Genomic DNA, 44,830 nt, shown 5'->3' on the forward strand with positions numbered 1-44,830 from the left:
GGGCTCCGCTCGACGCGCCCGCACTGCTGCCGCAGCTGCCGGCGGTGCCCGCCTTCGCGCCGACGAGCCTGCTCGGCCGCACCGCGATGGGGCTGGTCAACGAGGCGCGCCACCGGGCGGGGCCGCGGAAGCGTACGGGCATGCTGCGGAGTTTCGACGCCTTCTTCCGCTCCCCCGACGCCCTGCCCCGGACGCCTGCTCCGGCCGGCCGGAGCGGCTTCGTGCGTTACCAGTTCACGGTCGGCCCCGGCAAGGAGGAGACCCTGCACCGAGTGGTGCGCCGGCTCTCCACCCGGGCCTGCCCGTCCTCGGTCGCGGTGCTCGAACGGTTCGGCGCGGACGGGCCCGGCTGGCTGTCGTTCCCGGCGCCCGGCTGGTGCCTCGCCCTGGACGTACCGGCCGGGCTGCCGGGCATCGGCCGCTTCCTGGACGGGCTGGACGACGAGGTGGCCGCCGCCGGAGGACGGGTCAGCCTGGCACGGGACTCCCGGCTTCGGCCGGAGTCGCTGGCCGCGATGTACCCCCGGGCGGCGGAGTTCCGCGCGCTGCGGGCCCGTACCGACCCGACGGGCGCCTTCCGCTCCGACCTCGCGCGCCGGCTCGGGCTCTGAAGCCCGCCCGGCCCCGGCACCGCACGTCCACCCGACACCGCACGCCCGCCCGAGGCCGCGCGCCCATCCACGGCCGCGCGCCCACCCACGACCGCATCCCGTCCCGGCATCGAGCCCGTCAACCAGGAGTGTTCCCGTGAAGGACGCCTTCGGCGCCCCGCAGTCCCTGCTCGTTCTCGGTGGCACCTCGCAGATCGGGCTGGCCACCGCGCGCCGGCTGATCGCCCTGCGCACCCGGACGGTCCGGCTCGCCGGCCGGCCCTCGGCCGCGCTGGAGTCCGCGGCCGACGAGCTGCGGGAACTGGGCGCCGAGGTCTCCACGGTGGAGTTCGACGCGCTGGACCCGGAGTCGCACGCGTCGGGGCTCGGCAAGGTGTTCGCGGAAGGGGACGTGGACGCGGTGCTGCTGGCCTTCGGCATCGCGGGCGACCAGGCTCGCGACGAGGAGGACCCGGCCGCCGCCGCGCTGGTGGCCCGTACCAACTACGTGGGGGCGGTCTCCGCCGGTCTGGTGTGCGCGGGCGCGCTCCAGGCGCAGGGCCACGGTTCCCTGGTGGTGCTCTCCTCGGTCGCCGCGGAGCGCGCCCGGCGCGAGGACTTCATCTACGGCTCCAGCAAGGCGGGCGTGGACGTGTTCGCGCAGGGCCTCGGCGACGCGCTGTACGGCACCGGGGTGCAGGTGCTGGTGGTGCGCCCGGGGTTCGTGCGGACCGCTCGTACGGCCGGAGCGCGGGAGTCGGCGCTGGACACCACCCCGGAGGAGGTCGCGGAGGCGATCGTCGCGGGGCTGGCGCGGGGCTCGGAGACGGTGTGGGTGCCGGGCGGGCTGCGGGTGGTCATGTCGGCGCTGCGCCATGTGCCGCGCCCGCTCTTCCGCCGGCTCCCCGCCTCGCGCTGAGGGGGTCAATACCCCTGCCTGCGGGACCAGGCGAGCATCCGGGCCGCGCCGATGAGGAAGGTCGCCGACCAGGTCACCACGAAGGCGACCACCACCCAGAGGTTCCCGGTGACCATGCCGGTGCCCAGCAGCACGAACGAGACGACGGCCAGCAGGGCGAACGTCCGGCGGGACCGGATCAGCCGGCCGAGAGGGCCGGGGCCGTGCGGGGTGCCGGTGAGACCGTCCGGGGCCGGGCCGGCGGGGGGTGCCGGTGGCCCCGGAGGATCCGCGGCCAGGGGTTCACGGTCCGGTCCGGCCCCGGGTCGCGTACCGGGAGTCTCATGGCGGGGCCCCCCTTTGCCGGGACCCTCGCGCGGTGGTTTCTCCAGGAGGTCGCGCTCGCCCCCGGCGTTGCGCTCACCTTCGACGTCGCGCCCGAACTGGACGGCGGGATCGTCCGGGAAATCCCGCGCGAGCGAGGCTTCCAGTTGCGCCAGTATCTGGCGTTCACGGCTGGAGAGCGGGACCACGCGGACCACCTCCGCGACAGTGACGAATGACGGAGCGGCGGCATGGGGCCGTTGCTCCTACCTGTGGAAAAATTTTCCCACTCGAACGGCCCACTGTCCCTCCGGCGCCGGAGGCCCCAGGTCAGAGCAGCCCGTGCAGCGAGGGCTCGTCCGCCGAGAACCCGCTCTGCACGGGCAGCGGGGACATGCCGCCGCCCGCGCCGAACGGGAACTCGTTGATCTTGCGCCAGACGCTGTCGGAGCCCTGTTCGTAGAGCGCGAAGGAGGCGCAGGTCCAGGCGGCCTCGTACTCCGCGAGCTCCTCGTACGCCCGGTCCATGGCCGCCTCGTCGATGGAGTGCGCGACGGTGACGTGCGGGTGGTAAGGGAACTGGAGCTCACGTGTCAGCGGTCCCGAGGCGTCCCGGACCCGCTTCTGGAGCCAGGCGCAGGAGGAGGCGCCTTCGACGACCCGGACGTAGACGACGGGCGAGAGCGGGCGGAACGTCCCGGTCCCGCTCAGCCTCATCGGGAAGGGCCGGCAGCCGACGGCGATCCGGGCGAGGTGTGCCTCGGCGGCCGGCACCACTGCCGCCGACGCCTCGGTCGGCGGCAGCAGGGTGATGTGCGTGGGGATGCCGTACGCGGCCGGGTCCCCGAAGCCGGCACGGCGCTGCTGGAGCAGAGTGCCGAAGGGCTCCGGGACCGCGATCGAAACGCCGAGCGTTACGGTCCCCACGTCGTATCTCCTCTGTCGTCGATCGATGATGCCCGATGACCGCGCGCGCCCGGGCGCCGCGGCACCGGCGGTCGCACGGGGCCGTCGCCGCAAGTGTGCCGCGCGATCCCGTGCTCCCGCCAGGGTCCTTCGACTCAGTGCTTGGCGGGCAGGAAGCCCATCCGGTCGTACGCCTGCGCCAGCGTCTCCGCGGCGACCGTCCGGGCCTTCTCCGCGCCCTTGGCCAGCAGCGAGTCCAGCGTCTCCGGGTCGTCCAGGTACTCCTGGGTACGGTCACGGAACGGCGTGACGAACTCCACCATGACTTCGGCGAGATCCGTCTTCAGCGCGCCGTACATCTGGCCCTCGTACTTCTGCTCCAGCGCCTCGACGGTGGTGCCGGTGAGGGTGGAGTAGATGGTCAGGAGGTTGCTGACGCCCGGCTTGTTCTCGGCGTCGTACCGGATCACCGTGTCGGTGTCGGTGACCGCGCTCTTCACCTTCTTGGCCGTGGTCTTCGGGTCGTCCAGGAGGTTGATGAGGCCCTTCGGCGTGGACGCCGACTTGCTCATCTTGATCGACGGGTCCTGGAGGTCGAAGATCTTCGCCGTCTCCTTGAGGATGTACGGCGCCGGGATGGTGAAGGTGTCGCCGAAGCGGCCGTTGAAGCGCTCGGCGAGGTCGCGGGTCAGCTCGATGTGCTGGCGCTGGTCCTCGCCCACCGGGACCTGGTTGGCCTGGTAGAGCAGGATGTCCGCGACCTGGAGGACCGGGTACGTGAAGAGGCCGACGGTCGCCCTGTCGGCGCCCTGCTTGGCGGCCTTGTCCTTGAACTGGGTCATCCGGGACGCCTCGCCGAACCCGGTCAGGCAGTTCATCAGCCAGCCGAGCTGCGCGTGCTCGGGGACGTGGCTCTGCACGAAGAGCGTGCACCGCTCGGGGTCGAGCCCGGCGGCCAGCAGCTGGGCCGCGGCGAGGCGGGTGTTGGCCCGCAGCTCCTTCGGGTCCTGCGGCACGGTGATCGCGTGCAGGTCCACCACCATGTAGAAGGCGTCGTGGGACTCCTGCAACGCCACCCACTGGCGCACCGCGCCCAGGTAGTTGCCGAGGTGGAACGAGCCTGCGGTGGGCTGGATTCCGGAGAGCACGCGAGGTCGGTCAGAGGCCATGTGCCCATTGTCTCAGGTGCGCAACCGATCCCGGGCAGCCGGTACTCGGGAATCCTCGACGGGCCCCGGGGCGGCCCAGTTCAGCGGTGCGCCGGGGTACCGGGGCGGGCGGTGAGAGGAGAAACACGTTGCCGGGGAAGCGCCCGGCGTGCGTGGCGGGGCGGACACGCGGGCGGGGCGGCGCGGGCGCGCGGGCGGGGCGGCGGGTTTCCCGGGCGGTACGGCGACGGAACGATACAAAGTGGGCACGACCTGCCCGCCGCCCCCGATCCCGGGCGTCACCCGCCCGGTCCGCACCGCGTCCGCACGCGCCGCACGACGAACGGAGACCCCGTGTCGACCACGGAGAACACCCTCGCCTCCACCGAGGCCCACAGCGCGCACAACTACCACCCGCTGCCCGTCGTCGTCGCGACGGCGGACGGGGCCTGGATGACCGACGTGGAGGGGCGCCGCTATCTCGACCTGCTGGCCGGGTACTCGGCGCTCAACTTCGGCCACCGCAACCGCAGGCTGATCGACGCGGCGAAGGCACAGCTGGACCGGGTGACGCTCACCTCGCGGGCGTTCCACCACGACCGGTTCGCCGCGTTCTGCACGGAGCTCGCCGAGTTGTGCGGCATGGAGATGGTGCTGCCGATGAACACCGGCGCGGAGGCGGTGGAGACCGCCGTGAAGACGGTGCGCAAGTGGGGGTACACCGTCAAGGGCGTCCCGGACGGCATGGCCAAGATCATCGTGGCGGCGGACAACTTCCACGGCCGCACGACCACGATCGTCAGCTTCTCCACGGACCCGGAGGCACGCGCGGACTACGGGCCGTACACGCCCGGGTTCGAGATCGTGCCGTACGGCGACCTCACCGCGATGCGGGACGCGATGACGGACAACACGGTCGCGGTGCTGCTGGAGCCGATCCAGGGCGAGGCCGGGGTGCTGGTGCCGCCGGAGGGCTATCTCGCCGGGGTCCGGGAGCTGACCCGGGAGCGGAACGTGCTCTTCGTCGCGGACGAGATCCAGTCGGGCCTGGGCCGCACCGGGCGGACCTTCGCCTGCGAGCACGAGGGTGTGGTGCCGGACATGTACGTCCTGGGGAAGGCGCTCGGCGGCGGGGTGGTGCCGGTGTCCGCGGTGGTGTCCTCGGCGGCGGTGCTGGGGGTGTTCCGGCCGGGCGAGCACGGTTCGACGTTCGGCGGCAACCCGCTGGCGTGCGCGGTGGCGCTGGAAGTGATCGCGATGCTGCGCACCGGTGAGTACCAGGAGCGGGCGGCGGAGCTGGGCGCCCATCTCCACCGTGAGCTGGGCCGGCTGGTGGGCGGCGGCACGGTGGAGGCGGTGCGCGGCCGGGGGCTGTGGGCCGGGGTGGACGTCGCCCCGGCGCTGGGCACCGGGCGGGAGATCTCGGAGCGGCTGATGGAGCGGGGCGTCCTGGTGAAGGACACCCACGGCTCCACCATCCGGATCGCGCCCCCGCTGGTGATCGAGCGGGAGGACCTCGACTGGGGGCTCGACCGGCTCCGCGCGGTGCTGAGCGAGAAGTAGGGGGCGGGGGTGCCCGGCCGGGCGGGAACCACCCGGCCGGGCACCCCCTGGGGCCTACGCGGTGGAGCAGGCGTGTCCGCCGAGCTTGAAGACCGACGGGTCGGCCCCGGCCTTCGCGGTGGTGGTGTTGAACCCGAAGTCGGCGGTCGCGCCCGGGGCGAGGTCACGGTTCCAGTCCAGCGGCTTCGCCGTGACCGTACGGCCGCTCTGGGCGAGGTCCGCGCTCCAGGTCTGGCCGATCCGCTGCCCGCCGGGGAAGAGCCAGCTCAGCTGCCAGGCGGGGAGCGGGGCGGTGCCGGTGTTGCGGACCCGCACGGTGACGGTGGAGCCGCCGGTCCAGGCGTGCGAGGTGTAGGTCACCTGGCAGACCCGGTCGGCGCGGTCGGCCGCCGTACGGCCGTCGCCCGCGTCGTCCAGGTAGGAGGCGATGTAGGCGAGCGGCGCGTTCCAGTTGATGGTGACCTCGTTGGTGGCCCAGGAGCCGTTGTCGTCGAGGTAGCACATGGCCGGGGCGCAGCCGCCGAGCTTCTCGGCGGCCACCGGGTCACCGGCGGCGATTGCCGTCGCGTTGGGGCCGCCGGCCACCGTGCCGGGCGGCGGGTGGGGCAGGTCGGGGTTGCTCTGGTGGGCCCAGAACCGGTGGTGCTGGTTCTCGGAGTACCGCTCGCCGTACCCGGTGACGTACGACTGATTGAGCGGGTTGCGGCCGAAGAGGTAGTCGGCGCCGCGCAGGATCGCGTCCTGGTAGGCGGGTTCGCCGGTGAGGTCGTGGGCGACGGCGAGGACGACCATGTTGTTGAGCACCTGGCTGTTGGAGCCCCAGGCGTAGTCCTCGCCGGGCGGGGAGTAGGGCAGCCCGTACGCCTCGGCGCGGGACTGTGCCGCGTAGCGGTCGGCTCCCGCGGTCACGACCGAGCGGACACCGGCGAGTTCGGCGGTGGTCAGGTCGTTGGGGACGGTGGCGAGGGTGAGCACGCCGAGTCCGGCGGTGGAGCCCCAGGAGATGCCGCCGCCGGCGGAGAAGATCCGGTCGGCGTCGCCGTCGAGCGGGGAGGTGAGAAGGGCGGTGCGGTAGGCGGAGTCACCGGTGGTGGTGAAGAGTTCGGCGGCGGCCCAGTAGAACTCGTCGGTCACGTCGTTGTCGCTGTACGTCCCGCCGCCGGTGCCGTCCGCCGGGTCGGCGTACACGGCGGGGTGCGCGGAGGCGGCCTTCCAGGCGGTGGTGGCGGCCCGCAGGCAGCGGTCGGCGAACTCCTGGTCGTACGGGGCGAAGAGGCGGGCGCACTGGGCGCCGGTCGCGGCGAGGTTGAGGGTCGCGGCGGTCGACGGGGCGTGCAGCTCGCGGGGTTGGGGGTCCTGGTCCGGGCGGGTGGGGATGCCGGTCCAGGCGGCGTCGTGCACCTTGTGGTGGACCATGCCCGCGAGCGGTTCACCGGCCGGTACCTGCATGCGGAGCAGGAAGTCCAGCTCCCAGCGGGCCTCGTCGAGGATGTCGGGCACGTCGTTGCCGCGCTCCGGCACGCGCAGGGTGCTGTCGCCGAGTTGGGCACCCTCGGCGTCGGCGGCGGTCAGGGTCCGCTCGTACGTGTCCATCAACTGGGCCACCGCGATACCGCCGTTGACCACGTACTTGCCGTGGTCGCCCGCGTCGTACCAGCCGCCCTGGACGTCCAGGCGGTAGTCGCAGACGCCGGGGACGCAGGGCACGTCGGTGTCGCCCTGGTTGGGCGACGTACCGGCGTGTCCGGCGGGGCGCGCGTACTCCTCGCCGACGAGGTCCGCCTCGATCGGGATGCCGCTGCGGTTGTGGTAGAAGTACGCCAGCGCGTCGGAGCGCAGGGAGTCGTAGAGGTCGGCGCGCACCGAGAACGGCTCGCTGACCTGCCCGTCGACGTCCACGGTGTAGCCGTCGCCGACGGTGGTGAGACCACTGAAGTCGAAGGTGTGGACGCGCTGCCGGGAGGTCGGGTCCTCGCCCGCGGGGACGGTCGCGCCGGTGGCGGCGACGGAACCGTCGGCGGCCTTCACCGTCCAGGTCAGCGGCGCCTCCGCGTCCGTCACCACGGTGCCGCCCTTGGTGCCGTACGGGAGGTAGCCGACCTGGTCGATCCGTACCGGGGAGCCGGTGTCGGGGACGTACACCGGCGGTTCGGCGCCGCCGCGCAGGGAGACGTCGTCGAAGCAGAAGGTGGTGGCCCGCTCGCCGCCGCCGATCTGGAGGGCGACCTGCGCGCCCGGCCGGTCCGCGGTGGCGGTGAACACGTGGGTGACGGTGACCGGTTCGGTGCCGACCGGGTCGGCGGTGGCGAGTTCGGTGGTCCAGGGCTCGACGGCCTCCTGGACGCGGGTCTGCACGGTCAGCGGCACGGTGGAGCTCGCGGCGTAGCTGAGGAGGTACGTCTCCCCGGCTTCGAGGGGGACGTCGTTCTGCCCGACGATCACGTCCCAGGCGTTGGCCGTACCGGCCGGGACGTCGGCGCAGAGGCGCCCGTCGACGACCGTCCCGGAGGTGTTCGCCGTCCACCACCAGGGCGCGGTGCCGGCGGAGAAGCCGCCGTTGGTGATCTGCTCGGCTCCTTCGGCGGGTGCGGGTTCGTCGGCCGCGGCGGCACCGGGTGCGGCAAGCATCGCGGCGAGCAGGGCGACGGCCGTCGCACCGGACAGCCGCGCGAGGGACCGGGCGCCGCGGCGGTGCGGCGGGCGGGGGCGCGAGGTACGGAGGCGTGGGGGTGGGGCGTTCACCGGGACACCTTTCGTCGTGCGTCGGCGGGGTACGGACATGCGGCGCCACCCAGGTTGGGAGCGCTCCCACAGTCGGGGGCCATTCTGGAGCCGGGCCCATCTTTCCGCCAGGGTCATGACAGGACCGACTGTCGGCTGCGGCGCGCATCCGCCCCCTCCGGCGAGCGGGTCGCCCCGCAAGGACAGCCCGTGGACGTCGCGTTGTCACACCCCTGCGCGATCATGGCGGGAGGTGCGGACAGGCCGTACCCAGGCCCTTACCGCCGGCCGACGGGAAGGACGGAGCACTTCATGGACAAGGAACCGTCCGGGGGCCTGGAACCGCCCGGGGTCCTGGTCAAGGACCTGGTGCGCCCGGACCGACGCGGGCCCGCGTCGGAGGAGTTGGCCCGGGGAGGGGCCGTGGCAGCGGAGGCCCTCGTGCGCGCGCTGACGGACCCGTCGTCGCCCGTGACCTGGCGGGAGGCGGCGCCGGTGCTCCGGCGTATCGGGCACCCGGCGTTCGACCGTCTGGCGCGAGAGCTCCTCGACGCACCCACGGCGGAGGCCCGCGAAGAGGTCGGCCACGCGTTCATCCGGTTGGGCGCCGGGGTCGTCGACCGCTACGCCGCCGCACTGTCCCACCCCTCACCCCTCGTCCGCTGCCAGTCGGTACGCGGGATCGGGCTCTGCGCCGACAACGGCCGCACGGCCCTTCCCGCACTGCTTCCCCTGCTCGGCGACACCGATCGCGAGGTCGCCCGTCAGGCGCGGGACACCCTGATGGCGTGCGGCAAGGAGATCGCGGAGGTTCTCGTACCTCTCCTGCTGCGGATACGACGGGAGGGCCCAGGGCGGCAGCGCGCCGGGGCGCTGTCCGTGCTCGCCCGACTCGGCGGCGAGAGCGCGCTGTCCGAGCGCGACGTGGCGGCGATCGAGCGCCTCGTCCGTGTGAAGGCCCCGGACGAGCGGCCCACGGCGCCCTGGACCTGCTGGAACCACTGGATCGCGGTGCCGGGCGGGGACCAGGCGGGAATCATCGAGACGCTCGGCCTCGTCGGTCCGAGGCAGGTGACCTTCGCGCTCGGCAACGACATCGTGGACGCCGACGGCCACGAGGCCGGCCCGGACGACCCGTCCGGTTTCGCCAGGGTCTTCGTCACCCCCGAACTCGACGGCTGGACCTTCGTACTGGGCGCGTGGTGCGACCCCTGCGACGCGGAACGCGCCGAGGACGTCCTGAGGCTCTGCACGCGGCTCAGCGCACGCTTCGGGAGCGCTCAGGCGTACTACTACGGCGCCCAGGGCGACGGCTCGGCCTGGCTCGTCGCCGAACAGGGCTCGGTGGTCCGGCGCTACTGCGAGACCGGAGACGGTGAGAACCATCTGCTGACCCTCGGCGATCCCCTGCCGTTCGAGCGGGCCCACCGGGCGGAACTCGGCCTCCGGCCGGAGTGGGACCCGGCGCTGGAGTCCGACGACGACGCGGACGAGTGGAAGTGGGCCGCGTTCGACCTCGCGCCCGGCATCGCCGAGTCGTTCGGAGCCAGCCCCCTCGCCATCGGCCCGGAAACCGTCACGCGCGGCAGAGGCGTGGTCGCCCTGACTCCGTACGGGGTCGCCCACGGCGTGCCCACGGGCGCCCACCCCGTCTGAGGCCGGCGCCCCGGCACGGCATCGCGCTCCCGGGCCCTCGGGGCCCCGGAACCCCGGAGCCCCGGAGCCCCCGGGGTCAGAGGATCAGGTGCGGCAGGAAGCGGGCGTACTCGTCCGTGACCGGACCGGCCGACTCACGGATGCCGAGGCCCGCCGGCTCGTCGCCGACCACCCAGGCGCCGAGCACCACACGGTTGCCGTCGAAGTCGGGCAGCGGCGCCAGCTCCTGGTAGCAGCAGGGCTCCTCGCGCAGAACCGGCGGGCTGCCGGGGCCGTGCAGTTCGACGCCCGCCCCTTCGCGGCCGAGCAGCGGCTTGGAGACGTACCCGGCGCTGCCGTACCCGGCGAGTTCGCGCGGGCCGTCCAGGTAGGCCGGCAGCAGGTTGGGGTGGCCCGGGTAGAGCTCCCAGAGGATCGCCAGCAGCGCCTTGTTGGAGAGGAGCATCTTCCAGGCGGGCTCGATCCAGCAGGTGGAGCCGGTGCCACCGCCGTTGTCGAGCGTCTCCATGACGTGCGCGCCGAACGCGTCGGTGGTCAGCCACTCCCACGGGTAGAGCTTGAAACAGCTGCGGATGAAGCGGAGCTGCTCGTCGACGAACCGGCCGGTCAGCGAGTCCCAGCCGATGCGTTCGACGGAGAGCGCCTCGGTGTCGATGCCCGCCTGCTGGGCGGTCTCGCGCAGGTACGCGACCGTCATCAGGTCCTCGCCCAGCTCGTCACCGTCCGAGTGCGCGAAGTGCAGGGGCCCGGGCGGCAGGAGCGGGGCCTGCCGCCGCCAGCTCTCGACGAGCCGCTCGTGCAGCGAGTTCCACTGGTCGGCGCCCGGGAAGCGGTCCTCCATCCAGAACCACTGCGCACTGGCGGCCTCCACCAGCGAGGTGGGGGTGTCGGCGTTGTACTCCAGCATCTTCGCGGGGCCCGTACCGTCGTACCGCAGGTCGAACCGCCCGTACACGGAGGGGAGTTCGGCGCGCCGGTGCCAGGACTCGGCGACCAGGCGGGTGAGCCGGGGGTCGGTGATGCCGAGGTCGGCGAAGCGGTCGTACTCCACGATGTGCGCGGCGGCGGCCAGGCACATCGTGTGCAACTCCTCGACGGTCTCCTCCAGCGCCTCGATCTCGGGCAGCGGGAAGACGTAGTACGCGCTCTCGTCCCAGTAGGGGCGCAGCGAGCCGTCCGGGTAGCGGGCGAGCGGGTAGATCACTCCCTGTGCCTCGACGATGCGCTGCCAGTCGGGACGGGGCTCGACGGTGCGGCGTTCCACGGCGGGCTCAGCCGCCGCTGGAGTGGTCGGAGCCGAAGCCGCCGCGGTTGACGGAGGACTTGTCGAAGCTGCCGCCGGAGACCTTGCCGTTCTTGACGGTGCCACCGTAGTAGTAGGTGCCGTGGCCGCCGCTCTTGCACTCGTACTTCGGCAGCGTCTTCTGGGTCACCCGGTCCACACAGCGCTTGTCGGGATCGGATCCGCAGGCGGTGAGGGTCACCGCGAGCAGCCCCATGCCGCCGAGCACCACCGTGCCGGACCGCAGTATGCGCTTGGCCATCTTCCGTACTCCCCCGTCGTGCGGGTGCGCCTCGTGGTGCACCTCGTTCCGCGTAACCGCGTTCCCGCGTTACACGCAGCCAACGGTCAGATTAAATGCCTGGACCATCGGTCTGGAACCGGCGCAAGGTCATGTTCTGGTCACACCGCTCCGGCCGTGCCGGTGGCTCTGACGACGGGACGCCCGTACCGCCGCGTACCCGTATCGCTCCGGGTACGCGGCGGTTCGTCGTGCTCAGCCCAGCGTCACCGTCAGCACCGGCGGATACGCCTTGTTCTCGCGGGAGTTGACGACGACGGCGAGGCCGGGTGCGGCCTGGGCCAGGGCGAGGGAGACGGGACCGGGGGCCGCCGCCGCGACCTGGGCGGTGACGTCGAAGGTGAGCCAGGACGGTACGGCGGTCACCGGGGCGTCCGCGCGGGCGGTGCCGAGGGCGGGGCGGGTGTTCCAGGTGAGGGCGGGTTCGGTCCACGCCGTGTCGGCGACCCCGTACGCGGTCACGACGGCTTCGGTGCCGCCGGAGTCGGAGACGAACCCGTGGACGGAGAGGGTGGCGGAGGCGATCCGGCCGGTGAGCGCCGAGGTGTCGAAGGCGAGGTACGACTGCCGGTTGAAGCCGCTGCCGGTGGCGTTCTTCACCACGAGGGTGGTGGCGGTGGCGTAGGAGGTGTCGGCGTACGCGCCGTCCCGGACGTAGCCGTCCGCGACGGGGGCGAGGGCGGCGCCGGTGACCGTGAAGACGGCCTCGGCGGTGGCCCCGGCGGCGCCCGCCGTGTTCACGGTGAACGCGAGGGTGGGCGAGGCCGTGTCGACGGCGATCCGGGGGTCGGCGCTCACGACCGTGCCGGTGTGGACGAGCCGTACGGTGACCGAGGACGCGGTGTGCGTGGGGTCGGAGACCGCCACCGTCAGGGTGTTCCGGGTGCGGCGCAGGATCACCGAGCAGGGGGCACCGGCCGTGATGCCAGCCGCCGTGCCGGCCGCGAAGAAGTTGGCGGCGACGACTCCGGAGCAGTTCTCCCGGATCGCCTGGACGGCCGGGGTGTTGGCCAGGATCTCCACGGTGGGCTCGGCGGCGCGGGCCGCCGTGCGGGAGGCGGTGGCGCCCGGCAGCAGGACGTAGGCGTACGCGTCGTTCGCCGGGGCGGTGCCGTGGGAGAGGCCGAGGCTGAGGTAGCGCCGGGTGGTGGCGGTGGTGGTGCCGCCGGTGTTGATGTCGTGCCAGGAGCCTGTGCGGTCGGTGCGGGCGGCCCGGACGGTGGCGCCGCCGGGGAAGAGGTAGCCGCCGACCCCGGCGAGGTGCGCCCAGCCGGTGACGTCGAGGGTGGCGGACCAGCCGGCGGTGGACGGCTCGGCGGTGCCGTCGACGGTCAGCTTCGGGGCGGTGCGGGCGCCCGGGGCGCCGAGGTTGCGCTGTTCGACGGTGGTGACGACCTCGGCGCCGCTGCCGCCGGTGATCCCCGCGCCGAGGCAGACGACGGAGTCGTCCAGGCAGAACCAGGACTTCTTCGCGGTGAGGGTCGAGCCGTGGGCCCGGAAGTCGAGGCCGAGGCTGCCGTACGTACCGTCGAGGCTCGCGCCGCCCGCCCAGGTGGCGGCGGGGCGGGTGCCCGTACCGGCCGCGTCGGCGAGGGGCGCGGTGTCCGTGGTGGTGCCGGGCATCCGCTTCGGGTCGGCGGTGGGCCAGAAGTCGTCGGTGAAGTGCCCGGGGTCGTCGGCGAGGTAGAGGTAGGACATGCCGTCGCCGGTGTGCCAGCCGTGCAGATTCTCACCGTTCATCGACTCGTAGCGGGCGATGCGCGTGGAGGAGAGGGCCAGGGCCAGCGCCCAGCCCTTGCCCCGGTGCACGGCCCGGTCCATGTTCGGGAACTGGAGGTGCCCGACCGGTTCGGGGAGGGCCTTCAGGCGGCGGTCGTTCAGGACCGGGGCGGCGAGGGCGACCCCCGCGATGCCGGCGGTGGCGCTGTAGGGGGCGTAGGCCTCGCCCCGGGTGATCCAGCCCTTCGCCAGGCCCTTGAAGCGGGTGGCCTGTTCGGTGGTGGGGGCGGAGAGCGCGGCGCGCAGTACGGCCTGGGCGGTGAGGTTGCCGTCGTAGAAGTCGGTCTCGGCGGCGCGACTGACGGCCCGGCCCCGGACCGCGTCCATGCAGAGGCCGTTCCAGATCCACGGGGCGAACGCGGTGTCCACCGAGGTGTGGATGTGCGCGGCGGCGGGGTCGGTGACCTCGTGCGCGGAGCCGTGCAGCAGCTGGAACAGGTTGGTGAGCCCGCGCAGCAGCACCATGCCGTAGGTGCCGGTGTAGGGGATGTACGAGTGCTGGACGAAAGACCCGTCCGCGTAGAGCCCGTCGTCGGAGGTGACGTACGGGAACACGTCGGAGAGGCCCGCGACGGCGGCGGCGACGCGTTCGTCGCTGCGGCCGAGGATCCCGCGCAGGGCGACGACCTGGCAGAGGTCGACGCGGTTGGCGCCGGTGGAGGTGGTGCGGTCGGCCCCGTACCGGTTCTGGGTGGGGTCGGGTACGAAGTGGTCGATCGCCGCCGTCCAGTCGGCGATCCGGTCCTCGGTGAGCAGGGGGTGGACGAGGATCGCCGCGTTGTTGAGGGCGACGGGGCAGCCGATCTCCCACTCCCACCAGTTGCCGGACTCCACGGCGGTGGCGTTGTACGCCTGGGCGTGCAGGAAGTCGAGTCCGGCCACGATGCCGGCGCCGAGCTCGGCGGAGCCGTACAGGGCGCGCCCGCTGCCGTCGGTGGCGGTGGTGCCCTCGGTGGCGTACGCGGTGGCGAGCGAGGCGAGCGCCTTGTATCCGGCGGTGATGTTGGCGGGGACGGTGAGCGGTTTGCCGGGCCAGAGGGAGTTGCCCTCGGTGTCCGGCGCCATGGTGTTCCACAGGTCGGTCGCGGTGGTCGACAGGACGGCGAGCGCGGGGGCGTAGTCGGCGTCGGTGGCATCGATGTCACCGCCGGTCAGCAGGGTGGCCCAGGTCTCGCGCAGGACGTCGAAGGCGTCGCCGTCGGCTGCCGCCGGGGTGGCGCCGGGCAGCAGCTGGAGGCCGCCCGCGGCGCCGGCCACGGCCAGCGCCAGCGCGGACATGAAGCCGCGGCGGCCGAACGGTGCGGCGGTGATCTCGTGCACTGGATCCTCCTCGGGGGGGCGGAGCTTCGACACGTGCGGTGGTGCGGTGATGTGTTCCGTTCCGGTGGTGCTGGGGGTGCTGGGGGTGCTGCGGGTGCTGGTGCGGGCGGGTCAGACTGCGGGGGCGCCGACCGGGGCCGGGGTCTCGACGCGTTCGCCGGTGGCGCTGGAGCGGTAGACGGCCTCGACGACCTCGACGACGTGCCGCCCGTGGTCCGCCGTGACGGCCGGCGCGCTCTCGCCGCGTACCGCCGCGCGGAACGCGGCCAGCTGCGCGGCGAACGCCCGGGGCACGTCCTGGGACGACTCGGCGGCGAGCACGGAGGGGACGCTGCCGGGCACGTGCTCGGTGTGCAGGGTCGCGCCGGAGCCGCGCGCCACCCGGATCGCGCCGCGCTCGCCGATCAGCAGCAGCTCGTCGCGGGAGGGCAGCCCGGTGCTGGTGACGCCGATGTGACCGACGAGGCCGCCCTCCAGCTCCAGCCGGGCCATCATGTCGGTCTCGATGCCGGGGAGCGCGCCGGCCCGGTGCACGGCGTTGGCGCTGACCGCGCGGACCCGGCGGCCGGCCAGCCAGACGAGCCGGTCCACACAGTGCGTACCTATGTTGACGAAGACACCGCCGCCGGAGACCGCCGGGTCGAAGAACCAGTCGGGCCGGCTGCCCGGCCGGTAGTCGGTGGAACGCCAGTCGCTGACGGCGAGCAGTTCGCCGATGGCACCCGCGTCGAGCGCCGTGCGGGCGGCCACCATCGGGGGCAGGAAGTGCTGGATGTGCCCCACGAAGAGCGTCACCGCGGCGTCCGCGCACGCCTGTTCCATGACCGTGCACTCGGCCGAGTTGGTGGCCATGGGCTTCTCGACCAGGACGTGCAGACCGGCCGCCGCGCTGTCGGTCACGATCGCGGTGTGCAGGGCGTGCGGGGTGTTGACCACGACGGCGTCGACGGTGCCCGAGGCGATCAATGCGCGGTGGTCGGTGAAGACGGCGGCGCCCAGCGGCTCCGCGACCCCGCGCGCGGTCGCTTCCACGAGGTCGCAGACCGCCGTGACACGTACCCCGGAGGTGGTTTCTGCGGCCTGCGCGTGCAGGACGCCGACCGCTCCGGCGCCGATCAGACCGAGCCGTATGTCCGTCACGAGGTGATCTCCCGTTGCTTGGGTGAGGGGGTGGGTGAGGGGAAGGCGGGGGTGGGGGTGGCCGCCTCGGGTCAGGCGGGCCGGGTGGCCGCCTCGGGTCAGGCGGGCCGGGCGCCGCAGGACTGGCGGACGGTGATGCTGGGGCGCAACAGGATGCGATGGCGGGCCGATCCGGGTTCGCGGAGCCTTCGCAGCAGCGTCTCGGCGGCGGTACGGCCCAGCAGGTGTTTGGGGGGTGCCACGGCGGTGAGCGGGATGTCGGCGAGGTCGGCGATCTCGTCGTCGTACGCGACGAGCGCGAGGTCGTCGGGGACGGTGAGCCCGGCCCTGCGGGCGGCGCCCTCCAGGAGGGCCGCCTGCCGGTCGCCGAAGCAGACGGCGGCGGTGGCGCCGCCCGCCCGGAGCGCGGCGAGGGCACGGTCGGCGGTGGCGGGGCTCCACTCCTGCCGGGTCGCCTCGAACTCCGTTGTCGCGCAGCCGAGTTCGGCCGCCGCCTGCCGGTATCCCTCGATCAGCGGCGGGGCGGTCGGGGCGGGGGCACGCAGGACGAGCCCGATGGAGCGGTGGCCGAGCACGGCGAGGTGCCGTACGGCGTCGTAGGCGCCCGCCTCGTGGTGGGTGCAGACGTACTCGCTGGTGTCGCCGAGCGAGGTGCCGCGCCGCTCGATCAGGACGGCCGGGACCGGCAGGGCGGCGATCCGCGCCAGGTAACTCTCGCGTTGCTCGGTCCCGTTGAAGGTGGGGACGAGCAGCAGCCCGTCCGCTCCGCCGTCGAGGAGATCCGCCACGTCCCGCGCTTCGCGCTCTTGGTCGTACCCGGAGCAGGTGAGCAGCAGGCGGGCGCCGGCGGCGGACAGCCCCTCCTCGATGCCCTGGAGGACCTGCGGATAGTAGAACGTGGTGTCGGGGACGAGTACGCCGATCAGGGCGCGGGCGGTGCGGGGGGCGTCGGGCGCCAGGACGAAGGTGCCGGAGCCCTGCCTGCGTACGACGAGCCCCTCGGCGATCAGTTCGTCGACCGCGCGTCGCACGGTGGAGACCGACGATCCGCTGCTGAGGGCGAGTTGCTTCTCCGTGGGCAGGCGCCCGCCGACCGGCCAGGCACCGTCGCGCACCTGTTGCCGCAGCTCCTGGGCGAGGAGCCGGAACTTGAGGTCCTTGGGCCCCTGCGCGAAGGCCCTGCGGCCGGGCGTCTCGCGGTCCCTGTCGGCGGGCATGTCGTCGGGCATGCGGTCGGCCCTGTCGTCGGCCATGTCGTCTCCCTTGAAGGTCACTTGACGGAGCCGACGGTCATGCCTTCGATGATCCGGCGGCCCAGCCATACGTAGCAGGCGAGGACCGGGAGGACGACCACGGCCACGCCGGCGAACAGGCCACCCCAGTCGGCGCCGTTGTACTGCATCTGCTGGAGGAAGCCGAGGAGCGCCAGGGAGAGCGTCTGGTGGTCGGTGTTCTGGATGAAGACGAGGGCGAACACGGTCTCGCCCCAGTGCTGGATCACGTTGAGGATCAGCACGGTGACCAGGCCGCCGCGCGCCAGCGGGAGCATGACCTGCCAGAACGTACGGAAGGCGGACGCCCCGTCGAGGGCTGCGGCCTCCTCCAGTTCGACCGGCAGGGTCGAGAAGAAGCCCGTGAGGAAGAAGACGGCGAACGGCAGAGAGGTCGCGACGTAGACCACGATCAGGCCGAACAGGCTGTCCACCAGCAGCAGTTTGTTCATGACCACGAAGAGCGGCAGCATCACGACCTGCGCCGGGATGCCGAGACCGAGGGCGAAGAAGAGGACGAAGCCGCCGTTGAACCGGGTGGTGACCCGGCTGAGGACGTACGCGGCGGGCGCGGCGAGCACGAGGGTGATCACGGCGGTGCCGCCCACCACGACGAGGGTGTTGACCGCCGCCACCCCGAAGTTCCCCTCGCTCCAGGCCCGGGAGTAGTTGTCCCAGTGCAGGGCACCCGGCAGATGCCACGGCGAGTTGAAGATCTCGTCGCCGCTCTTCAGCGAGGAGAGCAGCAGCCACAGCCCGGTGAGGATGTTGAAGCCGGCGACGATCCAGACCAGCGGGACGCCGAGGACCTGGGTGGTGGTGAGCCGGCTCCTCGTGCGGGCGAGGCGGCCGGGGGGACGACCGGACGTGGTGACGGCCATGGCGGCGGGGCCTCCTGTGGTGGGTCTGGGACACGCGGGCTTCTCGGGGTGTTCCGGTGTACGGGGCGGTTCGGGCGCCGGGCCGCGCCGCGGTGGACGAGTGTCCCCGGGCGCGATCCGGTCGGGGTGGACCGCGCGGTCAGAACTGCACGGTGTCGCGCCGCATGACGCGGCGGATCAGGACGACGAGCACGCCGACCAGGGTCACCATCACGACGGCGCTCGCCGCGGCGGAGCCGTAGCGGGGTACGCCACCGGAGGCGAAGGCCTCCCCGTAGGTGTAGAGCGCGGTGTTCCACACCCCGGCGTCGGGCATCTGTCCGGCGGCACCGGCGAAGGCGTAGATGAACTCGAAGACCTTGACGGCGCTGATGGTCCACAGCACCGCGCAGACGCCGACGACCTCCCACATCAGGGGCAGGGTCACATGGCGGAACTTCTGCAGCGCGTTGGCTCCGGCCAGCTCGCAGTCCTCGTACAGCTCCGGCGGGATCTGGTCCACGGCGGCCATCAGGATGGTGGTGTAGAAGCCGGTGGACGTCCAGACCAGGCCGACCATGATGACCCGGAAGATATTGCTCTGGCCGAGCCAGTTCGGCGGGTGCTCCATGCCCAGCGCGCCCACGAGCGCGTCGGCGAGTCCGTCGTGCTGGAAGAGGAAGCCCCAGAGGATCGACAGGACCACGCTGGGCACGATGTTGGGGAAGAAGAGGATGGAGCGGGCGGCCTTGCGGCCCTTCATGTCCCGCAGCACCATCGTCAGCCCGAAGGAGACCAGGAAGGTCAGTCCGCCGACGCCCAGGATGATCCACAGGGTGTTGGTGAACGACTGCTGGAAGGTCGGATCGTCGAACAGACGGCGGTAGTTGTCGATCCCGACGAAGCTCATGGGGCCGGCGCCGCCCCATTTGTTGAAGCTGAGCCACACCGTGTAGAGCGACGGGCCGGCGAAGAATACGACGTAGACGAGGACGGCCGGCGCGAGGAGCGGCCAGAACAGCTTGCGGCGCCGGGCGGCGAGCGGGCTGGGGCGGGCGGCGGCCGGCTTCTTCCCCGTGCGCCCCTTGCCGGTGGCGGCGGGCGCCGCCGCGTCGGTCGCCGTCCCGCCGTCGGACTTCACGTCGCGGACCTCCGTGTCGGTGGACGTGGTCCCGGTGGCCGTCATCGCGGTGGCCGTCGTCCCGGTGGGCGTCACGAGGCGTTCTTCCAGTAGTCCGCGGTGCCGGACTTGAGCTTCCCCGCGAAGGACTCGGCGCTCAACTTGCCGGTGATGAAGCTGGTGTTGAGCGGCTGGAAGACCTTGGTGTACCACTCGGCGGCGGTCTCCTTCACGCCGTCGAGCGTCTTCACGGGCGTGCCGTCGACCAGAGCCTTCTGTGCGTCGGCGAGCTCGGCCGGGGCGGGGATGTCCGCGCGCGGGGTGATGTTCTTGGCCTCGGTGGAGATGCCGGAGAGCTGCCGCTTGGCGAGGAAGTAGGCGATGAACTTCGACGCGGCGTCGGTGTTCTTCGCCTTCTTCGGGATCGAGAAGCCGATGAGCGAGATGTCCTGCGCCTGCTTCCCGCCGTCCGTGTTCACGGCCGGCACGGGGAACGAGCGGTAACTGAACCCGGGCGAGGCGAACTCGGCCGTCTCGCTGGGCGCGAAGGTGCCCAGCAGCAGGAAGTCGGACTTGCCCTTGGCCCACTTCTGCTGCACGGCGGGCCACTTGGATCCGTCGTACCCACCGGTGAAGTCACCGGCCTTGACCAGGTCCTGGACCTTCCCCAGCGCGGCGACGAACTCCGGCGCCTCGAAGGCCTTGCCGGTCGGGTCGGCGGCGGCCTTGCCGAAGGCGCCCGGGCCGAGGGCGCGCAGAACGGCGTAGTACGTCCAGTAGGCGGAGTAGTCCGCGATGTCGGAGTCCAGGGCGAGTGGGCCGTCACCGCGGGCCTTCTTCCGGTCCGCCAGCAGTGCGGTGAACTCGTCCCAGGTGGCCGGCGGCTTCGCGGCCACGTCGGGCAGGGCCTTGCCGTCGTACCAGACCTGAGTGGTCAGCACCTCGTACGGGATCTGCCAGAGGGCGCCCTTGTCGGTGTTCAGGTCGCGGTAGGCGGCCGGTACGACGCTGCCGACGGTGCTGCCGCTCTCGCCGGGAATCTCCTGGTCGAGCACGGAGGTGAGGTCGAGCGCCTGGCCGGTGGCCTGGAGCTGTGCGTAGGCGAAGCGATCCGCGGAGTCGATCAGGTCGGCGGGGACGTTGGAGGTGTTCAGGGTCGGCGCCAGCTGCTGGACGACCTGCCGCCCCTTCCACTGGACGCTGACCTTGATGCCGGTGTCCTTGGTGAAGCTGTCGATCGCCGCCTGGACCACCTTGGCCTGCGGTTCGTTCTGCTTCCACATGGACCAGTAGGTGAACGAGTCGCCGCCCCCGCCGGCCGAGGAGGCGCCGGACGAACAGGCGGATGCCGTGAGGCCGAGGGTCGCCGCCAGGGCGACGGCGAGAACGGTGCGGCGCGAGAGGCTCGCGGATCGGTCGGAAGGCATGGCTCTCCTCGGAGACGGGGGTCTGAGGCGGGGCTGGCGAAGTGGCCCAATGATTTCCAGCCATTCATAGAGGGGTCAATCGCTTGAGGAGCGAATGAATCCCCTATGAATTTTGCGAGGTCGCGGCACGATCTGCCACAGAAACCGCTCAGCAGCAGGGAATTACGGGTGTCGAGCAGGGAGCCGGGAGCCGAACCCGATTCCAAGACATCAGTAATTCATCTCCTTGAAACAGTTGACTTATCCGGCCACCAGAGCCCACGCTCTGCACAGCCCGGCGAACCCGCCGGGGCGGTCGAACCCACCGGGACGGCCGGACCCACCGGGGCGGCAAAGGCAGCCGGGGGCCCGTGGGCGCCACCGGCCGCTCGGCCCCCACCGCCGCGGGCTCGACTCCCGTACGGGCGACCCGATTTCCGTACCGCCGGCCCGGCTCACACCACCACCGGCCCGGCTCACGTACCACCCGCCCGGCACACGTACCACCCGCCCGGCACACGGACCGCCCGCCCGGCTCCCCGTTCGGCCCACCCGAGGAGGACTTCCCATGGCCAGCCGCGACCCGCTCCGCCCCAACGTCCTGCTGATCCTCTCGGACGACCAGGGGCCGTGGGCCATGGGCTGCGCGGGCAACGACGAGATCCACACTCCGCATCTGGACGCGCTGGCGGACCGCGGGGTCCGTTTCAGCCGCTTCTTCTGCACCTCGCCGGTCTGCTCCCCGGCTCGCGCCTCGCTCTTCACCGGTGAACTGCCGTCCCAGCACGGGGTGCACGACTGGCTCTCGTACCATCACGCCGGACGGACGGGCATCGACTTCCTGTCCGGCCGGACCCTCTTCACCGACGTCTTCGCCGACGCCGGCTACCGCCTCGGCCTCAGCGGCAAGTGGCACCTGGGCGCCAACGACCGCCCCCGCAAGGGCTTCGTGCACTGGTACGCACACGAGAGCGGCGGCGGTCCGTACTACGGCGCCCCGCTCTACCGCGACGGCGTCCGCACCGAGGAGCCCTCCTACCTCACCGACGCGCTCGCCGACGACGCCCAGGACTTCCTCACCGCCGAGTCCGACCGCCCGGAGCCCTTCCACCTCTCCCTGCACTTCACCGCCCCGCACAAGCCGTGGAAGGGGCAGCACCCGGCCGAGTACACGGCGTTGTACGAGGACTGCGCGTTCGACAGCTGCCCGCAGGGCCCCGCACACCCCTGGCAGCCCGTGGACGAGAACGGCGCCCCGGTCGGTGGCGAGAGCGACACCCGCGAGGCCCTCGTCGGCTACTTCGCCGCCACGACGGCGATGGACGCGGCGATAGGCCGGGTACTCGACCGGCTCGACGCGCTCGGACTCACCGAATCCACGCTGACGATCTTCACCAGCGACAACGGCTTCAACGCCGGGCACCACGGCATCTGGGGCAAGGGCAACGGCACCTTCCCGCAGAACATGTACGACAGTTCGGTGCTCGTCCCCTGTTTGATGTCGCAGCCCGGCCGCATCCCCGCCGGGCGGCACAGCGAGGCGCTGCTCTCCCAGTACGACGTCCTGCCCACACTCGTGGAACACCTCGGCATCGACCACGACCACGACCCCGCCCTCCCGGGCCGCTCCTTCGCGGACATCCTGGCGGGCACCGGGAGCGGCACGGACGGTCCCGCGGGCAACGAGGGTCCGGAAGACCCCGACCGCGAGCGGATCGTGGTCTACGACGAGTACGGTCCGGTCCGCATGATCCGCACCCGGGACCGCAAGTACGTCCACCGCTACCCGCACGGGCCGCACGAGTTCTACGACCTGGCCGCCGATCCGGGCGAGGAGCACAACCTCGTCGGCGACCCGTCCCGCGCCACCGAACGCGTGGCCCTCGCCGCCCGCCTGGACGCCTGGTTCGCACGGTACGTGGACCCCGCCCAGGACGGCGCCCGGCTGCCGGTCACCGGCTCCGGCCAGCGGACCCCCGTCTCCCCCGGCTCGCTGCCGACGGCCTTCGAACCGGCACCGGGCAGCGCCCCCTGAGGCAGCTGTGACGGTTTCGGCGAGCCGCCCGGCCGCAGCCGTCCGCGCGGGGCTTCGCGAACGGCTCGCACGGGCCGATCGCACCCCCGTCAACCTGCCTCTCGGTTTTCATCCCCCCGCTCCCGACCGGTGGTCCGGCCGTCCGGAGCGGGCGCCGCGACGACGCCGGTAGGGCCCCGGCGCGCGCACCCGGACGAACCTGCGCGGGCCTGCCCCGCATTCCATACCAACCGGCCCGTTTCTGCCTCACTCTAGGTATCCGAAGATCACCCTTCGGATACGGAGAGGACGAGAAGAGTGAACGCCAAGAGAAGCGAACCCGCCGTCGGAGCGCTGGTGGTGGACGCGTCACGCCCCGGTGTGATCGGCGAGTTCCGGAGCGTCTCGGGCTCCTTCTGGCAGCTGCGGCCGGTGGCCGGAGGGGCCGAATGGCAGGCCGATCCGGAGCAGGTGCGGTTCGCGGACCCCGCCGAGCGGCTGCGCGCCGAGAACGCGCGGTGCAACGCGCGGAGCCGGGGCGAGCGATTGTGACCCGGAAGTGCCGCGTCGGCTTAGGTTCGCCTTGGCACGCAGTCCTTGGCCGACGCGGCACCAGGTGGACACCGGACAGGGCACGGGCCCACCCCGCCGGAGCCCGCCCCCGCCGGCCGAAGGGTGTCCCGTCCTCGCTCCCGGCACACGGCCACGGCCACGGCCACGGCCACGGCCACGGCGCCGGGACGCCCCGGGGTGAGCCCCCCGCTCCCCGGGTCCGGAAAGCTCTTTGGGGTGCAACATCCCTGATTCCTCCCAGGAATCCATGCCTCCGCGCTACGTTTCCGCCGGCTCTGACATCGAGGCTGGAGAGGCGAACAGGCAATGAAGCGAGCGGAGTTACTGCCCCCGACGGACGTATGGCTGCTGGTACGGGCGCTCCCGGTCCCCCTGCAAGGCGCGACCCACCGACTGGCCGACGCCCTCGCGGCGGTCCACGGCCCGAGGTTCGCCGTATGGCACACCAACGAGTTCGTGTTCGGTGTCCGTGCGGGGCGGCTGTTCCTGCGGACCCTGGGCGGCGCGGAGGTACCCGCCCCGAAGGTCGTCCTCGTACGCCAGACCCCGGGCTCCATGCACCATGACCGCGAGGTGACCCTGCTGCGGCACCTGGAGCGCATGGGGTCCGTCCTCCTCAACCCGCTGGCGGCGCACCTGGTCTGCCGCAACAAGGTCTGGCAGATGCAGGAACTGGCCCTGGCCGGACTGCCGGTGCCGGACACCCTCTCGTACGGGACGGCGCCTCTGGAGGGGGTGGTCCGCACTGAGGGCCTCGACACCCCGTGCGTGGTCAAGTCGGTCACCGGCCACAAGGGCAAGCAGGTCTTCCTCGCCCCCGACACCCATCTGCTGCGCGGCATCGCGGGCGCTCTGGCGCAGGAGACCCCGCACCTCTTCCAGGAGTACGTCTCGCACTCGCACGGCCGGGACCTGCGGCTGATCGTGGTCGACGGCGAGACCGTGGGTGCCGCCGTACGCACCTCCCGCAACGGCGGCCTCGCCTCGAACATCGGCCAGGGCGGCTCCGCCACCGTCTGCCCGGGCGAGTATCCGGAGGCGGAGGCGCTGGCCGTGCGGGCGGCCGGGGCGATGGGCCTCGCCATCGCCGGGGTGGACCTGCTCTTCGCCTCGGAGAACACCTTCACGGTCTGCGAGGTCAACGCGGTCCCCGGCTGGCGCCCGCAGATGACGGCGGTGATCCCCGCCATCACGGCGGGCGTCGACCGCCGCATCGAGGCGTGGGGCGGCTGAGGCCGGCCCCTTCGCCTCCCGCACCCGCGCGGCCGGGCCCGGCCGACACGCCCTGCGCGGGTTCCCGGCGGAATTGCCGCCGGGACCCCTCGGCCGGGCTCCGGAGTGCGGCGCCCGCGAGGCCTCAGGACGAGGGCGGTGCCTCGACGACCCGCTGGAACTGGCCGAGATCGTAGTTGGCGAGCACCGAGTCGAGGTTGGTGACGGCTCCTAGGTGCTCGACGAACCCCTTGGGTTCGTACTCGATCTGAAGGGTCACGCGGCTCGCGGTGTCGTTCAGGTGATGGAACGTCACCACTCCGGCGTGCGTGACGCCCTCGACCGTCTTCCAAGCGATGCGGTCCTCGGAGATCACCTCGGTGAGTTCCGCCGTGAAGCTCTTGTCCACCCCGGGAAGCGACAGCCACCACCGGAAGTGGACGTCATCGATCCTCTCGACCCTCTCCACATGGCTCAGGAACTCGGGCCAGCGAGTGACGTTGCTCCACAGTGCCCAGCTCGTTGCCACCGGCACCTCGACGTCGACCGTCTCCACGATGGATGCGGACATTTCGCGCCCCTTTCCTGCTGATGCTTCGGCCCGTACCCTCCATCGACTACCCCTCGAACCCGGGATCACTACCGCGACGCCGAGAGTGTGGATCGGACCCGCCGCACTGCCGCGCGTCGTCCGTTTCCTGAGCGGGGCGGACCGGGCCACGTGCCCCCGAAGGGTCCGGGTGGTCCCGGGCACGGTACGCCAAGCCCGTGGGAGGAGGGCTGCGACTCGATCAGGGTTGGGGGCGGTTGCGGCAGAGGCAGAACGGGTGCCCGGCCGGGTCGGTGTAGACCTGCCAGCCGTAGCCGGACTCGCCGACGAAGCTCTTCAGGAAGGTGGCGCCCAGCTCGGTCACCCGACGCCGCTCGGGCTCGAACTCGTCCACTTCGAAGTCGAGGTGGAACTGCTGCGGATGGTCCTGGCCCGGCCAGCTCGGCGGCTGGTAGTCCGCCACCCGCTGGAACGACAGCTCGATGCCGTCGTTGCGCAGGTTGACCCAGTCCTCCTGGCTGGTGTCCGTGTTGATCTCCCAGCCCAGTACCTCGGCGTAGAACTCGGCCAGCTTCCACGGGTCGGGGCAGTCGAGGATGACGTCGGTGAACTTCAGCATCGGATCATCGTAGGCGCACAGCCGGACGCGCGCGATGGTGAATTCGGCGATCCCCGGCAGGGGTTCGGTGAAGATCCGGACGCTGACGCCGCTCACCGGCCCACGGTCCGCCCTCCTCGCCGGTGCGGTGTCGACGCGTTCTCGGGGCAGGCGCCCCATCCTGGGGAATACCGGGGAAATACCTGGTGAGAGGTACGGATCATGCCGGAGACGAGGAGGCCGACGGTGGAGTGGGAACTGGGCGAGGAGTTCGGGACGCCGGACGGCGTCATGCGCTGGCGGCGCTTCGGCGACGGAGGTCCCACCGGCGACGCCCCCCTCGTGCTGGTGCACGGCACCCCGTACTCCTCCTTCCTCTGGCGGGACATCGCGCCGGCGCTCGCCCGTACCCGCACGGTCTTCGTCTTCGACCACCTCGGCTTCGGCCGGTCGGAGCAGCGCGAGGGGCAGGACCTCGGCCTGGCGGCCCACGCGAGGAGGTTCGCCGCTCTCCTCGACCACTGGGGGCTGTCCTCCCCCAGCGTCGTCGCGCACGACATCGGCGGCGCCGTGGCCCTGCGGACGCTGCTGCTGGAGCGGCGGAACTACCGGGACCTGACCCTCTTCGACGCGGTGAGCGGCGGCGACTGGGAGCGGGGACTCTTCCGGCTCTTCCTGGAGCACACGGAGGTGTTCGAGCAGCTGCCGGAGTACGCGCACGAGGCGCTGGTGGCCGCCCATCTGCGGCACGCCACGCACGTCGGCTTCCGGCCGGGAGTCCTGGACGCGTACCTCGCGCCGTGGCGGGGAGCCGCGGGGCAGGCCGCGTTCTACCGCCAGTACGGCCAGATCAGGCAGGCGGACACCGCCCCGTACGAGGATCTGCTCGGCACCCTCTCCCTTCCGGTACGGCTCATCTGGGGGCGGGAGGACCGCATCCTCCCCCCGGAGTACGCGCGATGGCTGCACGAGCGCGTCCCGCACGCCGAACTGCACTGGATCGAAGGCGCGGGTCACCTCCTCCAGGAGGACGCGGCGGGGCAGCTCGTGGCCCGTCTCACCTCCGGGTTCCCCGCGAAGGCGTGAGCCTGCCGCCACGGGCCACGCCCAGGGGGAGCGCCGCCCCCACGCGTCCGCAGGTGCCCTACGCGTCCGCAGGTGCCCTGCGCGGGCGGAGCAGGTCGAGCACCTCGGTCCAGTCGTACGCATCGCGCCCACCGGCCGCCTCGGGCTGATGCGGTACGTGGCCGCCGACCAGGACACCCATGGAGCGGAGCCGGTGCAGGCTCTCCTCGTACGCGGGGTGAGCGGCCTGCGCCGCGTTGACGTAGGGCTGCACGGCTACGGGGATGCCGAGCCCGTACGCCTCGCAGAGGATGCCGAGTGCCAGGGTGTCGGAGATCCCCGCGGCCCACTTGTTGATGGTGTTGAAGGTGCCGGGCGCGACCGCGATGGCATCGGCCGGCGGCAGCGGCTGCGTGCTGCCGGGACGGCGCCACGCGGAGCGGATCGGGTAGCCGGTCTGGGCCTCGACGGCTTCCTGATCGATGAACCCGAGCCCGTTCGGGGTCGCGATCACGCCGACCCTCCACCCCTCGGCCTGCGCCGCGGAGATGAGTTCGCCCACGCCGTCGGCGACGCCGGAGGCGCAGACGACGACGTAGAGGAACGGTTCGTGGTGCTCGGTCACGCCTGATCTCCCCGCTGTCGGCCGGTTCCGCGTCGGTACGGCCGGTCCCCGGTCCGGGAGGGGCGGGGACGGCTCCGGCTGCACGCGCCCAAGTCTGCCCTGCGGCCCCCGGGTCGGTGAGGGGTTCGCCGTACGCCTTCGGAAACCCTCCCGGGCGGCAGCTCGCGCCAGTCGCCTATCCTCACCCGCATGGCGACGGACTGGATGGCGGAAGCCGAGCGGCTGGGCCGGGGGCACCGTCCCCACGATCCGGTTCCGCCGCTCGCGGCCGGGCGGAATGGCTCTCCGCCACCGCTCTCCGAGGCGGAAGTCCGCGCGGCCGAGGCGGAGTTGGGGATCACGTTCCCCGAGCAGTACCGGGAGTACTTGCTCCGGGAGAGCGCCGGTGGCGTGGTGAACCGGCTGCGGCGCACCGCTGCGGGCTGGGGCTGGGACGGGGATCACCACACCAACCTCGCCCTGCTCTCCACCGCCTTTCCGCATCCGGACTCCTGCCGTGCCCGCGAGGAGGAGCTGGACGCCCGTGAACCCCGGCCGGAGGACTTCCCGGACCCCGGCGCCCACCTGGCGGCTCGGGCGCGGTGGGACGCCGAGTACGAGGTGTTCCAGGAGTACAGGACCGCCGGAGCGGTGTACGTCCAGGACAACGGCTGCGGCTTCTCGACGCTTCTCGTGGTCACCGGTCCGCACCGGGGCACTCTGTGGTTCGACGGCCGGGCCACCTGCGACCGGATTCTTCCGTTGAACCTGGACGGCGGGCCGGTGTCGTTCGTGGAGTGGCTCGACCGGAGGTCCATGGACCTGCTCGACTGGTGAGCACGCCGGCGGCCTCCCGTCACTCCCCGGCCGGCGCTCCGGGTCGCGCCATGGTCATCCCGAGGTCCTGGCGCATCCCCTCGCGCAGGACGACCAGGCGTTCCCACAGCTCCTCGATCTGCCCCTCCAGGGCTTCGGGACCGTCGCCCGGGTCCGTCGCGCCGGTGTCCAGCCGCACGACATGGCGATGGATCCTCTGCAGGGCGCCGTTGACCCGGCCGGCCAGGCCGTGGACCTCGTCGGAGGCGAGGATGTTCACCTCCGCGTGGTGGGCGACGTACGCCCTCCAGCTCTCGTGGAGCGTGTCACGGCGCGGACCGTCCACCGCGCCCGTCCGCCGCAGGTCGGCCGCGCAGGCCGCGAGGGCGTCCCGGACCGAGCGGGACGCGGCGTTGAACCGCACGTAGACGGCCTGCCGTTCGGCGAGGAGGCGGTCGTCCCGGGCGCGTGTCAGGTCCTCCTGCCGGTGGCGCTCGACACGCTCCTGCTCCCGCTGGTGGACCCGCTGCGCGTGGCGTTGCGCGAGCAGGACCGAGACCAGCGACACCGCGCCTCCGATCACCGCCGCCGCCAGTGTCAGCATCGCCGCACCCATCGCACCCCCCTGCGACCGCCGTCGCCGTCAAGGTAACGGATCCGCCCCCGGCGCGTCCGGCCTCGCGGCGGTTCACGTCAGGGCGGTACCGGCCCGTTCACGTCACGGCAGTACCCGGCACAGTGCGTCCAGGGTCCCCTTCCAGGCGCTGTCCGAGGGACTCCCGTAGCTGATGACCAGCGCGTCCCGCTCCCGTGCGGCGTCCGGGTGGCGGAAGTAGGAGAGACCCTCCAGGGCCAGTCCCTGGAACGCGGCGGCCGAGATCACCGGGCGTTCGGTGCCCTCGGGGAGTTCGAGTACCGCGTGCAGCCCGGCCGCGATACCGCTGATCCGGATGTCCGGGGCCCGTTCGGCCAGGGCGGCGACGAGTTGGTCGCGTCGGCGTCGGTAGCGCAGCCGCATCGCCCGCACATGGCGGTCGTACGCCCCCGAGGCGATGAGCTCCGCGAGGGCGAGCTGGTCGAGGGAGCCGGTCGTCCAATCGGAGAAGCCCTTGGCGTCGGCCAGTTCCGCCACCATGCCGGCGGGCGCCACCATCCAGCCCAACCGGATTCCCGGAGCGAGGGACTTGCTCACCGTGCCGATGTGGACGACCCGGTCGGGGTCGAGTCCCTGGAGGCTGCCGACCGGCTGGCGGTCGTAGCGGAACTCGCCGTCGTAGTCGTCCTCGACGATCAGCCCGCCCGTCGCGCGCGCCCAGTCGACGACCGCCGCCCGGCGGTCCGGATGCAGCGGCACCCCGGTGGGGAACTGGTGCGCGGGCGTCATGAGTACGGCGCCCACCTCGGGCCGGGCCTCCAGTTCGGTCACCACCGTGCCGAGTCGGTCGACCGGAAGGCAGGGCGTGCGCAGTCCGGCCCGCGCCAGGGCCGTTCGGTGGAAGTCGAGCCCGTACGCGTCGACGGCGACCGCGCGCACCCCGCGCCGCGCCAACACCTCGCCGACCAGGCGCAGTCCGTGGATGAATCCCGAGCAGACGACCACGCGTTCCGGGTCGGCGTACACCCCGCGGACCCGGCCGACGTACTCCGCGACGGCGGTGCGCAGTTCGGTGCGCCCGCGCGGATCGCCGTACCCGAAGGCCTCGTCGGGCGCTTCGGTGACCGCGCGGCGCGACGCGCGGAGCCAGGCCGCGCGGGGGAAGGAGGCCAGGTCCGGCTGGCCGGGCATCAGGCTGTACGTGGGCTGCCGTCGGGCCGGCAGGGGCCTGCGGGCCGCCGGGGTCCCGCCGCGCGGCGCCGACCTCCGTGCGACGCGGGTCCCGGAGCCCTGGCGGGCGGTGAGCCACCCCTCGGCGACCAGTTCCGCGTACGCGTCGGCCACCGTGTTCCGCGCGATGCCCAGGTCCGCGGCGAGTACCCGGGAGGACGGCAGCCTGCTGCCGGGTGTCAGCCTCCCCGTGCGCACGGCATCCCGCAGCGCCTCCATCAGCCCCTCGCGCAGGCCCCCGGCGCGCGGTTCGATGTGCAGGTCGGCGCCGAAAGTGGCCCAGGAATCCGTCATGGAAATGGACCATAGCCGGGCGCCACCCGAGCCGTAGCGTGGTGGGCATGACGACACAGAACCACACCCACGCCACGTCCGAGTTCACTCCCGAGCACACCCCGCGCCTCAACTGGGCGGAACTCGCCCCCGACGTCTACAAGGCCATGGTCCGGCTGGACGCGGCGGCCCGTAAGGGACTCGACCCGGTCATCGGCGAGCTGGTGAAGATCCGCTCCTCGCAGCTCAACCACTGCGCGTTCTGCCTGGACATGCACACCAAGGACGCCCTCGCGCAGGGCGAGACCGTCCAGCGGATCGTGCAGCTCAGCGCGTGGGAGGAGTCGAAGCACTTCTACACGGAGAAGGAGATCGCGGCGATCGAGCTGACCGAGGCGATCACCGTCGTGACCGACGGGTTCGTGCCGGACGAGGTCTGGGAGAAGGCCGCCAAGCACTTCGACGAGACCGAGCTGGCCCACCTGGTCGCCGCGATCAACGTGATCAACGGCTGGAACCGCTTCGCCGTGAGCACCCGCATGGTCCCGGGCCACTACACCCCGGGCGCGCACTGACCCACCCCGCGGTGCTCGCCGCACCGCACCCGTCCGGCTGCCGCACGCACCCGCCGGGCCGCCCGCCGGGCCGCCCACCGGGCGCCCCCGCGGGTGCGTGCGGGCCGCGGGTCCGGCCGGTCGGCGACACCCGTCCGCGTCCGACCGCCCGGGCCGCCTCCTCCTCCACCCGCTCCGGTCCGGGAGCAACCGCACTCGTTCACCCCCGAATTACCCGCGGATTCTCATCGATTTCCGCCGCCCACGCCCGACGGTGGCGAAGCGGAGAGCAATATCATCGCTTTCCGTCATCCGCGGTAAGTCCGTCCTTGGCCCGGGGCGCCCGCGTTCGCGAAAACCTCCGTGGCATGCTCTTGCCACACCTCGCCATTTCCGGTGGTGTGTGGACGAGTTGAGTCCCGGAAGGACGAACCCACAGATGCACTCCCCTCTCATATCCAGGCTCGCCATCGCCCTGACGCTCACCACAGTGGCCTCCGCCTCGATCACGGGCACCACCGCCACGGCCGCTCCCGCCCCGAGCGGCTCGCGCTTCCAGACACTTCCCGCTCCGACCGCGATCGCGGGCGCCGCACGTACCGCGGCCTTCGCGCACGCCGCGAGTACGGGGCTCACCGGGCTGAGCGGACTGGTCGCCACGGACGTCATGACCGACCGGAGCGGCTCGCAGCACGTGCGCTTCTCGCAGACCTTCCGGGGCATTCCCGTCGTGGGTGCCGACATCGTTGTCCACCTCAGCAGGACCTCCGGGTACCTCGGGGTGACCCGCGCCGCCGACAAGCCGGTCTCGGTGCCCACGGTGGCGGCGAAGGTCACCACGCAGCAGGCCCGCACCAAGGCGGCCTCGGTGGTGCCGAAGGGTGCCGCCGCGACTCCCCGGCTGGTCGTGCGCTTCCACCAGGGCGCGAGCATCCTCGCCTACCAGGTGGGGGTGTCCGTGAGCGGGAACGCGGTGGCCTCCCACTCGGTACTGCTCGACGCGGTGACCGGCAAGGTGGTGAGCGACGCGGCCACCCTGGACGGGTTCATCTCGCCGAAGCTGGAGAGCAGGCTCAAGTCCCTGGGTGAGCACGCCACACCCTTCACGACCACGCACACGCTCGCGCCCGTGGCCGGCCGCGTCGCCGGCGCCTACCCGGTCTCGGCGGTGGGCACGGGCGCGTCGATGTACGACGGCACGGTGACCCTGAACACCACGCGGACCGCCGCGTCCTCGTACAACCTCACCGACACCACCCGCGGCAGCGCCCAGGTCAAGAACGCCAAGAACCAGTCCCTGTCGGAGGCGAGCGTCTTCACCGGCTCCGCCGCCATGACCGACTCGGACAACAAGTGGGGCAACGGCACCACGTCCGACACCAACACCGCCGGTGTGGACGCCCAGTACGGGCTGGCCTCGACCTTCGACTTCTACAAGAACACCTTCGGCCGCACCGGCACCAAGGGCGACGGCGTCGGCCCGCACGGCGTCGTCCACTACGCGCGTGGTTACGGCAACGCCGGTTGGAGCGACGGCTGCTGGTGCATGGTCTACGGGGACGGCGACGGCTACACCTTCACCAGGCCGCTGACCCAGCTGGACGTCACCGGGCACGAGCTCACACACGGCGTGGTGGCGTCCACGGCCGGTCTGGAGACCGACTACGACTCGGCCGGCAACCAGATCGGCGAGCCGGGTTCGCTCAACGAGTCGCTGGCCGACATCTTCGGCACCGCCGTCGAGTTCACCACCAACAACCCCGCGCACGCCCCCAACTACCTGATGGGCGAGCAGCTGGGCCTCAGCCAGGGATTCCTGCGGAGGCTCGACCACCCGTCGCTGGACAAGCTGGAGGGCGCGGTCGACTACTGGAGCACGAAGGCTCCCACCACGGAGGTGCACGCGGGCTCGGGCGTCTCCTCCCACGCCTTCTACCTGCTGGCGGAGGGCAGCGGGTCCAAGACCATCGGCGGCGTCCCGTACAGCTCGGCGACGTACGACGGGTCGACCGTGGCCGGTATCGGCCGCACCAAGGCGGTGGCGATCTTCTACCAGGCGCTGACCCGGTACATGGTCTCCAGCACCGACTTCCACGACGCCCGCACGGCGACGCTCCAGGCCGCGGCGGACCTGTACGGGTCGGCCGGCACGGAGTACGCCACCGTGAACAAGGCATGGGCCGCGGTGAACGTCACCGCGGCCAACGGCTGACGACGACCGGCCCGCCCGGCGGCCGGCCTCCGGCCGGGCGGCCCGGACCCGCCGCCGAGGTCCCACCATTCCTGGCGAACGGCGGGGTCCTCGGCGTCCGGTCGTTCAGCGGGCCGCTCCCCGCGGGTCGAAGCCGGCGACCGCCTCGTCGAGGATCTCCTGGTGGAGCGGCCACGCCGTGTCGGGTGCGGCGACCAGCAGGGCGTACAGCTTCCCGTCCGAGGCGGTGAACACCCGGTCGACCACCTGGCGGCGGGTGCCGGTGGCCTCGTGGTCGTACGCGTAGACCAGCTCGGCGGCGTCGCCGCCGTCCGGGGAGTCCACCGCCCCGACGCTGATCTCCTGGAATCCGGGGCTGCCGCTGCGGCTCCCGGAAGCGGCGTGCACCGCGTCCAGGGCGCTGGTGAACCCGGTGACCTGCCAGATCTGGAGCAGCGAGGTGCCGTCGTCGGAGGTGTAGTAGACGCCGTGGTCGTCCTCGGTGCGGTGCTGCCACTCCTCGGGCACGAAGACGGTGAAGCCGCTCTGGTCCGAGACGGTCGCGTACCCGGGTTCGGGCATCACCGCGGTGGCGGTCCCCTCGTCCGCGGGGGCCGGGCCCTCGCCGGTCGGCTCGGCGGCGGGCTCCTCGCCGGCCCCCTCCCCGCCGGCCGCGTCCACCGGGAAGGCGGACTCGGAGACCGACTCGGAGACCGACGCACCCCGGCCCGCCGCGTGCTGGTCGTCGTCCCTGGCGAGGGTGAACCAGAGGGCGGCCGTGCACGCGGCGAGCACGCCGACCGTGAGCCCGGCGGTCAGCGGGGTGAACCGCTGCCACACGGTGCCGACGTCTTCCTCCCGTACGCCGTCCCCGGGCTCGATCTCGCCGACGAACCCACCGACGGTTCCGCCGCCCGCCCCGCCGACGGGTCCGCCGCCCGCCCCGGCTGCGGAGCCGGACGCGAACCCGCCCCTCCCGTCGGGGCCGTAGACGTATCCGCCGGGCGAGCCGTCCACCGGCGACGCCGGGTACGGTCCGGGCAGGTCCGCCGGTGGGGCCGCCGGGACCACCGGCAGGACCACCGGCAGGACCACCGGCGGGGAAAGAGGCAGCGGTGGCAGTGCTGCGGGCGGGGCCTGCTCCCCCGTCTCCCACCTCTGTGTCTCGTCGTTCCAGCGCGGTGCGCCGCCGCCCTCCATCGGTCAGCCTCCCAGCAGGGCCGAGAGCTCATGGCCGACCGCGACACCCGAAGCCAGGGTGGCGACGAAGGCTCCGGCCGCCTCCATGGCCTCCCGGACGCGGACGAGCCGGCCGGGCACGGCAGCACCCTCGGTCTCGATCTCCTCTTCCACGGCGGCGAGTTCGCGGTCGAGTGCCCCCGTGGCGACGGTCTCGACGAAGCGGGCGAGGTCGGCGCGCAACTCCTTGACCGTACGCAGCAATTCCGCCTGGTCCTCGGCGACCGGCGCACTGTTCTGGTTCTGTGTCACGGTGTTGTGGTCGCCGATGGCGAACGCGCTGCCCGTCACGGAACCGATGCGCACACCGGCCGGCGGCCTCTGCTGCCCGTCCGTGCTTCCCATGGTCATCTCCCTCCGGTGGAGCGGGTCACTTCTTCGGGCCCTCGGCGGCGAGCGGCGAGGACGGTCGGGGGGACGGCACCGGCGTGCCGACGTCGCGGTCCGGTCCCGACCGGGGCGCACCGCCCGCCTTGGAGTCCGGCGCCGCATCCGGGGCGTCCCGTCGCTCCGCGCGCGTCCGGTTGGTGGTGACGGTGTTGTGATCGCCGACGCCGATGGCGCTGTCGACCGCGGACTCGATGAAGACGCCGCCCGCCCCCACTTGGATGATCTTCTGCTCGAACTCGTCGGTCTGCCAGCCGGCTTCGCGCAGCGCCAGCCGTACCCCACTGGTCACCCGGTCCTCGATGCTCTTGAGGTAGCGGTCGACGTCCATCTCCTGGAAGAGCGCGGCCCCGGTGTCCGAGGCGAGCTGCCGGACCGAGAGTCCGGGCCCCTCGGGGAGCGCTCCGCCGAAGCCCTCGGTGAGCTGGCGCCGGACGCCGACAGCTGTCTTGAAGAGCGTCGTCAGGGAGGCCACCAGGGAGTCGGGCACTCGGGTGGCCGCCCAGTACGCCTTTCCGAACCAACTGTTGTTGCGGTGCTGGTGTGCGATCTGGTCCGCGTCCCGGAAGTACGGCAGCAGCGGCGTCAGTATGTGCGGGGCGACCTCCAGCATCAGCATCCCGCCCTGGGTGTGGACCCGGACGAAGACGGTGACGACGACCTCTTCGCCCCAGCCTCCGACCCTGATCCGCAGGAAGTGGCGACGGCCTTCGCCGCCCTCCTCCAAGGCGGCCCGCCGGTGCGTCTCGAACCCCTCGGGCCCGTACGGGGCGTCCTGGCGCCTCAGCAGCCCTCGCACCGGGAGGAAGACGCACTCGTCGACCTGGAGTTCGCGCAGCCGGTCGCGCACGGCCTCGGCGGCCTGCGGCGAACCGTGCGGGGACGGCACCCGCAGCCCTTCGAGCAGCGGCACGATCCGGCGGAGGATGGCAGCGTTGTCGAGAGGTTCGGCCTCGGTGTCCGTACGCGAGCGGAGCTCGACGGAGAGGTTCCACGCACGGCGGGTGTCGCCGCTCCCACAGAACGGATCGGCCTCGTTGTACATGATCAGCGGGGAGTGCTGCTCGACCCGGATGCGGTCGCGGAGCCGGCGGAACCGGCCGCCCGCGGACCGCTCGGCCGGGTCGGCGGAGAGGTCGGCGAAGTGCTGCGGAGAGAGATGCGTGCCCATCGCCCGGGCCCACCGGTCGCGTTGGACGACGAGGAGGGCGGCGATCCCGGCGAAGGCCAGCAGGCAGAGCCACGGCAGCGAGGTGGGCATGCCCTCCAGGAGTCCGGAGAGGAGGCCGGGCCCCAGGACGAACACGCCGAGGAGGCTGTCGGAGAAGCCGTCGTCCGACCCGTACGAGCCACTGGAGTCGTAGGAGTAGGAGGAGTCTCCGTCGTCGAACCAGTCGACGGTCCCGCCGAAGAGGGCGCCGCCGACGACCACCAGGAACGCGACGAGGAAGAAGCGTCCGTACCAGCGCATCAACAGGGCCGGGAAGACCCGGTAGAAGGGTGGCTCGGCGGAGGTTCCCCGTACGGCACGGGCGAGACCGATGTAGACGGCCGCCATGGCCGGCAGGAGGAAGACGCCGCGGGTGACGTAGACCGCCAGCACCCAGCACGCCAGGACGCCCGCCGCCCACTGGAGCCGGGTCCTCCGCGCCCACAGGGCGTGCGCCAGGACACGGGTCGCGTCGAAGCCCGCGGACGGGGCGACGATGCGGTTCTCCTGGACGTAGAGGTGGTCGATCACCGCGTCGCGGAAGCTCTCGTCGTGGTGGACCCCGGCGCAGAGCAGCCGACAGGCTTCGCTGCCCGACGGATGCACCGGCGGTCTCGCGCGCGGCTCGTCCCCGCCGCGGGGCTCCTGCGACGGCACGGAGGTCACGGACACCGGCACCCTTTCGATGGGCGACCCGGCTCGTTCGCACGGGGTCGCACGGGAAAGGACGCCAATGTAGCGGCAGTTGCGCGACGGCGCGAGGTGATTGCCCGTCAGATCCCGCCGCCCGCACGCCGCCTCGCTCACCGGGGCCGCCCTCCGCGCACACCGGAGCGCCCGCACGGCCGATGCCGTACGGGCGCTCCGGAAGCCGGTGGGGGCCGGTGGCCCCTCGGGCTCAGATCAGGCCGAGCTCGCGGACCGCGTCGCGCTCCTCGACGAGCTCCGCGACCGACGCGTCGATGCGCGCGCGGGAGAACTCGTTGATGTCCAGGCCCTGGACGATCTCGTACGAGCCGTTCGCCGTGGTGACCGGGAAGGACGAGATGATGCCCTCGGGGACGCCGTAGGAGCCGTCCGACGGGATGCCCATCGAGGTCCAGTTGCCCTCGGCGGTGCCGTTGACCCAGGTGTACACGTGGTCGATGGCGGCGTTGGCGGCCGAGGCGGCGGAAGACGCGCCACGGGCCTCGATGATCGCCGCGCCGCGCTTGGCGACGGTCGGGATGAAGGTGTCGGCGAGCCACACCTCGTCGTTGACGACCTCGGCGGCGTTCTTGCCGGCGATCTCCGCGTGGAAGATGTCCGGGTACTGGGTGGCCGAGTGGTTGCCCCAGATCGTCAGCTTCTTGATGTCGGAGACGGCGGCACCGGTCTTGGCGGCCAGCTGCGAGATCGCGCGGTTGTGGTCGAGGCGGGTCATCGCGGTGAAGCGCTCGGCCGGGACGTCCGGCGCGGCGGCCTGCGCGATGAGCGCGTTGGTGTTGGCCGGGTTGCCGACGACGAGGACCTTGATGTCGTCCGCGGCGTTGTCGTTGATGGCCTTGCCCTGGGGCTTGAAGATGCCACCGTTGGCGGAGAGCAGGTCGCCGCGCTCCATGCCCTTGGTGCGCGGGCGGGCGCCGACGAGCAGCGCGACGTTGGCGCCGTTGAACGCGGCGTTGGCGTCGTCCGTGATCTCGATGCCGCGCAGCAGCGGGAACGCGCAGTCGTCGAGCTCCATCGCGGTGCCCTCGGCGGCCTTGAGACCCTGCGGGATCTCCAGGAGACGCAGGTTGACCGGCACGTCCGGGCCGAGCAGGTGGCCGGAGGCGATGCGGAAGAGCAGCGCGTAGCCGATCTGGCCGGCCGCGCCGGTCACGGTGACATTCACGGGAGTGCGGGTCATGGCGATCTCCGTTAGACAGCTGGCGGTGGGGGCTCATGGCCCCTGGAGCTGGACATCTCCTGAATCTTGATGTGAAGAGATATCCGTCGGTCAGGCTATCCGACCCGGGCCGCGCGGACCGCCCGCCCCCCTGTGTCACGGCCCACAGACAGTCCGTACCGGCACCGGGAGCGGCTCGGTCCGTGCGGGGAAGGAGTGGGGTCGACCAGGGAAGGAGTGGGCCCGACCGGAGAGGAAGTGGCCGCGACGGCCCCGTGCGCGGTGGTCACGAGGCGGTCGCACAGCGGTCACACGGTGCCGGAATGGTCACTTCCGTGCCACAGGGGCCGCCCGTTCCTTGCCCCGTCTGGTCGTGTCCATGACTCTTGGAGCGGGTCGCGGACGGCGCTCGCGTCGCCGCCCGCCGGGGCCGCACCGCCCCGCCCGTCCCAGGTGTCCGTCCCTGTCGGGGGAAGGGACGGACACCGCCGGGGCCGCGCGTGCGAACGGCCCTCAGGCCGTCCGTCCGCCGCCGGAACCGGAGCGGACCGCGGGACGGACACCGCCCTCAGCGGATCGTGAAGTGGACCGCGTCCTCCAGGACCGGGACGTCCAGCCACGGCTTCGGCTGCGCCATCAGCGCGAGCAGCACGATCAGCGTGCCCATCACCCCGTACGTGACCAGGTCGGTGAACCGGGACCGTACCGCCAGCATGCCGACGGAGGGGACCACCCAGCGCAGCACGGCCCCGACCAGCAGGGCCACCCCGATCAGCAGGGAGCCGATCCGGAACGCCTCGGCGAACGGGTCGGTGGCCACGATCAGCAGCCCCAGGGCCGCCGTCACGAGCACCGTGAGCAGCGGCCACTGGCGGGCCGGAGCGGGGGCGTCGCCCGACGCGGCCCGCCCGCCACCCTCGGGGCGGGCGGTGTCGCGGGTCAGCGAGAACCGCCAGGACCGCTGGGGCGCCGACGAGGACGCGTCCTGAGGTGCCGCGGCCTCATCGGGTCCGGCGGCGGTTCCCCCGGCTTCTCCCGTTTTCCCGGCGTGGTCCGCGTCGCCCGGGTCCCGCGCTTCGCGGCGGGCGGGGTCTGCCGGGCTCGTGGCAGCAGCCATCGGGTTCCTTCCGGGTCTGCGTGGACGAAAGTCGCGATCGGCCGGGCGGCCGGACTCATGATCGCGGGGGTCGGACGCGTCGGACGCGTCGGGGTCAGCCGGCTGCCGGGGCGTCGGCCTCGGCGGCGGCGCGCTCGGCGGCCTCGACGACGTTCACCAGCAGTTGCGCGCGGGTCATCGGGCCGACTCCGCCCGGGTTCGGCGAGATCCAGGCGGCGACCTCGGCCACGCCCGGGTGCACGTCTCCGACGATCTTGCCGTTCTCGTCGCGGCTCACGCCGACGTCCAGCACGGCGGCGCCCGGCTTCACGTCCTCGGGCTTGATGATGTGGGCCACCCCGGCGGCGGCGACGATGATGTCGGCCTCCTTGAGGTGGGCGGAGAGGTCACGGGTGCCGGTGTGGCACTGGGTGACCGTGGCGTTCTCGGACCTGCGGGTCAGCAGCAGCGGCATCGGGCGGCCGATCGTGACACCGCGGCCGACGACCACGACGTGCTTCCCGCTGATCTCCACGCCGTGGTGGCGGAGCAGCTGGACGACGCCCTGCGGGGTGCAGGGCAGCGGGCCGGCCTCGCCCAGGACGAGACGGCCGAGGTTCATGGGGTGCAGCCCGTCGGCGTCCTTGGCCGGGTCCATCAGCTCCAGCACGCGGTTGGTGTCGATGCCCTTGGGGAGCGGGAGCTGCACGATGTATCCGGTGCAGTCGGGGTTGGAGTTGAGCTCGCGGACGACGTCCTCGATCTCCTCCTGGGTGGCGGTGTCGGGGAGTTCGCGCTGGATCGAGCCGATGCCGACCTGTGCGCAGTCGCGGTGCTTGCCGTTGACGTACCACCGGCTGCCCGGGTCGTCCCCGACGAGCAGGGTGCCGAGGCCGGGCGTGACGCCGCGCTCCTTGAGGGCCGCCACGCGGACGGTCAGTTCGGACTTGATCGCGGCTGCGGTGGCCTTGCCATCGAGAATCTGGGCAGTCATGCCCCCATCCTCGCGGATGAACCCACCTGCGTACCAATTCGGGTCCGACGGGCGGACGCGAAGGGTTGCACTTGCACAACTCCTACGCCAATCGGGTGGACAGGAACCGGCCACCCGGACGACGATGAGGGGCGCAGTAATGCGGACCGTGCCGGGGGGACGAACCGTTCATTTGCGCAGCAATTCCTCCGCGCGGGCCGTACCGTCCCCGCACCATCGCAACGGAGGAAACTCGCCATGAGCTTCGGCGACCCCAACAACCCCTACGGCCAGCCGCAGCCGGGCGCTCAGCAGCCCGGCGGCCAGCAGCCCGGTTACGGCTACCCCCAGGCGCCGCAGGGTGTACCGCAGCAGGGCTACGGCTACCCCCCGGCGCCGTACGGCCAGGGCGGGTTCCCGGCCGGTCCGCCCGAGATGCCGGGTGGGGTGAAGGCGGCCCGCGTGATGCTCTTCGTGATGGGCGGCCTCAGCGTCATCGGCGCCATCCTCTTCGCGATCACCGCGGCGGCCGTCGGCGCCGCGAAGAACGACGCCTCTCTCCAGGAGGACGTGCAGTTCCAGCAGCTCGCCGACTACTCGGGCGGCGTGCTGTGGGCGATCACCGTCTTCGCATTGGTGTGGGCGGTGTTCGCCATCGTCCTCGGGGCGAAGTTCGGCAAGGGGGGCAGCGGCCTGCGCGTCACGGCCATCGTCTTCGGTGTGGTGACGGCGATCCTCGGCATCTACCCGTTCATCGGGGTCGGCCTCGTCTACACGGTGCTCGCCATCCTCGTCGTCGTCTTCGCCGCCAACGGCGACGGCAGCGCCTGGTTCAACCGGCACAAGCAGCCGCAGCTCTACTGACGCCCCGGCAGGACCGCCGAAGCGCGAAGGCCGTGACCCGCCGTCCGCGGGGCACGGCCTTCGCGCGTGTCCGGGCCGCAGGTCAGCCCGCCGCCGGAATCCGCTCCACCACGACGATGCTGCCGGTGCGGAGCTTGAGCCGGTACGCCGCCTCCGGATGCAGCTGCGTCGCGTAGACAGCCGGGTCCTGGATCGAGCGGGCCCAGCCTGCGTCCAGGTTGAAGGCGACGATGTCCGGGGCCGTACCGGGTGCGCCGCCGATCCAGTAGACGGTCCGGTCGGCGGTGAGGTGCGCCATCAGCGCGATGTCGGTCTCGACGCGGGCACCCACCGGGATCGCCGCCATCGCCTCGCGCGCCGCGTGCGTCCCCGCGTCGGCACGGTAGGTCTCCGGGCGCAGCAGTTCGCGCAGCGGCAGGTGCTGCGTCATCGCGAAGGCGATGCCCACGGTCACCGGGACGACGACGTTCCCGAAGGAGACGAGCCAGGGCCTCGGTGACGTACGGCTGCGGCGGACGCCGTCCGCCATGGCGAGGAAGACCACCGGCATGAGGACGGCGCTGTAGTGCCAGACCATGCCCCAGTGGTTCGGGTCCTGGGAGAGCAGCCGCCAGCCGAGCGTGGGCAGGACGAGCAGCACCAGCGGTGAACGCAGCGCCATGAAGGCGGTGATGCCGAAGAGGAAGACCAGCATCTCGATCTTGACGGACGAGTCGAACGCCCCGAGCACCACGTCGAGGGTGGAGACGTGCTGCTGACCGTCGGTGTCGATCTTCTTCCAGTAGTCGTAACCGCCCGCGTTGCTGGCCGCCGGTATGAGGACGAAGACGGTGAGCACGAAGGCGCAGACACCGGTGACGGCGAGCAGCGTGCCCTGGAACCGCTGTCCGAGGACGAAGAGGACCAGCCCTACGGCGGCCACGGTGATACCGAGGTCCTCTTTGACGAGGACCAGCGGCAGGGCCCAGAGGACGGCGACGGTCCAGCGCTCGGTGAGCAGCGCCCGGCAGACCAGGGCGATCAGCGGGACCGCGAGGGCGATCTCGTGGAAGTCGGACTTCACCGCCTCCTGGAGCCCCCAGGAGAGGCCGTACGCGACCATCACCCAGGGTCCGTAGCGCCCGCCGAGGACCTGCTGGACGGTACGTCCCACGATGGCGGCGGAGAGCGCGAACAGGGCGGCCTGCGCGAACAGCAGGGCGACGGCGGAGGGCCAGATCCAGTAGAGCGGGACGAGCAGCGCCACCGCCGGGGAGAAGTGGTCACCGAGGATCAGGTAGCCGGGGCCCTTGATGTCGACGACCGGCGCGTGGAACCCGGCGTACGCCCGGACCTCCTGCTCGAAGATGCCGAGGTCCCAGGAGGGCGAGTCGAAGCGGGCGTACTGGAGGTAGGCGTAGAGGAAGTACAGGGCGCAGAGGACCGCACCAATGATCAGGTAGGGGCGCAGCGGGACGCGGCCCGGCCGCTCCGCGGGTTCCGGTGCGTCGGGTGACAGCGCTTCGGGTGACGGTGCTTCGGGGCCCGGCGCGTCCGAAGCGGGGGCGTCGAGGGCTCCTGGCCGCGGGTCGTCGTCCCGGTGGTCGCCGGGGTCCGTGTCGCGCGTCTGCTGAGCCGGGACGGACCAGCCGCTTCCGGTCCGGCGCCGCTCGTCGCCACCCGGGCCGGGTGCCGCTTTCCCCATCCGCAATGAATTCACCCACCGGTTCGCATCGAGTCGTGCCACGCCGATCGGAGGGTCTCGCGGATCGGGCGGCCACGCGGATCGCGGGGCCTCGCACACCCCTTCGGACAAGCGATCCATTAGAACAGAGAGCCGGGACTCCGGGGAGCCCTCGGTTCCGTCCCGTTCACCGACGGCCGCGGGCCGGTACGCGGACGGCCCGCCGGGAAGTCCCGGCGGGCCGCACGGCCGTCACGCCTCGACGGCGGGGTTCCTGACCGCGTCAGGGCGCGGAACACGCCCTCGCACGCGGCTCAGTGGAAGAAGTGGCGCGTACCCGTGAAGTACATGGTCACGCCGGCCTTCTTCGCGGCCTCGACCACCAGCTCGTCGCGGACCGAACCGCCCGGCTGGGCCACGGCCTTGATCCCGGCGGCGGTCAGGATCTCCAGGCCGTCGGGGAAGGGGAAGAAGGCGTCGGAGGCGGCGTACGAGCCCTGGGCCCGCTCGGCGCCCGCGCGCTCGACGGCGAGCTTGGCGGAGTCGACGCGGTTGACCTGGCCCATGCCGACGCCGACCGAGGCACCGTCCTTGGCGAGCAGGATCGCGTTGGACTTGACCGCGCGGCTCGCCTTCCACGCGAAGGCGAGGTCCTTCAGTTCGTCGGCGGAGAGCGCCTCACCCGTGGCGAGGGTCCAGTTGGCCGGGTCGTCGCCGTCGGCCTGGAGACGGTCGGTGACCTGGAGCAGCGCGCCGCCGTCGATCGGCTTGACCTCGACCGGGGCGGTCGGGGCGCCCTCGCAGCGCAGCACGCGGATGTTCTTCTTGCGGGCGAGGACCTCGACCGCGCCGTCCTCGTACGCCGGGGCGACGATGACCTCGGTGAAGATGTCGGCGACCTGCTCGGCCATCTCGACGGTCACCGGGCGGTTGACGGCGATGACGCCGCCGAACGCGGAGAGCGGGTCGCAGGCGTGCGCCTTGCGGTGCGCCTCGGCCACGTCGTCGGCGATGGCGATGCCGCACGGGTTGGCGTGCTTGATGATCGCGACGCACGGCTCGGCGTGGTCGTACGCGGCCCGGCGCGCGGCGTCGGTGTCCGTGTAGTTGTTGTAGGACATCTCCTTGCCGTGCAGCTGCTCGGCCTCGGCGAGGCCGCCGCCGCCGGACGTGTAGAGGGCCGCGGGCTGGTGCGGGTTCTCGCCGTAGCGCAGGACGTTGGAGCGCTCGTACGTGGCACCGAAGAAGTCGGGGAAGCCGGAGTCGTCCGCGGCGGCGTAGTCGGCGGCGAACCAGGAGGCCACGGCCACGTCGTAGGCGGCGGTGTGCTGGAAGGCCTCGGCGGCGAGCCGCTTGCGGGCGGTCAGGTCGAAGCCGCCGGCCTGGACCGCGGCGAGGACGTCGGCGTACCGCTCGGGGCTGGTGACGACGGCCACGGACGGGTGGTTCTTGGCCGCGGCACGGACCATGGACGGGCCGCCGATGTCGATCTGCTCGACGCACTCGTCGTCGGAGGCGCCGGAGGCGACGGTCTCCTTGAACGGGTACAGGTTGACGACCACCAGGTCGAAGGGCTCCACGCCCAGCTCGGCGAGCTGCTCGCGGTGGGCGTCCAGACGCAGGTCGGCGAGGATGCCGGCGTGCACGCGCGGGTGGAGCGTCTTCACGCGGCCGTCGAGGCACTCGGGGAAGCCGGTGAGCTCCTCGACCTTGGTGACGGGGACACCGGCGGCGGCGATCTTTCCGGCGGTGGAGCCGGTCGAGACGAGCTCGACGCCGGCCTCGTGCAGACCGCGGGCGAGGTCTTCCAGCCCCGTCTTGTCGTAAACACTGACCAGGGCGCGGCGGATGGGCTTATTCACCGACATGACCGAGATGAACCTTTCGTCCCTCAATGCGATGACCGTCACGGGCGATCCGCCCCACGGCCTCGACGAGCAGCTTGCGCTCGACTTCCTTGATGCGTTCGTGGAGAGCGGCTTCGCCCTCCGGGGTGTCCTCTTCGGTCACCTCGACCACGCCCTGCGCGATGATCGGACCGGTGTCGACGCCGTCGTCGACGAAGTGGACGGTGCACCCCGTGACCTTCACGCCGTACGCGAGTGCGTCACGCACTCCGTGGGCGCCGGGGAAGCTGGGGAGCAGGGCGGGGTGGGTGTTGACGAACCGGCCGCCGAACGCGGCCAGGAACTCCTTGCCCACGATCTTCATGAAACCGGCCGAGACGACGAGGTCCGGCCGGTGCGCCGCGGTGGCGGCGGCCAGCGCGGCGTCCCACTCCTCGCGGGTGGCGTGGTCCTTCACCTTGCAGACGAAGGTGGGGATACCGGCACGCTCGGCCCGCTCCAGGCCGACGATGCCCTCGCGGTCGGCACCGACCGCGACGATCCGGGCGCCGTACCCCTGGGGGTCGGCGTCGATGGCGTCGAGCAGGGCCTGGAGGTTGGTACCGGAACCGGAGACCAGCACGACCAGACGGGCCGGATCGGCGGGACGAGCCGGATCGGCTGAGGTGGGCGAGGCCACGGCTGGGCCCTTTCTCGCGTGGTGACGCGCCTGCGATGTGCCGGCGGAACTCTGGGACTGACGAACTCTTCGTACGGTCTCTTTGTACGGTCCTACGAACGATGATCACCCTCGGGTACGGGGGACCCTACGAACGGACCGACCGTCGGCAACGATACCGGCACACCCTGCGGCCCCCACGGGACGGGGGCGTGGGCGGGAGGTAGCGTCAGGGGACGCGAACCGTCCGACGGGCGGAAACGACGAGATGGGGAAGACGTTCACCACATGCCGGACCGACGCCGCCGCACCGACTCCCGCCCTTTCCAGCCTTCGCGCCTTTCGCGCCGCCCGCGCCTCTCACCGCTGACCGGGGGCGGACGAGCGGACGAGCGGACGAGCTGACGAGCGCACGAGCTGACGAGCGCACGAGCTGACGAGCGCTTGGGCGGATGAGCGGACGAGC

38 protein-coding genes are annotated in these 44,830 nt (G+C 72.2%); 12 read left to right on the plus strand and 26 right to left on the minus strand.

Features of this window, described 5'->3' with window-relative positions:
* Together ACWD3D_RS05795 and ACWD3D_RS05800 are read left to right on the plus strand one after the other, a co-directional pair.
* A partial coding sequence (locus tag ACWD3D_RS05795; RefSeq protein WP_451459666.1) for a D-arabinono-1,4-lactone oxidase occupies positions 1-611 on the plus strand: 611 nt, incomplete at its 5' end.
* Positions 612-747: 136 nt separating this feature from the next.
* On the plus strand, positions 748-1,509 hold the full coding sequence (locus tag ACWD3D_RS05800; protein ID WP_451459667.1) for a decaprenylphospho-beta-D-erythro-pentofuranosid-2-ulose 2-reductase: 762 nt from the start codon (positions 748-750) through the stop codon (positions 1,507-1,509).
* A gap of 5 nt (positions 1,510-1,514) precedes the next feature.
* On the opposite strand, the gene ACWD3D_RS05805 is transcribed toward ACWD3D_RS05800, so the two are convergent.
* From ACWD3D_RS05805 to trpS, 3 genes are all read right to left on the minus strand, one after another.
* The gene (locus ACWD3D_RS05805) at positions 1,515-2,021 is read right to left on the minus strand and encodes a hypothetical protein (RefSeq protein ID WP_451459668.1); all 507 of its coding nucleotides are present in this window, start codon (positions 2,019-2,021) and stop codon (positions 1,515-1,517) included.
* 121 nt (positions 2,022-2,142) lie between these two features.
* Entirely contained in the window at positions 2,143-2,739 is a 597-nt protein-coding gene (locus tag ACWD3D_RS05810) for a 2'-5' RNA ligase family protein (protein WP_451459669.1), read from the minus strand.
* Between the two features lie 134 nt (positions 2,740-2,873).
* Positions 2,874-3,887: a tryptophan--tRNA ligase gene (gene trpS, locus ACWD3D_RS05815; RefSeq protein WP_451459670.1), complete on the minus strand. Its 1,014-nt coding sequence runs from the start codon at positions 3,885-3,887 to the stop codon at positions 2,874-2,876.
* 333 nt (positions 3,888-4,220) lie between these two features.
* Here trpS and rocD point away from each other — a divergent pair, with 333 nt between their 5' ends.
* Positions 4,221-5,429: an ornithine--oxo-acid transaminase gene (gene rocD / locus ACWD3D_RS05820; RefSeq protein WP_451459671.1), complete on the plus strand. Its 1,209-nt coding sequence runs from the start codon at positions 4,221-4,223 to the stop codon at positions 5,427-5,429.
* Between the two features lie 54 nt (positions 5,430-5,483).
* On the opposite strand, the gene ACWD3D_RS05825 is transcribed toward rocD, so the two are convergent.
* Positions 5,484-8,057: a glycoside hydrolase family 9 protein gene (locus tag ACWD3D_RS05825; protein WP_451459699.1), complete on the minus strand. Its 2,574-nt coding sequence runs from the start codon at positions 8,055-8,057 to the stop codon at positions 5,484-5,486.
* A 405-nt stretch (positions 8,058-8,462) separates the two neighbouring features.
* Between ACWD3D_RS05825 and ACWD3D_RS05830 the strand changes: the two genes are divergently transcribed.
* A complete protein-coding gene (locus ACWD3D_RS05830; protein WP_451459672.1) occupies positions 8,463-9,806 on the plus strand; it encodes a HEAT repeat domain-containing protein in 1,344 nt (447 codons plus the stop codon).
* A 76-nt stretch (positions 9,807-9,882) separates the two neighbouring features.
* Here ACWD3D_RS05830 and ACWD3D_RS05835 read toward each other — a convergent pair whose 3' ends face one another.
* From ACWD3D_RS05835 to ACWD3D_RS05870, 8 genes are all read right to left on the minus strand, one after another.
* Positions 9,883-11,070: a glutathionylspermidine synthase family protein gene (locus ACWD3D_RS05835; RefSeq protein ID WP_451459673.1), complete on the minus strand. Its 1,188-nt coding sequence runs from the start codon at positions 11,068-11,070 to the stop codon at positions 9,883-9,885.
* A gap of 7 nt (positions 11,071-11,077) precedes the next feature.
* Positions 11,078-11,350, minus strand: a complete 273-nt coding sequence (locus tag ACWD3D_RS05840) for a hypothetical protein (RefSeq protein WP_451459674.1) — start codon at positions 11,348-11,350, stop codon at positions 11,078-11,080.
* A 234-nt stretch (positions 11,351-11,584) separates the two neighbouring features.
* Complete coding sequence (locus ACWD3D_RS05845; protein WP_451459675.1) at positions 11,585-14,488, minus strand: polysaccharide lyase family 8 super-sandwich domain-containing protein; 2,904 nt, start codon at positions 14,486-14,488, stop codon at positions 11,585-11,587.
* A gap of 111 nt (positions 14,489-14,599) precedes the next feature.
* Entirely contained in the window at positions 14,600-15,628 is a 1,029-nt protein-coding gene (locus ACWD3D_RS05850) for a Gfo/Idh/MocA family protein (protein WP_451459676.1), read from the minus strand.
* Positions 15,629-15,726: 98 nt separating this feature from the next.
* The gene (locus ACWD3D_RS05855; RefSeq protein ID WP_451459677.1) at positions 15,727-16,881 is read right to left on the minus strand and encodes a substrate-binding domain-containing protein; all 1,155 of its coding nucleotides are present in this window, start codon (positions 16,879-16,881) and stop codon (positions 15,727-15,729) included.
* 17 nt (positions 16,882-16,898) lie between these two features.
* Positions 16,899-17,780 (minus strand): carbohydrate ABC transporter permease, encoded by an 882-nt coding sequence (locus tag ACWD3D_RS05860; RefSeq protein ID WP_451459678.1) that lies wholly within the window; start codon positions 17,778-17,780, stop codon positions 16,899-16,901.
* 139 nt (positions 17,781-17,919) lie between these two features.
* A complete protein-coding gene (locus ACWD3D_RS05865) occupies positions 17,920-18,975 on the minus strand; it encodes a carbohydrate ABC transporter permease (RefSeq protein WP_451459679.1) in 1,056 nt (351 codons plus the stop codon).
* Positions 18,972-20,306: an ABC transporter substrate-binding protein gene (locus tag ACWD3D_RS05870; protein WP_451459680.1), complete on the minus strand. Its 1,335-nt coding sequence runs from the start codon at positions 20,304-20,306 to the stop codon at positions 18,972-18,974. The genes ACWD3D_RS05865 and ACWD3D_RS05870 overlap by 4 nt, the downstream gene beginning before the upstream one ends.
* 547 nt (positions 20,307-20,853) lie before the next feature.
* On the opposite strand from ACWD3D_RS05870, the gene ACWD3D_RS05875 reads away from it, so the two are divergent.
* The 3 genes from ACWD3D_RS05875 (at position 20,854) to ACWD3D_RS05885 (ending at position 24,105) form a co-directional block, all read left to right on the plus strand.
* Complete coding sequence (locus ACWD3D_RS05875; protein WP_451459681.1) at positions 20,854-22,320, plus strand: sulfatase-like hydrolase/transferase; 1,467 nt, start codon at positions 20,854-20,856, stop codon at positions 22,318-22,320.
* Positions 22,321-22,617: 297 nt separating this feature from the next.
* Entirely contained in the window at positions 22,618-22,851 is a 234-nt protein-coding gene (locus ACWD3D_RS05880) for a hypothetical protein (RefSeq protein ID WP_328719799.1), read from the plus strand.
* A 327-nt stretch (positions 22,852-23,178) separates the two neighbouring features.
* Entirely contained in the window at positions 23,179-24,105 is a 927-nt protein-coding gene (locus tag ACWD3D_RS05885) for a RimK family alpha-L-glutamate ligase (protein ID WP_451459682.1), read from the plus strand.
* Between the two features lie 124 nt (positions 24,106-24,229).
* On the opposite strand, the gene ACWD3D_RS05890 is transcribed toward ACWD3D_RS05885, so the two are convergent.
* Together ACWD3D_RS05890 and ACWD3D_RS05895 are read right to left on the minus strand one after the other, a co-directional pair.
* Positions 24,230-24,655, minus strand: a complete 426-nt coding sequence (locus tag ACWD3D_RS05890) for an SRPBCC family protein (protein ID WP_451459683.1) — start codon at positions 24,653-24,655, stop codon at positions 24,230-24,232.
* 220 nt (positions 24,656-24,875) lie between these two features.
* Complete coding sequence (locus tag ACWD3D_RS05895) at positions 24,876-25,253, minus strand: VOC family protein (protein WP_451459700.1); 378 nt, start codon at positions 25,251-25,253, stop codon at positions 24,876-24,878.
* 225 nt (positions 25,254-25,478) lie between these two features.
* Here ACWD3D_RS05895 and ACWD3D_RS05900 point away from each other — a divergent pair, with 225 nt between their 5' ends.
* On the plus strand, positions 25,479-26,318 hold the full coding sequence (locus ACWD3D_RS05900; protein ID WP_451459701.1) for an alpha/beta fold hydrolase: 840 nt from the start codon (positions 25,479-25,481) through the stop codon (positions 26,316-26,318).
* A 58-nt stretch (positions 26,319-26,376) separates the two neighbouring features.
* Here ACWD3D_RS05900 and ACWD3D_RS05905 read toward each other — a convergent pair whose 3' ends face one another.
* Positions 26,377-26,922 carry a flavoprotein gene (locus ACWD3D_RS05905; protein ID WP_451459684.1) on the minus strand — a complete coding sequence of 182 codons (546 nt, stop codon included), beginning with the start codon at positions 26,920-26,922 and terminating at the stop codon, positions 26,377-26,379.
* Positions 26,923-27,111: 189 nt separating this feature from the next.
* Here ACWD3D_RS05905 and ACWD3D_RS05910 point away from each other — a divergent pair, with 189 nt between their 5' ends.
* The gene (locus ACWD3D_RS05910) at positions 27,112-27,738 is read left to right on the plus strand and encodes an SMI1/KNR4 family protein (protein ID WP_451459685.1); all 627 of its coding nucleotides are present in this window, start codon (positions 27,112-27,114) and stop codon (positions 27,736-27,738) included.
* Positions 27,739-27,757: 19 nt separating this feature from the next.
* Here the strand turns inward: ACWD3D_RS05910 and ACWD3D_RS05915 are convergent, their stop codons facing one another.
* Together ACWD3D_RS05915 and pdxR are read right to left on the minus strand one after the other, a co-directional pair.
* Entirely contained in the window at positions 27,758-28,333 is a 576-nt protein-coding gene (locus tag ACWD3D_RS05915) for a hypothetical protein (protein ID WP_451459686.1), read from the minus strand.
* Positions 28,334-28,435: 102 nt separating this feature from the next.
* Positions 28,436-29,836, minus strand: coding sequence for a MocR-like pyridoxine biosynthesis transcription factor PdxR (pdxR, locus tag ACWD3D_RS05920; protein WP_451459687.1), 1,401 nt, complete (start codon positions 29,834-29,836; stop codon positions 28,436-28,438).
* A gap of 47 nt (positions 29,837-29,883) precedes the next feature.
* Here pdxR and ACWD3D_RS05925 point away from each other — a divergent pair, with 47 nt between their 5' ends.
* Together ACWD3D_RS05925 and ACWD3D_RS05930 are read left to right on the plus strand one after the other, a co-directional pair.
* Entirely contained in the window at positions 29,884-30,390 is a 507-nt protein-coding gene (locus ACWD3D_RS05925) for a carboxymuconolactone decarboxylase family protein (protein ID WP_451459688.1), read from the plus strand.
* A gap of 418 nt (positions 30,391-30,808) precedes the next feature.
* Complete coding sequence (locus ACWD3D_RS05930; RefSeq protein WP_451459689.1) at positions 30,809-32,581, plus strand: M4 family metallopeptidase; 1,773 nt, start codon at positions 30,809-30,811, stop codon at positions 32,579-32,581.
* 105 nt (positions 32,582-32,686) lie between these two features.
* Here the strand turns inward: ACWD3D_RS05930 and ACWD3D_RS05935 are convergent, their stop codons facing one another.
* The 6 genes from ACWD3D_RS05935 to ACWD3D_RS05960 all read right to left on the minus strand — a co-directional run bounded on the left by ACWD3D_RS05935 (position 32,687) and on the right by ACWD3D_RS05960 (position 39,353).
* Positions 32,687-33,760, minus strand: a complete 1,074-nt coding sequence (locus ACWD3D_RS05935; RefSeq protein WP_451459690.1) for a serine/arginine repetitive matrix protein 2 — start codon at positions 33,758-33,760, stop codon at positions 32,687-32,689.
* Between the two features lie 3 nt (positions 33,761-33,763).
* Positions 33,764-34,150 carry a hypothetical protein gene (locus ACWD3D_RS05940; protein ID WP_451459691.1) on the minus strand — a complete coding sequence of 129 codons (387 nt, stop codon included), beginning with the start codon at positions 34,148-34,150 and terminating at the stop codon, positions 33,764-33,766.
* Between the two features lie 19 nt (positions 34,151-34,169).
* Complete coding sequence (locus ACWD3D_RS05945; protein WP_451459692.1) at positions 34,170-36,062, minus strand: hypothetical protein; 1,893 nt, start codon at positions 36,060-36,062, stop codon at positions 34,170-34,172.
* A gap of 232 nt (positions 36,063-36,294) precedes the next feature.
* Positions 36,295-37,284, minus strand: coding sequence for a malate dehydrogenase (locus tag ACWD3D_RS05950; protein ID WP_387365995.1), 990 nt, complete (start codon positions 37,282-37,284; stop codon positions 36,295-36,297).
* Positions 37,285-37,831: 547 nt separating this feature from the next.
* Positions 37,832-38,380 (minus strand): DUF3017 domain-containing protein, encoded by a 549-nt coding sequence (locus ACWD3D_RS05955; protein WP_451459693.1) that lies wholly within the window; start codon positions 38,378-38,380, stop codon positions 37,832-37,834.
* A gap of 94 nt (positions 38,381-38,474) precedes the next feature.
* Positions 38,475-39,353 carry a bifunctional methylenetetrahydrofolate dehydrogenase/methenyltetrahydrofolate cyclohydrolase gene (locus tag ACWD3D_RS05960; RefSeq protein WP_451459694.1) on the minus strand — a complete coding sequence of 293 codons (879 nt, stop codon included), beginning with the start codon at positions 39,351-39,353 and terminating at the stop codon, positions 38,475-38,477.
* A 237-nt stretch (positions 39,354-39,590) separates the two neighbouring features.
* Between ACWD3D_RS05960 and ACWD3D_RS05965 the strand changes: the two genes are divergently transcribed.
* Entirely contained in the window at positions 39,591-40,196 is a 606-nt protein-coding gene (locus ACWD3D_RS05965) for a proline-rich domain-containing protein (protein WP_451459695.1), read from the plus strand.
* An 82-nt stretch (positions 40,197-40,278) separates the two neighbouring features.
* On the opposite strand, the gene ACWD3D_RS05970 is transcribed toward ACWD3D_RS05965, so the two are convergent.
* From ACWD3D_RS05970 to purN, 3 genes are all read right to left on the minus strand, one after another.
* On the minus strand, positions 40,279-41,880 hold the full coding sequence (locus ACWD3D_RS05970) for a DUF2079 domain-containing protein (RefSeq protein WP_451459696.1): 1,602 nt from the start codon (positions 41,878-41,880) through the stop codon (positions 40,279-40,281).
* A gap of 293 nt (positions 41,881-42,173) precedes the next feature.
* The gene (purH, locus tag ACWD3D_RS05975) at positions 42,174-43,727 is read right to left on the minus strand and encodes a bifunctional phosphoribosylaminoimidazolecarboxamide formyltransferase/IMP cyclohydrolase (protein ID WP_451459697.1); all 1,554 of its coding nucleotides are present in this window, start codon (positions 43,725-43,727) and stop codon (positions 42,174-42,176) included.
* Positions 43,714-44,385: a phosphoribosylglycinamide formyltransferase gene (purN, locus tag ACWD3D_RS05980; RefSeq protein WP_451459698.1), complete on the minus strand. Its 672-nt coding sequence runs from the start codon at positions 44,383-44,385 to the stop codon at positions 43,714-43,716. Before purN ends, purH begins: the two co-directional genes overlap by 14 nt.
* Positions 44,386-44,830: the final 445 nt, after the last annotated feature.

This window comes from Streptomyces sp. NPDC002690, assembly GCF_053592415.1.

Bases quoted from the DNA above. Each gene is read 5' to 3' on its own strand.
- trpS (WP_451459670.1), bottom strand. From the start codon at position 3,887: ATGGCCTCTGACCGACCTCGCGTGCTCTCCGGAATCCAGCCCACCGCA.
- ACWD3D_RS05825 (WP_451459699.1), bottom strand. From the start codon at position 8,057: ATGCTTGCCGCACCCGGTGCCGCCGCGGCCGACGAACCCGCACCCGCC.
- ACWD3D_RS05830 (WP_451459672.1), top strand. From the start codon at position 8,463: ATGGACAAGGAACCGTCCGGGGGCCTGGAACCGCCCGGGGTCCTGGTC.
- ACWD3D_RS05840 (WP_451459674.1), bottom strand. From the start codon at position 11,350: ATGGCCAAGCGCATACTGCGGTCCGGCACGGTGGTGCTCGGCGGCATG.
- ACWD3D_RS05855 (WP_451459677.1), bottom strand. From the start codon at position 16,881: ATGGCCGACGACAGGGCCGACCGCATGCCCGACGACATGCCCGCCGAC.
- ACWD3D_RS05860 (WP_451459678.1), bottom strand. From the start codon at position 17,780: ATGGCCGTCACCACGTCCGGTCGTCCCCCCGGCCGCCTCGCCCGCACG.
- ACWD3D_RS05870 (WP_451459680.1), bottom strand. From the start codon at position 20,306: ATGCCTTCCGACCGATCCGCGAGCCTCTCGCGCCGCACCGTTCTCGCC.
- ACWD3D_RS05875 (WP_451459681.1), top strand. From the start codon at position 20,854: ATGGCCAGCCGCGACCCGCTCCGCCCCAACGTCCTGCTGATCCTCTCG.
- ACWD3D_RS05885 (WP_451459682.1), top strand. From the start codon at position 23,179: ATGAAGCGAGCGGAGTTACTGCCCCCGACGGACGTATGGCTGCTGGTA.
- ACWD3D_RS05890 (WP_451459683.1), bottom strand. From the start codon at position 24,655: ATGTCCGCATCCATCGTGGAGACGGTCGACGTCGAGGTGCCGGTGGCA.
- ACWD3D_RS05895 (WP_451459700.1), bottom strand. From the start codon at position 25,253: ATGCTGAAGTTCACCGACGTCATCCTCGACTGCCCCGACCCGTGGAAG.
- ACWD3D_RS05910 (WP_451459685.1), top strand. From the start codon at position 27,112: ATGGCGACGGACTGGATGGCGGAAGCCGAGCGGCTGGGCCGGGGGCAC.
- ACWD3D_RS05915 (WP_451459686.1), bottom strand. From the start codon at position 28,333: ATGGGTGCGGCGATGCTGACACTGGCGGCGGCGGTGATCGGAGGCGCG.
- pdxR (WP_451459687.1), bottom strand. From the start codon at position 29,836: ATGACGGATTCCTGGGCCACTTTCGGCGCCGACCTGCACATCGAACCG.
- ACWD3D_RS05925 (WP_451459688.1), top strand. From the start codon at position 29,884: ATGACGACACAGAACCACACCCACGCCACGTCCGAGTTCACTCCCGAG.
- ACWD3D_RS05930 (WP_451459689.1), top strand. From the start codon at position 30,809: ATGCACTCCCCTCTCATATCCAGGCTCGCCATCGCCCTGACGCTCACC.
- ACWD3D_RS05935 (WP_451459690.1), bottom strand. From the start codon at position 33,760: ATGGAGGGCGGCGGCGCACCGCGCTGGAACGACGAGACACAGAGGTGG.
- ACWD3D_RS05940 (WP_451459691.1), bottom strand. From the start codon at position 34,150: ATGACCATGGGAAGCACGGACGGGCAGCAGAGGCCGCCGGCCGGTGTG.
- ACWD3D_RS05950 (WP_387365995.1), bottom strand. From the start codon at position 37,284: ATGACCCGCACTCCCGTGAATGTCACCGTGACCGGCGCGGCCGGCCAG.
- ACWD3D_RS05955 (WP_451459693.1), bottom strand. From the start codon at position 38,380: ATGGCTGCTGCCACGAGCCCGGCAGACCCCGCCCGCCGCGAAGCGCGG.
- ACWD3D_RS05960 (WP_451459694.1), bottom strand. From the start codon at position 39,353: ATGACTGCCCAGATTCTCGATGGCAAGGCCACCGCAGCCGCGATCAAG.
- ACWD3D_RS05965 (WP_451459695.1), top strand. From the start codon at position 39,591: ATGAGCTTCGGCGACCCCAACAACCCCTACGGCCAGCCGCAGCCGGGC.
- ACWD3D_RS05970 (WP_451459696.1), bottom strand. From the start codon at position 41,880: ATGGGGAAAGCGGCACCCGGCCCGGGTGGCGACGAGCGGCGCCGGACC.
- purH (WP_451459697.1), bottom strand. From the start codon at position 43,727: ATGTCGGTGAATAAGCCCATCCGCCGCGCCCTGGTCAGTGTTTACGAC.